At 40.6% G+C, this 57,671-nt stretch carries 49 protein-coding genes (1 of these 49 running past the window's edge); 24 read left to right on the top strand and 25 right to left on the bottom strand.

The window, feature by feature from the left end; genetic code table 11:
* Positions 1-376 precede the first annotated feature (376 nt).
* The 7 genes from H5203_RS14670 to H5203_RS14700 form a co-directional block, all read right to left on the bottom strand.
* The gene (locus H5203_RS14670) at positions 377-862 is read right to left on the bottom strand and encodes a hypothetical protein (RefSeq protein WP_182819911.1); all 486 of its coding nucleotides are present in this window, start codon (positions 860-862) and stop codon (positions 377-379) included.
* A 420-nt stretch (positions 863-1,282) separates the two neighbouring features.
* The gene (locus tag H5203_RS14675; protein WP_182735067.1) at positions 1,283-1,975 is read right to left on the bottom strand and encodes a hypothetical protein; all 693 of its coding nucleotides are present in this window, start codon (positions 1,973-1,975) and stop codon (positions 1,283-1,285) included.
* Positions 1,976-2,119: 144 nt separating this feature from the next.
* A complete protein-coding gene (locus tag H5203_RS14680) occupies positions 2,120-2,509 on the bottom strand; it encodes a hypothetical protein (protein ID WP_182819912.1) in 390 nt (129 codons plus the stop codon).
* Positions 2,510-2,881: 372 nt separating this feature from the next.
* The gene (locus tag H5203_RS14685) at positions 2,882-3,322 is read right to left on the bottom strand and encodes a hypothetical protein (protein ID WP_182735065.1); all 441 of its coding nucleotides are present in this window, start codon (positions 3,320-3,322) and stop codon (positions 2,882-2,884) included.
* A 189-nt stretch (positions 3,323-3,511) separates the two neighbouring features.
* Positions 3,512-5,392, bottom strand: a complete 1,881-nt coding sequence (locus H5203_RS14690) for a methyl-accepting chemotaxis protein (RefSeq protein WP_145238482.1) — start codon at positions 5,390-5,392, stop codon at positions 3,512-3,514.
* Positions 5,393-5,508: 116 nt separating this feature from the next.
* Positions 5,509-6,537 carry an MJ1255/VC2487 family glycosyltransferase gene (locus H5203_RS14695; RefSeq protein ID WP_145238479.1) on the bottom strand — a complete coding sequence of 343 codons (1,029 nt, stop codon included), beginning with the start codon at positions 6,535-6,537 and terminating at the stop codon, positions 5,509-5,511.
* Positions 6,534-7,073 (bottom strand): phosphatase PAP2 family protein, encoded by a 540-nt coding sequence (locus tag H5203_RS14700; protein ID WP_145238476.1) that lies wholly within the window; start codon positions 7,071-7,073, stop codon positions 6,534-6,536. The genes H5203_RS14695 and H5203_RS14700 overlap by 4 nt, the downstream gene beginning before the upstream one ends.
* Positions 7,074-7,291: 218 nt before the next feature.
* On the opposite strand from H5203_RS14700, the gene rraA reads away from it, so the two are divergent.
* Both rraA and H5203_RS14710 read left to right on the top strand, forming a co-directional pair.
* Positions 7,292-7,789 carry a ribonuclease E activity regulator RraA gene (gene rraA / locus H5203_RS14705; RefSeq protein ID WP_145238473.1) on the top strand — a complete coding sequence of 166 codons (498 nt, stop codon included), beginning with the start codon at positions 7,292-7,294 and terminating at the stop codon, positions 7,787-7,789.
* 3 nt (positions 7,790-7,792) lie between these two features.
* Positions 7,793-8,839, top strand: a complete 1,047-nt coding sequence (locus H5203_RS14710; RefSeq protein ID WP_182731684.1) for a formimidoylglutamase — start codon at positions 7,793-7,795, stop codon at positions 8,837-8,839.
* A 7-nt stretch (positions 8,840-8,846) separates the two neighbouring features.
* Here H5203_RS14710 and H5203_RS14715 read toward each other — a convergent pair whose 3' ends face one another.
* Together H5203_RS14715 and hutI are read right to left on the bottom strand one after the other, a co-directional pair.
* On the bottom strand, positions 8,847-10,502 hold the full coding sequence (locus tag H5203_RS14715) for a GGDEF domain-containing phosphodiesterase (RefSeq protein WP_182731700.1): 1,656 nt from the start codon (positions 10,500-10,502) through the stop codon (positions 8,847-8,849).
* Between the two features lie 130 nt (positions 10,503-10,632).
* The gene (gene hutI, locus H5203_RS14720) at positions 10,633-11,880 is read right to left on the bottom strand and encodes an imidazolonepropionase (RefSeq protein ID WP_182731683.1); all 1,248 of its coding nucleotides are present in this window, start codon (positions 11,878-11,880) and stop codon (positions 10,633-10,635) included.
* A 109-nt stretch (positions 11,881-11,989) separates the two neighbouring features.
* Between hutI and hutC the strand changes: the two genes are divergently transcribed.
* The 3 genes from hutC (at position 11,990) to hutH (ending at position 16,009) form a co-directional block, all read left to right on the top strand.
* Positions 11,990-12,697, top strand: a complete 708-nt coding sequence (gene hutC, locus H5203_RS14725; RefSeq protein ID WP_182819913.1) for a histidine utilization repressor — start codon at positions 11,990-11,992, stop codon at positions 12,695-12,697.
* A gap of 103 nt (positions 12,698-12,800) precedes the next feature.
* Positions 12,801-14,474 (top strand): urocanate hydratase, encoded by a 1,674-nt coding sequence (gene hutU, locus H5203_RS14730; protein WP_145238458.1) that lies wholly within the window; start codon positions 12,801-12,803, stop codon positions 14,472-14,474.
* 2 nt (positions 14,475-14,476) lie between these two features.
* Positions 14,477-16,009 carry a histidine ammonia-lyase gene (gene hutH / locus H5203_RS14735; protein WP_145238455.1) on the top strand — a complete coding sequence of 511 codons (1,533 nt, stop codon included), beginning with the start codon at positions 14,477-14,479 and terminating at the stop codon, positions 16,007-16,009.
* Here the strand turns inward: hutH and H5203_RS14740 are convergent.
* On the bottom strand, positions 16,006-16,779 hold the full coding sequence (locus tag H5203_RS14740; RefSeq protein ID WP_182735061.1) for an NADP-binding protein: 774 nt from the start codon (positions 16,777-16,779) through the stop codon (positions 16,006-16,008). The two genes, hutH and H5203_RS14740, sit on opposite strands and share 4 nt — an antisense overlap.
* Positions 16,780-16,905: 126 nt before the next feature.
* Between H5203_RS14740 and H5203_RS14745 the strand changes: the two genes are divergently transcribed.
* Positions 16,906-18,936: a methyl-accepting chemotaxis protein gene (locus H5203_RS14745; protein WP_145238449.1), complete on the top strand. Its 2,031-nt coding sequence runs from the start codon at positions 16,906-16,908 to the stop codon at positions 18,934-18,936.
* Between the two features lie 110 nt (positions 18,937-19,046).
* The gene (gene hemN, locus H5203_RS14750) at positions 19,047-20,420 is read left to right on the top strand and encodes an oxygen-independent coproporphyrinogen III oxidase (protein ID WP_145238446.1); all 1,374 of its coding nucleotides are present in this window, start codon (positions 19,047-19,049) and stop codon (positions 20,418-20,420) included.
* A 61-nt stretch (positions 20,421-20,481) separates the two neighbouring features.
* Here the strand turns inward: hemN and H5203_RS14755 are convergent, their stop codons facing one another.
* The 3 genes from H5203_RS14755 to H5203_RS14765 form a co-directional block, all read right to left on the bottom strand.
* Complete coding sequence (locus H5203_RS14755; RefSeq protein WP_220493612.1) at positions 20,482-20,994, bottom strand: DUF2489 domain-containing protein; 513 nt, start codon at positions 20,992-20,994, stop codon at positions 20,482-20,484.
* On the bottom strand, positions 20,994-21,578 hold the full coding sequence (yihI, locus tag H5203_RS14760) for a Der GTPase-activating protein YihI (RefSeq protein ID WP_145238440.1): 585 nt from the start codon (positions 21,576-21,578) through the stop codon (positions 20,994-20,996). Before yihI ends, H5203_RS14755 begins: the two co-directional genes overlap by 1 nt.
* A gap of 756 nt (positions 21,579-22,334) precedes the next feature.
* The gene (locus H5203_RS14765) at positions 22,335-22,967 is read right to left on the bottom strand and encodes a cytochrome c (protein ID WP_145238437.1); all 633 of its coding nucleotides are present in this window, start codon (positions 22,965-22,967) and stop codon (positions 22,335-22,337) included.
* Positions 22,968-23,262: 295 nt separating this feature from the next.
* Here H5203_RS14765 and yihA point away from each other — a divergent pair, with 295 nt between their 5' ends.
* Complete coding sequence (yihA, locus tag H5203_RS14770) at positions 23,263-23,925, top strand: ribosome biogenesis GTP-binding protein YihA/YsxC (protein WP_145238434.1); 663 nt, start codon at positions 23,263-23,265, stop codon at positions 23,923-23,925.
* On the opposite strand, the gene H5203_RS14775 is transcribed toward yihA, so the two are convergent.
* Both H5203_RS14775 and H5203_RS14780 read right to left on the bottom strand, forming a co-directional pair.
* Positions 23,926-24,447, bottom strand: a complete 522-nt coding sequence (locus H5203_RS14775) for a DUF1285 domain-containing protein (protein ID WP_145238431.1) — start codon at positions 24,445-24,447, stop codon at positions 23,926-23,928.
* Positions 24,447-25,034 (bottom strand): YceI family protein, encoded by a 588-nt coding sequence (locus tag H5203_RS14780; RefSeq protein WP_145238428.1) that lies wholly within the window; start codon positions 25,032-25,034, stop codon positions 24,447-24,449. Before H5203_RS14780 ends, H5203_RS14775 begins: the two co-directional genes overlap by 1 nt.
* Positions 25,035-25,471: 437 nt before the next feature.
* Here H5203_RS14780 and H5203_RS14785 point away from each other — a divergent pair, with 437 nt between their 5' ends.
* Both H5203_RS14785 and H5203_RS14790 read left to right on the top strand, forming a co-directional pair.
* Complete coding sequence (locus H5203_RS14785; RefSeq protein WP_145238425.1) at positions 25,472-26,392, top strand: triacylglycerol lipase; 921 nt, start codon at positions 25,472-25,474, stop codon at positions 26,390-26,392.
* A 3-nt stretch (positions 26,393-26,395) separates the two neighbouring features.
* Positions 26,396-27,205 carry a lipase secretion chaperone gene (locus tag H5203_RS14790; RefSeq protein ID WP_145238422.1) on the top strand — a complete coding sequence of 270 codons (810 nt, stop codon included), beginning with the start codon at positions 26,396-26,398 and terminating at the stop codon, positions 27,203-27,205.
* 136 nt (positions 27,206-27,341) lie between these two features.
* On the opposite strand, the gene polA is transcribed toward H5203_RS14790, so the two are convergent.
* A complete protein-coding gene (gene polA / locus H5203_RS14795; RefSeq protein ID WP_182819914.1) occupies positions 27,342-30,077 on the bottom strand; it encodes a DNA polymerase I in 2,736 nt (911 codons plus the stop codon).
* Positions 30,078-30,644: 567 nt separating this feature from the next.
* On the opposite strand from polA, the gene elbB reads away from it, so the two are divergent.
* From elbB to H5203_RS14810, 3 genes are all read left to right on the top strand, one after another.
* The gene (elbB, locus tag H5203_RS14800) at positions 30,645-31,295 is read left to right on the top strand and encodes an isoprenoid biosynthesis glyoxalase ElbB (RefSeq protein WP_182735055.1); all 651 of its coding nucleotides are present in this window, start codon (positions 30,645-30,647) and stop codon (positions 31,293-31,295) included.
* Positions 31,296-31,486: 191 nt separating this feature from the next.
* Positions 31,487-31,879, top strand: a complete 393-nt coding sequence (locus H5203_RS14805) for a cytochrome c5 family protein (protein WP_145238413.1) — start codon at positions 31,487-31,489, stop codon at positions 31,877-31,879.
* A 193-nt stretch (positions 31,880-32,072) separates the two neighbouring features.
* Positions 32,073-34,646, top strand: a complete 2,574-nt coding sequence (locus H5203_RS14810) for a diguanylate cyclase domain-containing protein (protein ID WP_392352781.1) — start codon at positions 32,073-32,075, stop codon at positions 34,644-34,646.
* 47 nt (positions 34,647-34,693) lie between these two features.
* Here the strand turns inward: H5203_RS14810 and rep are convergent, their stop codons facing one another.
* Positions 34,694-36,712: a DNA helicase Rep gene (rep, locus tag H5203_RS14815; protein ID WP_145238754.1), complete on the bottom strand. Its 2,019-nt coding sequence runs from the start codon at positions 36,710-36,712 to the stop codon at positions 34,694-34,696.
* Positions 36,713-36,825: 113 nt separating this feature from the next.
* Here rep and H5203_RS14820 point away from each other — a divergent pair, with 113 nt between their 5' ends.
* The 4 genes from H5203_RS14820 (at position 36,826) to H5203_RS14835 (ending at position 39,007) form a co-directional block, all read left to right on the top strand.
* Positions 36,826-37,098 carry a ubiquinone biosynthesis accessory factor UbiK gene (locus H5203_RS14820; RefSeq protein ID WP_145238407.1) on the top strand — a complete coding sequence of 91 codons (273 nt, stop codon included), beginning with the start codon at positions 36,826-36,828 and terminating at the stop codon, positions 37,096-37,098.
* Positions 37,099-37,210: 112 nt separating this feature from the next.
* The gene (locus H5203_RS14825; protein WP_149982600.1) at positions 37,211-37,417 is read left to right on the top strand and encodes a ParD-like family protein; all 207 of its coding nucleotides are present in this window, start codon (positions 37,211-37,213) and stop codon (positions 37,415-37,417) included.
* A complete protein-coding gene (gene map / locus H5203_RS14830; RefSeq protein ID WP_182819915.1) occupies positions 37,410-38,195 on the top strand; it encodes a type I methionyl aminopeptidase in 786 nt (261 codons plus the stop codon). Before H5203_RS14825 ends, map begins: the two co-directional genes overlap by 8 nt.
* 14 nt (positions 38,196-38,209) lie before the next feature.
* The gene (locus tag H5203_RS14835) at positions 38,210-39,007 is read left to right on the top strand and encodes a helix-turn-helix domain-containing protein (protein ID WP_182758653.1); all 798 of its coding nucleotides are present in this window, start codon (positions 38,210-38,212) and stop codon (positions 39,005-39,007) included.
* Positions 39,008-39,116: 109 nt separating this feature from the next.
* Here H5203_RS14835 and can read toward each other — a convergent pair whose 3' ends face one another.
* The 7 genes from can to ilvG form a co-directional block, all read right to left on the bottom strand.
* Positions 39,117-39,776, bottom strand: coding sequence for a carbonate dehydratase (gene can / locus H5203_RS14840; protein ID WP_145238393.1), 660 nt, complete (start codon positions 39,774-39,776; stop codon positions 39,117-39,119).
* Positions 39,776-40,969: a methyltransferase gene (locus H5203_RS14845; protein WP_182819916.1), complete on the bottom strand. Its 1,194-nt coding sequence runs from the start codon at positions 40,967-40,969 to the stop codon at positions 39,776-39,778. Before H5203_RS14845 ends, can begins: the two co-directional genes overlap by 1 nt.
* 32 nt (positions 40,970-41,001) lie before the next feature.
* The gene (locus H5203_RS14850; protein ID WP_145238387.1) at positions 41,002-42,051 is read right to left on the bottom strand and encodes an ABC transporter substrate-binding protein; all 1,050 of its coding nucleotides are present in this window, start codon (positions 42,049-42,051) and stop codon (positions 41,002-41,004) included.
* Positions 42,052-42,207: 156 nt separating this feature from the next.
* Positions 42,208-43,758, bottom strand: a complete 1,551-nt coding sequence (gene ilvA / locus H5203_RS14855; protein ID WP_149982595.1) for a threonine ammonia-lyase, biosynthetic — start codon at positions 43,756-43,758, stop codon at positions 42,208-42,210.
* A 2-nt stretch (positions 43,759-43,760) separates the two neighbouring features.
* A complete protein-coding gene (ilvD, locus tag H5203_RS14860) occupies positions 43,761-45,617 on the bottom strand; it encodes a dihydroxy-acid dehydratase (RefSeq protein ID WP_145238380.1) in 1,857 nt (618 codons plus the stop codon).
* Between the two features lie 115 nt (positions 45,618-45,732).
* On the bottom strand, positions 45,733-45,975 hold the full coding sequence (gene ilvM, locus H5203_RS14865) for an acetolactate synthase 2 small subunit (RefSeq protein ID WP_145238377.1): 243 nt from the start codon (positions 45,973-45,975) through the stop codon (positions 45,733-45,735).
* Positions 45,972-47,621, bottom strand: coding sequence for an acetolactate synthase 2 catalytic subunit (gene ilvG, locus H5203_RS14870; RefSeq protein WP_182819917.1), 1,650 nt, complete (start codon positions 47,619-47,621; stop codon positions 45,972-45,974). Before ilvG ends, ilvM begins: the two co-directional genes overlap by 4 nt.
* 567 nt (positions 47,622-48,188) lie before the next feature.
* Here ilvG and H5203_RS14875 point away from each other — a divergent pair.
* From H5203_RS14875 to H5203_RS14905, 7 genes are all read left to right on the top strand, one after another.
* Positions 48,189-49,856: a phosphoethanolamine transferase gene (locus H5203_RS14875; RefSeq protein ID WP_182819918.1), complete on the top strand. Its 1,668-nt coding sequence runs from the start codon at positions 48,189-48,191 to the stop codon at positions 49,854-49,856.
* Entirely contained in the window at positions 49,849-50,223 is a 375-nt protein-coding gene (locus tag H5203_RS14880) for a diacylglycerol kinase (RefSeq protein WP_182819919.1), read from the top strand. Before H5203_RS14875 ends, H5203_RS14880 begins: the two co-directional genes overlap by 8 nt.
* Positions 50,214-52,178: an LTA synthase family protein gene (locus H5203_RS14885; RefSeq protein WP_182819920.1), complete on the top strand. Its 1,965-nt coding sequence runs from the start codon at positions 50,214-50,216 to the stop codon at positions 52,176-52,178. Before H5203_RS14880 ends, H5203_RS14885 begins: the two co-directional genes overlap by 10 nt.
* A gap of 59 nt (positions 52,179-52,237) precedes the next feature.
* Positions 52,238-52,912, top strand: coding sequence for a response regulator transcription factor (locus H5203_RS14890; protein WP_145238362.1), 675 nt, complete (start codon positions 52,238-52,240; stop codon positions 52,910-52,912).
* Positions 52,893-54,341, top strand: a complete 1,449-nt coding sequence (locus H5203_RS14895; protein ID WP_182819921.1) for a sensor histidine kinase KdpD — start codon at positions 52,893-52,895, stop codon at positions 54,339-54,341. The genes H5203_RS14890 and H5203_RS14895 overlap by 20 nt, the downstream gene beginning before the upstream one ends.
* 46 nt (positions 54,342-54,387) lie before the next feature.
* Complete coding sequence (locus H5203_RS14900) at positions 54,388-55,266, top strand: TraB/GumN family protein (RefSeq protein ID WP_145238356.1); 879 nt, start codon at positions 54,388-54,390, stop codon at positions 55,264-55,266.
* A 346-nt stretch (positions 55,267-55,612) separates the two neighbouring features.
* Positions 55,613-57,532: a transcriptional regulator gene (locus H5203_RS14905; RefSeq protein WP_182819922.1), complete on the top strand. Its 1,920-nt coding sequence runs from the start codon at positions 55,613-55,615 to the stop codon at positions 57,530-57,532.
* A gap of 117 nt (positions 57,533-57,649) precedes the next feature.
* Here the strand turns inward: H5203_RS14905 and H5203_RS14910 are convergent, their stop codons facing one another.
* A protein-coding gene (locus H5203_RS14910) for an SUMF1/EgtB/PvdO family nonheme iron enzyme (protein ID WP_182819923.1) crosses the window boundary here: on the bottom strand, positions 57,650-57,671 show its 3' portion. 1,661 nt of this gene lie beyond the right edge of the window; only the last 22 of its 1,683 coding nucleotides appear in the window; its start codon lies off the right edge, out of view; its stop codon occupies positions 57,650-57,652.

Raw genomic sequence — 57,671 nt, forward strand, 5'->3', positions numbered from 1 at the left:
CGAGTTTGCGAGAGTATAGTTAGCGAGTTAAAAGGTTCAAGGTGAAAGTTAGCGCAGCTCGGCGTTAAAGTTAACTATGTGGTTGTGGTTGAGTGTAGCGAAGCGTAACGAGAAAGCGCTAGGTAACTGGTGATTCTGGTTGATTACAGCGAAGCGTAACGAGAACTCGCTAGGTAACTAGGTTCTAGGTTTTTTGAGTCCTAAAATGGTCTGAATAAGCTTTAACTTGTTCTGTCAGATTAATAAGTCTCAAGAAAATTTGATAGCAGAGTTTGTACTTTTATATCAAGTGGTTAACGCCTAAAAACAGACAAGCATCAGTTGGTTAAAATAAGTGAGACGGAGCAAAAACCAACTGTTATCTGTCCTTTTTTAATTACTTTGTTAGCTTTACGATTTTTATGATTTTGTTTTCTTTGGTTATTGATAAGTAGCTAACTTCTAAGCAACTACCATTTTTTACAACTTTACCAGGTAACTCTTTTTCATAGAAAAAAGGGGTTTTTGTGTAACTATTAAATGAAAACTCAACCCCCTCAACTTCGAATGTGGCTGTTTGCCTCTTAGCTTTATCTAACCTATAGTTTTGAATGCAGCCTGATACAACTGAAAAATCTCCCGCATCGATCTGTTTTTTAATCTCGCTGTCTTGTTTCAACTCTGAGGATGTTACAAACAACCCTATGAAAAAAATGAACCCGGTAATTGTTAAAAGCCAATTGCGAGAAATATTTACTAAACTCGTTGCAAGGTTAGAAACAGCCGAAAACCTGATCAAAATAGTAAACAACAATAAAGCGGGGAACACCCACAAAAAGTAATCCACGCTGGGATCTACATTAATTTCAAAATAAGGACTCAAAATTTACCTAGTACAGCTCACGAGCCTGTAGAATAACTCGTTTTTATTGTTATTGATGGTTTAACCATAGCGGAGTTGCTATTTTGATTCAATCGCTTAGTAATATTCATGTTAGATTATCAGTTATTTAAGCATGCCAATACTAAGCGCTAAGTTTCCCTCATTTACTGCTCATTCCCTTCTCTTTGTGCAAAAAATTTAGTGAATTATTTACAAAGCGGTTAAGAGGCGCTGCGCTTAAGAGGAAAATAAGCAAATGCTGCGCTAATAACGTGAAGGCTATTACGTTGCGCTTATATGTGTCTGCCTTAAGCTACTGACGAAGTAAACAAATTTATTTATTGATTTAGAATTGACGGTCAAAAAGAACACTAGTGCCTATTGACAGAGTTAAGGCTCATATGTGTTATATTTCTTTTGTTATTGACTTTGAAATCTACTAGCTAACTTTGAATATATACTCACAAATTTTTGCTGTAGAGTTTTAGATGGTACTTCATCATGGCTTTCTGGAAGAGCTTTAAAATGATTTCCTTCACCTAGCCACTCTCTATTTAAACCTGTTTTTTCATTAAATTCTTTTTGTTCTGATTTGTTAGCATAATCAATGACCCATTGTTGCCCGCCATTATCGTAATAGGTAAACTGTCGCGAAAAACCTAATTCTTTATTTAAAGATGAAAAACGTTCTACAAAATGATCTGGTATTATGCCCGTTTTCTCCAATTTCCATCGCTTAGGTATACCGTTAACTTTAAAATCAATCCATTCCCAATCATCTGAATCTGTATCTATTGTTATATCTGAAAAAATCATATCACCATGGGTAATAACTCCCATTCTTTCCATAAACCATTTATATTCAGATCTAGAATCAAAGAACTCTAAATCGAACCAAATACAATCATCTGTATAATTGCGTCCTTTTACAGCAGAATCTCTCCATCCATAGAAATAATATAGAATTGAAAAAGGGTTCTCTTCAATATGTTTTTCCGTTTCTTCTTCCCATGTCATTTCATATACATCACGAAGAATTAGCTCTTTAGTTACACCTTCTGCGAATTCGTAGCCTAAATCTTTAAATACTTTGATTTGTTTTTCAAGATCCATATATAACCCCTTTGATAGCATAGATGAAAGCAAAATTCTCATGAAATATAATGCCACAAGCAGCGGAAAACACACGAACGTTTTAGCGCAGCCAGTGAGTGATTTTCCGATGACTTGGTTTGTTAGAAGCATATTTCCAAAATGTCATTCTACGGCCTCAATCAATCGTCCAGTCATTGAGATACCAACAAGACTAATTGGTGAGTCAGCAGCGAAAACGTAAAACCAAACTATTTGCATTTCTTGGTCTATTGAACAAACTTGGCTCTTTAGGTGAACAAATGCAAAAATCACTTCTTCAACACTGTATTTATCACGAATAAATGACATAACTTTTTCTGTTGCACTACCAATTGATATTGGTGGTTCGCCATCACCTAAGCCCCAATTAGGACGGTTTAACAAATCATCTGGTGTAATAAATAGCTTTTTACCATTCCTCTCAAAAGTAGAGGACTCAAAGCAGCTGGGAAAGTAAGCATCAGCACTTACATTGATAGAAACTAAAAATAAAAGTAAATAAAGTGCTCTCATATCCATCCGTGCTTATAACACACCAAAACGGTTTATATTATATACTCTTATAATTCCACCAATAATTACCTTTGTAAACAAGTAATTAAAATAGCTAAAATTCAAAGCTTGTTATTTTGCATCAAAACGGCGGTTAATAATGTTATCAGACAAAATTAGGATCCTACTCAAAAAACAGGACTAAGTTTAACTTTTACCGGCGTCCGCTTTTGCTCATAAATGCCAGTTAGATGAAGTCCAAGTCTATTTATCGAAACTGTAAGATAAGATATGAGCCACTACAAATAATCATAACTTTTCTATTATTTAAAGCACTGCACTTTAGAGTAAAAAGATTGATATCGCCCTTGCCTATTTACTTTAAGTTAGCTATTACTTGCTCTCTGGTAGCCTAACTTTTTTATATGTTTTATTACACTTTGGACAAAAGATGTCTAAATCAAACTTATAATTCACACATTGAAAAAAGAATCCATAAACCTTACTGCCAATTTTTATGAATGTGAGGATAAATGCTGTTGCAACCATTAAGTTAAACTCATACATTCCAGCCTTATCAAGAGCCCAGTCAATAACAAGCTCAACGATTAAAAGTGCAACCACTTTTTTGTGTTTTTTAATTGCGGCAAAAATTAGAACGGCAAAAGCAATAAAGCGAGCAAAACTTTGCGACTCCTCAGCTAAGAAAGCCACAATCCCAATGGGTATAGATAAACAAAGGCTGAGAAAGATAAACCCAACCATGTCTATTTTTGACATCCAAAAATGTATTTTGAAATCTTTTTTAGCCGCACACTGATTACACTTTAGCAAAGAGGCTCCAATTAACTGGTTTATCGTCGAGAAATAAAACTGAGAGTAACCTTTAACCTAAAAATAAAAAAGTGTGAAAACAAAAAAGCCATAACTTTCAAACAACTCAGGGCTGCTTAAAACTTATGGCTTAGCGCTTAAAGCTCAGCTAACTCCTAGAGCCTAAACCCTAGAACCTAGCACCTAATATTAAACCTTAAACTTATCTATCGCGGCGTAAAGTACCCTAGCTTGCTCTGATACTTCTTCGCTAGTTTGTGCATTTCTTGATGAATGAGCTGAGGCATCTTCGGCGATATCACGAATACGCACGACGTTTTTATTCACCTCAGAAGCAACTTGGCTTTGCTCGTCAATTGCGGTGGCAATATGCGTGCTCATTTCCATAATAGTTTGCACATCTTCGGTAATAGAGTTCAGTAGTTCACCCGCCTTTGTTGCTTGTGCTGCGCTTTCGCCGCCTTGTGTTCGGCATCGTTGCATTATGCTTACGACTTCTTGAGTACGCCCTTGTAAAATCGAGATAATACTCTCAATCTCTTTGGTTGACTCTTGAGTACGCTGTGCAAGTGAACGCACTTCATCAGCAACAACAGCAAAGCCTCGGCCTTGCTCTCCGGCGCGCGCAGCTTCGATTGCGGCATTGAGTGCTAGTAAATTAGTTTGTTCAGCGATACCACGAATAACATCCAATACTGAGCCAATAGTTTCACCGTCTTTTTCAAGCTGTGATACTACGGTAGAGGCATTACCCAGTGAATCGGATAATTGATTGATCTGCTTAACCGTTGCTTCAACTTCTTTGCGCCCCTGTTGAGCACTTTGATTAGTTGATTCTGCTTTTTTGGCTGCGGCCTCGGTATTATGAGAAATGTCTTGAATGGTGGCTTGCATTTCCGTCGCGGCGGTTGCAACCATATCAGCTTCATGCAACTGCTCTTGCATACCCGAGCTCGTTGCTGCGGTGCTCTCCGATAAGTGATCGGTAGCAATATTTAAAGTCGTTAAAGCTGTATTTACTTCGTAAATGAGTTTTTTGAAGTCACTTATAAGACTATTAAAATCAATTGTCATGGTGGTTACTTCATCTTTACCACTGTGTTCTATAACAAGTCTTAAATTATTATTTCGACGAATTTCATTGATGGTGTGATACACCCGTTCAATTGGGACGATAATCGAACGACTTGTAAAGTACACCAAGATCATCACCAGCAAGCTGGCAACAATAAAAATTATTATTGCGAGCATTTGCGTTTTTGCAGCAGTAGACTCAACTTGCTGCTTAGTTGCAGTTGTAATTAAAGTAACTAAATCATCACTTTGTTTAACGCTGTCTCTCATTTTACCAAGTGCACCTGAACCTAAATCCAGACCTAATGCAACTTGCTCATCAACTAACGATTTAAACTTACTTTTATAAATAGCAAGTAAACGTAACAGCTCTGACTGGTCACTTGAAGCTAAGTTTTCGTTGCGAATTTGGCGCTCAAGCTCCGATACACCGTCTTCAAAACGAGTTAAATATTTTAGGTCAAAACGCAGCATAAAATCTTTTTCAGAGCGTCTAAGCTGTAACATCAAAGTGAGTAAATGATAGTTATCTTGTTTGTCTAACAACGTTTCCATTTTATGTACTGCGTCTCGCAGTTCGCCATAAAGCGCATCTTTGGGGTGTAAGCCTATTTTCTTCTGTAATTGCACAACCTTTTGAAAATCATCATTATACTGCTTAGCAAGTACTGCAAATTGCTCTACTTGCACAGTGGCAATATCAAGCTCGGCTGATAATTGAGCCAATTTTTTAATTTTAATCTGCAACTGTTCATATTCTTGATCGAATAACTCTAAGCTGCTTTCTTGTTTATAAAACAAAAAGTCTTTTTCGTACTTGCGCATTGACAGTTCATGTATATCGAGTTTTTCTGCATACTGAATCGTTTCATTTAGTTTTAGCATAATGCGTGCCTCATAAATAATGACGCACAACATAACGACCATAGCGAGACCAACAACTAATGCATTGACTTGTAAACGACGTTTAATAGTCAAATTTTGGAGTAAACTCATTAACAACAGCCTATAAAATAAATCACTGCAAGATAGTATAGTTAAATAACTAACAATTGGCTTACATTATTATTGTTTTTTACTACAGTGTTTTAAAAAATCAGTTGATTTTAAATTTAGCCTACCGAAGACCACAAATTTTGATGTAATTCCTGTGTGTTATGCCACTGTCTTGCAGCTAACCACTCAACTAATGGCTGTGGATCACTTGGAAAATTAATCTGTTTTTGTGAGGTACTATTGAGCCAATCATCCAACGCATTGGGGTTTAAGTAATTCATTACGTGCGCGGCTTTCATTGCTAATAATGTTTGTGCATTGGCGTCTTGTTCAAACTGCCCTGACAATGGTTTCAATAACAGTTTTTTACCTAATTTTAGTGCTTCGCTAGAGAGCTCAAAACCCGCATTTGCGATCACACCACTGGCATTAGCTAAATCATTTAAAAAGCCACCACGTGAAGGGGCTCGTAGATGAATATTCGCGGTTGAACTATTTTGTGCTTGCGGGTGGTAACAATAGAATTCTTTTTCAGGAAACTCTTGTAAGTAATCAATCACACTTCGCAGTTCTTCAAAAGGTAAATATACCAATACTTTATTGTCAACATTGACTGGATTATCATGCTGATGATGAGCAATAAAAGGAGGAATGATATTTTGCGCAAATGGTTGCCAATGCACGCCTAAGTAGGTATCAGCAGGAGCATAATATTTTATGAATGAGCGGCGCAGCAAACTATGCCCAAACATTGGTACTTTGGGTGATAAAAATGCAGCTTGATGACTCATGCCTATGACTGGCACTGCTTGGCGTTTTGCTGCCCATGCGCTGATCGGTTCAAAGTCATTAAACACAAAATCATAACCCGATACATCTAACTGTTTAATGTCTTTTAGTAATCTACATATACGGCTATTTTTCACTGTTTGGTAACTATTGACTTGACCATTTTGAGTAGTAAAAGATAACCCCCGAAAGCTGCGATAATTAGTAAACTCGTCCATATCAAAGTAATTCTGCTGGGCTCGCCCTGAAAACACATAATCTACAGCAATCCCCATTTGCTTAAACGCATTCGCCATCACCCGTGCTCGGGTTATATGACCATTACCAGTTCCTTGAATGCCATAAAGTATTTTCATAAGGTAGCCACTATCAAGATTGCCAATAAACCACAGCTTCCCCCCATCAATGCACCAAGCACTACATCAACAGGAAAATGTACCCCAAGTAACACCCGCGATGCTGCGACACCAGTTGCCCACAAAAAACATAACTCTGCGAATTGCGGGAAATACTGCGCTAAGATAACGGCCACTAAAAATGCGCCAGCACTGTGCCCTGACGGTAAACTAAATTTATCACTGGGCGTAATGTAAGCGCCTTTTACTAAACAATCACATGGCCGAATTCTGGCAAAACTATTTTTAGCCACGTAATAAATGGGTCGCTCAATTAAAAAGCCCAGCAATAGAGTCATCGCCATAAGCCGTAATTCAGCTTCACTGCTAAGCCAGCCAAAACCAACAGCGATTAATACATAAAGCCCTCCATTGCCTGTTTTTGAGAAACCTAAAGCTGAATTTTTTAACCATTTTGGGGCATTGCCATTAAATAGCATCAAAAACAAACTTTGGTCCAGTTGGACAACTTTTTTTAGCATGTTGTTCTCACTCATTACTTGCTCCTTTAATTGTGCAAACTCTGTACACAATTTCAGCTTAGGCGGTGAAAATAACAATTGAGTGACGCTTTTAAGACACTAATATTGCTTTTCCTGTTTTAGCGCAATAATTGTTTAAAAAGAGCGCAATTTACTGTTATTAAGTCGTTGTTATTGCATTTAAGAAAGGTATACTGAACATCAGCTCACGTATCTTTAGAAAGGATAGAAAAATGGATTACAGCACTTCAGATTTATGCGATCACTTTGCCGATGTGGTCGATGTGCTCGAACCTATGTTTATTAACTTTGGTGGTCGTCACAATTTTAGTGGCCGTATTAAAACCGTCAAATGTTTTGAAAATAATGAACTGATCCGCGACATACTCTCTCAAGACGGCGAAGAATGTGTATTATTAATTGATGGGGGTGGTTCAACTCGTCGCGCATTAATCGATATCGAGCTTGCTGAACTAGCTGTAGAAAATAACTGGCAAGGCATTGTGGTATACGGTGCAGTACGTCATGTTGATGAACTTGAAGAGCTTGATTTAGGCATTCAAGCAATTGCTTCAATCCCTGTTGCAGCAGACAGTACTGGTGCTGGTGAAGACGGCATTGGCGTTAACTTCGCTGGTGTCTCATTCTTTGATGACGACTTTATCTATGCAGATAGCACCGGTATTGTATTATCTGGTGAAGAACTTGAACTGGAAATCGTAGAAGAATAACGAGTGTCAAACCACCTACATATCTATGATGAAGCGACTGTAAAGCCTTGGTGTAGCAGTCGCGCTAATGAAAGAAAAGCATGGCAGTCAATAGCCCTACTTGACACTGGTGTTGATCCTTTACAAGCCATGCACGATGCCGCGCAATTTGGTATTAAGTATGTATTACTAGGTATTTGCGAAGATATCGGGCCACGCGCCAACTTAGGCAATGGTGGTGCCGAAGATGGCTGGCAAGCATTTCTTAAACGCTTTTTAAATCAACCTGATAACCAATTTTTAGCGAACGAAAAAGTTTTGTTATTAGGCGAAGTCGCGATCAGCGATTTGACTCTTGCGGCGCGCGATTTATCAAACCAGAATCCTCAGCAACTAACACAATTACGCCAGTTATGCGCCCAGCTTGATCAACGTGTTGAGCAAGTACTGAGCTTAATTTTTGCTGCAGGGTTAGAGCCAATCGTTATTGGCGGTGGCCATAATAACTGCCTTGGTATTATTCGCGCATTAAGCAAGCATAAACAGCGCCCAATAAACGCGATCAACTTTGACCCTCATGCCGATTTCCGTGACTGTGAAGGCCGCCATAGTGGTAATGGTTTTCGCTATGCATATAACGAGCAACACTTAAATAATTATCATGTTATTGGCATGCACGAGCTGAAAAACAATCAAGCAATTATTGATGCTTTAGCTGCTGCCCAATTTAGTTATGATAGCTACCAAGCGCTGCAAGTTAGGCGCGAAAAAACCTTAACTGAAGCATGCCAGCAGGCACTATATAATCTAATTGATGCACCACTTGGGGTTGAAGTGGATCTTGATAGCATTTCATTAATGCCCGTCAGTGCGTATACCAATTGTGGTTTTAGTGTTAGCGATGCCGAACACTTTGTGCATTTAGCTGCCAGTCAAGTAAACAGCCAATACTTGCATTTATGTGAAGCAGCCCCCAACCAACATCCTAGTGGTATACAGGCTGGAATGAGCGATGCAGGGCAAATAATCACAGCTCTCGTGAATGCTTATTTACAAGCCAAAGCAAACTAAAAAACGATTACGGATGCTCTATTTGCCATTGTTTTAACCAAGAGATCATGCCAACACTGCTCAGTGGATGACTATAGTAATAACCCTGCGCAGCATAGGCGTTTAAACTTTTTACAAAATTAAGCTGCTCCAGTGTTTCTACCCCTTCGCAAATTACCTTCGCATTTTGTTGGTTATGCATATCAACCATACCGCTGATCAAACTACGAACATGGCTTTGATGACTGAAATCAGCTGTTAATGAAGGCGCTATTTTTACATATGCAACGGCTAAATTTGGTAACTTAGCAAGCCAAATAGGGCTATCACCAAGGCCATCCACACAGACTTTAATACCAATGCTATTGATGCGTGCGACCATTGCTTTACCTTGCTCATCTAAACTCATAAACAGATTAAGTGGACACTCGACAATTAAATCGCCAGCTTGTAGTTGATGTTCGATAAAAATGTGATCAAGGAATTCGATAAATTCTTCATTTAGCATTTCAGAGCCAAATAAATTGATACTCAAAGGCATCGTTATGCCTTCCATGCGCAGTGCCATTGCAAGCTCTGCGGCGCGTTCAATAACAAATGTGGCTAATGGATAAGCAAGCCCTGCAACACGTATATCATCAATAAATCGATTAGCCGATAAAATCCCTTGTCTGGGATGTTGCCAACGCAGTAACAACTCTAAAAATTCAATTTTTTCATCGTGATTGCAAATGATGGGTTGGAAATACAATTCAAGTTCGCTAGAAAAATCGATATTTGCTAATTCTTTCAAACGCGCTTGCTGTTCTAATTGCTCTATTCTCATTTGTTGATGGTACACCACCACTTGTTGTTTTGGGTGGCTATCTAAAGCGAGGTAAGCAAACGAAATTAAATTATCAAAGCTATTTTCTTGTTCATCGCAATCAACGAAACTGGCCCGTGCATTGACTTTAATAGTGCAATTAGCCACATTAAACGGCTTCAAGGTGGCCCCTAGTATTTGATTGATTAATTGCTCATGTAGATGTTTTTGCTGCGCTAAATTACATATAAACGCAAAATTTAGGCCACCAAGGTGAGCTAATTTTTGTTCCCCAGCTAAATTAATCACTTCTTCAATAAGCAGTAGCTGCTTAATACGGTTTGCAGACTGCGCTAATAGTAAATCCCCAAAGTCTCGGCCAATATGCTGATTAACCTGAGCAAACCCCTCCAACCGGATAACCACCAACGCAGCTCGTTGTTGATTGTTTTTACGCCAGTCGTAATAGCCTTGGCGTAACTGCTTAATATCGGGAAGATTTAATAACGGCGCAGGCTCCATAAAGTGATTTATATGCGCTGCGTCATCAGCCTCAGCAACAAGTTCTTCATCATCAAAATAGCCAGACATCGCCAGTACAATGCTCGCCAGTACAATTAAATAAAGAGGTAACTCAAGTAGTAAATGAGCCGCTAAGCACACCGTAAATACGAGTGCTGAGCAACAGCTCAAAGTGAGCATAGTCCACTTATTTTGCGAAAATGCCAGCCATAAATGCAAACCAATACTCAGTGCAAATAGTAACTCCAAAAAGTTAAAGCCGCCGCTTAATACTGCCAACCCAAGTACCCCATTGCTGAGATAGCTAAAGCGCAGTAATGGCTTTTTAACCACGCACAAGGCACAGATCATCGCCATAAAAATAGCGCCGGCTAAAAAAGTAGGCGTCAATATATTGTTTAAAAAAGCGCTCCCTGCAGAATATTCAAGTCCCGTATTTGTTAATAGCGCAATTAAAATCATTTTTTGAGTACAACATTACAACAGACTAATTTAGTCTACCCAAAATCCACAGATTTAACAGTTTATTCACGCCAAATTGATAACTTAATTGTGCTGGGTGGGATATTTGCCAATGAGCTATATCGGCACGCATGCCGACTTTTAACACTCCGCGATCAGTTAAACCCAAAGCTTTTGCGGCATTACGCGTAACTCCGGCGAGAGTTTCTTCAGGAGTTAAGCGAAATAAAGTACACCCCATATTCATCATTAATTGCAAAGAACACAAGGGTGATGTACCTGGATTAAAGTCTGTCGAAATCGCTATTGGTACTTGATACTGCTTTAATAGCTCAATTGGCGGCTGTTTGGTTTCGCGTAAAAAATAAAATGCCCCGGGTAATAATACCGCCACAGTGCCTGCTGCAGCCATGGCCTTTACTCCAGCTTCATCTAAATGTTCAATATGATCAGCAGATAACCCATTAAATTCAGCGACTAATTGTGCTCCTTGCTGATTTGAAAGCTGTTCAGCATGACATTTCACTGGCAAATTATGTTTTTTTGCGGCATTAAAAACTCGGCGAGTTTGCTCATTACTAAAACCAACATTTTCGCAAAACACATCGACAGCATCGGCTAAATTTGCAGTAACCACTTGCTCAAGCATCTCATTACAAACCAGATCGATATACTCATCACTGCGACCTTTATATTCCAAAGGTAGGGCATGCGCCCCCAAAAATGTCGTTTTTACATCAATCGGGTGATTTTCACCTAACAAACGTGCCACTTCGAGGATTTTAACTTCATTTTCGCAATCAAGTCCGTAACCAGATTTGATCTCAACGGTACTCACTCCCTCGGCATAGAGGGCATTGAGACGATCCTTCGCGAGCACAAATAAAGCCTCATGATCCGCAGCTCGTGTTGCTGCTACCGTACTAGCGATCCCCCCACCTTGCGCTGCTATTTGCTCGTAACTAACACCTTGTAAACGCTGTTCAAACTCTTCAGCTCTTGAGCCGGCAAACACTAAGTGGGTATGACAATCAATTAAACCAGGTGTTAGCCACTGCCCTTTTGCTGAAAGCATCGGCGTTGCTAATACGTCGAATTTAGGTAAATCGGCTTGTTTACCCAACCACACAATGACACCTTTGCGGATAGCCAATGCTGCATTTTCGATGGCGCCATAAGGGGCTGCAATACTGCAATCCATAGTTGCGATATTGGCATCTGTGATCAATAAATCCCAGTCATTAGCCGGATCATTTGCAGTGATTGTTGTCATATTAACTCCGAAAATTATTTTTTATCAGTCTAACAAGTCATCTTGTATATACAAGGTAAATATGCCATCTTATAGTTAATAACAAATTTAAAAGACCATAATAATTCAAATGACGACACCTAAGTTCGCACAAATAAAGCAATTTATTGTTGATAATATCCGCAGCGGCGCATGGCTTGAAAACCAACGTGTGGCTTCTGAAAATGAATTAGCAGAACAATTTAGTGTTAGTCGAATGACTGCGCGCCGAGCATTAAGCGAGCTCACCGAAGCGGGTATACTGACTCGTAGTCAAGGTTTAGGCACGTTCGTTGCCAGTTTTAAATCGCAATCATCATTGCTTGAAATCAAAAATATAGCAGATGAAGTCAAGGCCCGTAACGGCAATTATAGCTGTACAGTATTAGTGCTTGAATCTATCAGCGCCGTTGCGCCAATTGCGATTGCACTGGGTGTTGAAGTAGATAGCGTGGTGTATCGCAGTGTATTAGTGCATAACGAAAACGAACAGCCACTGCAAGTTGAGGAGCGCTTTGTTAACCCTGCACTAGCAACAAGCTACTTTCAACAAGATTTTACTGCGTTAACTCCGCACGAATATTTATCGAGCGTCGCACCATTAACGGAAGCGCGCCATACGGTAGAAGCAATAATGCCTAACAGCGAAATGTGCCAATGGCTTAATTTATACCATGAAGAGCCATGCTTACAGGTGATTAGGCGTACTTGGTCATCATCTGGGATTGTTAGTTTTGCCCGTTTAGTATCACCGGGTAGTAAGTATCGCTTAGGCGGACATTTAACTTTTAAAAAGTAATATGTAAAAAATAACATTAGAAAGAATATAAAAATCAAAAATGATGCGCTTCACAGCGTATTTTTTGAAACCAATAAGCTTGTATATACAACAGGAGTAATCTATGAACAACAGACTTGATGAATCTCGCGTTATCCGCGCCCCACACGGCGATAAAATCAGCGCTAAGAGCTGGCTCACCGAAGCAGCTAAGCGCATGTTAATGAATAATTTAGATCCTGAAGTAGCCGAACATCCACATGCTTTAGTTGTGTACGGTGGGATTGGTCGTGCAGCGCGTGATTGGCCTTGCTTTGATAAAATCATCGAAACTCTCGACAGACTCGAAGACGACGAAACGCTACTCGTACAATCAGGCAAACCTGTTGGGGTATTTAAAACTCACAGTAATGCACCGCGAGTATTAATTGCCAACTCAAACTTAGTACCTCACTGGGCTAATTGGGAGCATTTTAACGAGCTCGATAAACTTGGTTTGATGATGTATGGCCAAATGACTGCGGGATCATGGATCTACATTGGATCACAAGGCATAGTACAAGGTACCTACGAAACCTTTGTAGCGATGGCAAAACAACATTTTAATGGTGACGCTGCTGGAAAGTGGGTGCTAACCGGTGGCTTAGGCGGTATGGGCGGCGCGCAGCCACTTGCGGCAACCATGGCGGGATTTAGCGCACTCGTAGTTGAATGCGATGAAACGCGTATCGATTTTCGGATCAAAACCCGCTATGTGGATGTTAAAGCAACCGATTTAGATCATGCACTGGAGCTTATCAACGAGGCGTGTGGCAAAGGCGAAGCGCTGTCAGTCGGCTTACTTGGTAATGCCGCTGATGTATTTAGTGAGCTTGTTAACCGAGCTATTACTCCCGATGTAGTGACCGATCAAACCTCTGCTCACGACCCGTTGAATGGCTATTTACCGCAAGGTTGGAGCATGCAACACGCGGCTAAAATGCGTGAACAAGATCCACAAGCGGTTGTCAAAGCAGCTAAGCAATCGATGGCTGTGCAAGTCAACGCAATGTTAGCACTACAACAAGCTGGTGCTGCAACAACTGACTACGGCAATAACATTCGTCAAATGGCATTTGACGAAGGCGTAACAAATGCCTTTGATTTCCCAGGTTTTGTGCCAGCTTATATTCGTCCATTATTTTGCGAAGGAATTGGTCCATTCCGTTGGGTGGCATTATCAGGCGATCCTGAAGATATTTATAAAACCGACGCAAAAGTGAAAGAGCTTATTCCTGACGACAAACACTTACATAACTGGCTTGATATGGCTCGTGAACGTATTCAATTCCAGGGCTTACCTGCTCGTATTTGCTGGGTTGGCTTAAAAGACCGCGCTCGTTTAGCGCTGGCGTTTAATGAGATGGTCAAAAATGGTGAGCTTAAAGCACCGATTGTGATCGGCCGTGACCATTTAGACTCAGGCTCAGTTGCGAGTCCAAACCGTGAAACCGAAGCAATGAAAGACGGCTCAGATGCAGTATCAGATTGGCCATTACTTAATGCATTACTGAATACCGCAGGAGGTGCAACATGGGTGTCACTTCATCATGGTGGTGGTGTAGGTATGGGCTTTAGCCAACATTCTGGCGTAGTCATTGTTGCTGATGGCACCGACGAAGCAGCTGCGCGGGTTGGCCGCGTATTATGGAATGATCCTGCAACGGGCGTTATGCGCCACGCGGATGCAGGTTACGATATTGCAATTAATTGTGCGACCGAGCAAGGCCTCGACCTGCCAATGTTAAATAAGGAATAATCATGTTTAAACTCACCCTAACACCTGGAAAGCTCGATTTAGCAACACTGCGCCAAATTAATTTATCACCAGTGACGTTAACGCTCGCCAAAGATAGCGAGATAAAAATAGCAGCCAGTGCACAAACCGTGCAAGACGTGATTGATCAACACAGAACGGTTTATGGCATTAATACCGGTTTTGGCTTACTCGCCAATACTAAAATTGCTGAACATGAATTAGAGTTACTCCAGCGATCCATTGTACTTTCCCATGCTGCGGGCATCGGTGCTTATATGGATGACAGCACAGTACGATTAATGATGGTATTGAAAATTAATTCATTATCACGTGGCTTTTCTGGCATTCGCCTAAAAGTGATCGAATTCTTTATGCAGTTACTTGCTGCACAAGTCTATCCATGCGTGCCAAAAAAAGGCTCGGTAGGTGCATCTGGCGATTTAGCGCCACTTTCACATATGTGTTTACCACTGCTCGGCGAAGGCGAAATGCGCTATCAAGGTAAACTCATTAGCGCTGCTGACGGTCTTAAAATAGCCGGTCTTGAGCCATTAACACTGGCTGCTAAAGAAGGCTTGGCTTTGTTAAATGGCACTCAAGCCTCTACCGCATTTGCGCTTCAAGGGCTATTTCGGGCTGAGGATTTATATGCACAAAGCTGCGCGATTGGCTCAATTAGTATTGAAGCAGCAATGGGAAGTCGCTCGCCATTTGATGCACGTATTCATGAAATTCGTGGCCAACTTGGTCAAATCGATACCGCGGCAATGTTTCGCGATATGCTCGGTGAACATTCACAGATCAGCGAAGCTCATGTGGATTGTGAAAAAGTACAAGACCCGTATTGCCTACGCTGTCAGCCACAAGTACTTGGTGCGTGTTTAACGCAAATTCGCCAAGCAGCCGAAGTGTTGTTGTGTGAATCTAATGGTGTAACCGACAACCCATTAGTATTTGCTGATGTAGGCGATATTATTTCGGGAGGTAACTTCCACGCCGAGCCTGTGGCTATGGCAGCCGACAATTTAGCATTAGCGATTGCCGAAATTGGTGCACTAGCTGAGCGTCGTATTGCGTTACTCATTGATTCAAACTTATCAAAGTTGCCACCTTTCTTAGTTGAAAACGGCGGCGTTAATTCAGGCTTTATGATTGCACAAGTAACCGCAGCAGCATTAGCGTCTGAAAATAAATCATTGGCGCATCCTGCTTCTGTGGATAGCTTACCAACTTCAGCTAACCAAGAAGATCATGTTTCTATGGCAACTTTTGCAGCACGTCGTCTGCAAGAAATGGCTGATAACACGCAAGGCGTACTGGCAATTGAATGGTTGGCATCTGCGCAAGGGTTAGAATTTAGAAAGCCATTGCAGGCATCAGCCAAAGTTGAACAAGCTAAAGCAACACTGCGCACAAAAGTGAGCTACTACGATAAAGACCGTTATTTTGGCCCAGATATCGAAGCAGCTAATTTATTATTACAGCAAGGTGAGTTGTGTAATTTATTACCTAAAGGCGTATTACCGTCGTTTTAAATAGCAAACTGATAGTTAAAACCAAGTGATTCAATAGCCGAACCATCAATGATGCGTTCGGCGCTTTCGTCACTCGTAAATGTAGGGGGGGTTGTTCCGTATTGCTGGCATTTTTGCTGATAGTAATCTGCTTTGGTTGGATGAGCTGGGTTGACTACATTGTAAATTGACGCTGCAACTTGCCAATTCTCCAACACAGTAACAATCGCATTAATAACATCTTGTTGCTGCACCATATTAACGGTTTGGTTGCTCGAACTTTGTAGTTCTTTGCCTGCCACAAAACGCCCAGGCTCTCGCTCTGGCCCAATTAAACCACCGAGTCTAAGTACTTTTCCACCCGCATTTAATACCAGTTGCTCAGCATCAATTAATGGCTGTTGGCGTGCAGTGCTTACTTTAATCTCACTTTGCTCTGTATAGGTTAGATTATCTTGAGCATACACAGCCGTTGATGAACACAACAAAAAGCCTTTTGCATTCATGGTGCCTGCCAGTTCAATGGCTAATTTTAACGTGGCTAAATAATGGCTATCAGCGTGGCGACTACGTGGTGGTATAGCACACACCCACCACGCATTATGTAAATCTAGTTGATGAGCTAATTGCTGATCTGCAAATACTAACTGGCGCTGAAAAGCATGTTGATGCTCTGCGCTGCGATGGGTGCCTTGAACATCCCAACCTTTTGCGAGCTGTTGTAAGCACAATGGCTGACCCAACCAACCTGCGCCCAATACTATTAATTGGTCTTTATTTTTACCCGCCACGTAACATCACCCTTACAATTAAATAGAAATTTGTTCACTTCTCTCATCGCACACAATAGCGATTAAGATAAAGATATGATTAGATAAGAGTGCTTACTCTACTAAATAATAAGAATGTGTGCACTTATGTTACGAAATCTATCATTACGAAAAAAAATCCTGTTATTAATTGGTGGCACTATCAGTGTGCTGTTACTTATTGCCTCGGCTTACTTTGTGAACCATATCGCCGCCTTGTCTCGTCAAAGTATTGAACGTGAAGCATACAGCTACTTACAAAGCGAACAGCTGTCAATGCAGAGCTATTTTGCTCAATATGGCAAAGTTGTAGAAACTTTTGTGAATAATCCTCATCTCGTTAACTGGTTTGACGCATGGGATAAACGCGACCAAACACTCCAAGGCGCGCCAGGCTACGAAGAAGTAAATCAAGACTTTATACGCATTAGTGGCAATGATGAAAATATTCTCTCGGCATTTTTTGCCTCCGCCAAAACCGGTGAATATTTTAAAGAGCATGAACGTACTACCCACTATAATGGCCAGCCGTATTACGCTTATAAACGTGGTTGGTGGCAAGATGCATTAAAAATTAACCGTTTATATGTCGGGCCCATTTCAGTTGATTTAACCACAGGTAATGCCTCTGCGGTTGTGCAACAGCCTGTTTATAATAAGCAACGCGAACTAATTGGTTTTGGTGGCGTCGATTTACAACTGAATAAAATCAATAAAATGGTCGAAGATATTCGTTTTAACGGTCAAGGTTTTGGCTTTTTACTCGATGGCGACCAAAAAGTGGTGCATTTATCAAAACGTACCAACCATAAACTTTCAATCACCGATGAAGGTCCTAACGGTAAAGAGGGGTTAGAAGTACTTGAAAAACAATTTAGCGACACGCAAGGCTTCAGTTCGCTCAACCAGCAAATGAAAAATAACGTCGCTGGTGATGCCAAGGTAACCTTACAAGGACAAGAGTACTTTGTGGTTTATAACCGCTTACAATTAGAGCATCCTTATCTAAACTGGTACGTGGGTATTTTAGTGCCACGCACTATGATTGATGAGCCAGTAAATGACGCGGTCATGACCACCACCAGCTCGGTCATTATTATTTTATTAATCATCATGGCAATGATTTTGTGGGCTACAAAAATGATCTCACAGCCGATCATCACCTTGACCCATATCATGCGCGATATTGCTTCTGGGGATGGCGATTTAACCCAAAAAATTACTATTGATAGCAAAGATGAAGTTGGCCAGTTAGCTCATCATATGAATACCTTTATTGATAAGTTGCACGTTATGATGCTTAATACCGCAGCACAGGCTGAACAACTTACCGATGCGGCGGCACAATTAAAATCGGTTTCGCAACAAACTAATGACGAAATTCAACAAGAAAAACAGCAGGTTGATAGTGTTAGCGCTGCAGTAACCGAAATGGCGACCACGGTTATGGAGATCTCGCGTAATGCACAACACACCAACAATGCAGCTGAGGAAGTCCAACAAATCACCGCAGATGGCGCCACTCGCTCGCAAAATGCACAAAGCGTGATGACCGCCTTAGCTGACCATATTGGCGAAGCTGCTAAAGTGGTCGCAGGCCTAGAGCAAGAAAGTGGTAACATCGGCGCCGTAGTTGATGTGATCAATTCCATTGCAGAGCAAACCAATTTGCTGGCGCTGAACGCTGCAATTGAAGCCGCCCGTGCTGGTGAGCAAGGCCGTGGCTTTGCGGTCGTTGCCGATGAAGTTCGCTCGTTGGCCAGTCGCACACAAGAGTCAACTGATGATATTCGCAACATGATCTCACGCTTACAGCAAATTGCACAGCAAGCTTCAACTATGATGCAACAAGGACAAGAGCGCGCGCAAAGCTCGGTTACACAAACTCAAGAAGTACTAGATGCATTGCAAAACATTGCTGACTCAGTGACTAAAGTACAAGATCAAAGTCATCACATTGCCACCTCAACCGAGCAACAAACGGTGGTTGCCGAAGATATAAATAATAGTTTAGCGGCAATTAATCACTTAGTGAACAGCACTGCAGATCATGCCCTTGAGCTTGCTGATGAAGCCAGAGACCTTAACGAGCTTGCCAGCTTACTAAATAAAACCGTTAATCAGTTTAAGCTTAAGTAAGCCAATATTGATAAGCAAAAGAGTGCTTCGGCACTCTTTTTTGTTGTAGATCAATATTCCCTCGACGCATCCTTTTTATACTAACGAAAATGATATAAAAGGTGCGCGTGATGATTAATTTACCCAAATGGGATCAAAGCTTAATAAATAAGTACAATGTGTCTGGACCAAGATACACCTCCTACCCCACAGCATTGTCGTTTAATGATGGCTATCAACAACAAGACTTGATCAGTGCAATTAACTCATCAAACAGTCGCAGCTTATCTTTATATATCCACATTCCGTTTTGCAGTCAGCTTTGCTATTACTGTGGCTGTAATAAAGTAATAACCCGCCATCAATCAAAAGCTGACTTATACCTAGATTATCTTGAAAAAGAAATCATCGCTCAAGCGCTGCTATTTGATAGCTATCAAGTACAGCAACTGCATTTAGGCGGTGGCACGCCCACTTTTTTAACAACCAGCCAAATGAGCCGTTTAATCGCGCTACTTGAGCTGCACTTTAAGTTTGCTCCCGATGCGGAGCGTGGCATTGAAATAGACCCTCGCTCACTGGCAACTGACATGCTCAGCCACTTGCGTAGCCTTGGCTTTAACCGTGTATCATTTGGCATTCAAGACTTTAATGATGATGTACAGCTTGCCGTTAACCGTCCACAAAGTGCTGATGCAGTAAAAAGTTTGATTGGTGAAGCGCGTGAACTCGGCTTCAAATCAATCAATGCAGATATGATTTATGGCTTACCACTGCAAACCCCTGAGAGCTTTAAAGAGACTATTGAGCAATTAATTGCCCTTAGTCCTGATCGTGTATCGGTATTTAATTACGCGCACTTACCGGATCGCTTTGCCGCTCAGCGAAAAATTAAGGATGCAGATTTACCTAGCGCTCACGATAAGCTCACCATGTTTAAGAATACCTTAGAACAAATGAGTAACGCAGGTTATCAGTTTATTGGTATGGATCACTTTGCAAAAACCAGTAATGAGTTAGCTATTGCACAAAATAGTCAGCAATTACATCGTAATTTTCAAGGCTACACCACTCATGGTGACTGTGATTTACTGGGTTTAGGGGTGTCATCAATTTCACAAATTGGCACTGCTATTTTGCAAAATCAAAAAGAGTTAAAGCATTACTATCACGCGATTGATAATCAGCTTGGCAGTGCTATCAGCAAAGGTATGAAACTTGATAATGATGACGTTATTCGCGCTGATGTGATAAAACAGCTTATTTGCCACTTTGAACTGAATATGCAAAGTATTGCTAATAGCTATCAACTCGACTTTAAAGATTACTTTGCCAGCTCACTGCAAGCTCTTGAGCCGCTAATAGCAGATGGCATGGTAACTATCAATGCAGACTTAATAACCGTCACAGCACGCGGCAATTTGTTTATTCGTATCATTTGTATGTGTTTTGATGCTCATTTACAAAAACAGATTAACGCGACTCGGTTCTCTCGGGTAATTTAATCTGAGTGCACAAGCATAAAAAAAGCAGACCGAGGTCTGCTTTTTTATTGATACTATAAAATTAGTTAAACACCACGTTTTCGCTACCAGGGGCTGCTTTAAACTCTTCAATGATTTTCTCACAGTCAGCTTTAATTTGCTCTGCATGAGTTTCTTCAGCACGCCAGCGAGCGCTGTCTTGTTTAAATATTTCTTTTTTCGAATATTTTTTACGAGCGTCATGAGTTGGCATTTCTTTTACCACTTCATACATCGCAAATATGCCTGGATAACGCCCTGGAAGGTCTTCGTCATCCGTAAAGCTGTATTGCGACATTAGCACCCAAATACGCAAACTCCCTTCTGAGAACTCACATTGCTCTTGGTGCATAGCACGGGCGATTAAATGAATGCTGTCTGCGAGCTTGGCATTTCGCTCTAAGCGTGACTTAGCTAACTTAGCTTGCTGCTTTACCTGCTCTTTCGCGATCAGTTTTTTTTGCGCACTGAGTTTATACAGTAATTGGCCAGCATAAAATGCCAGCCCCGCAATGATCACAGCGCCAACACTCAGAGCCAAGATCATTATGTTCATTATTTATCGTCCTCGTCATCTAACCATTCATTGGCTAAATCATTCGACAAGTAATGATCAAAGTCACTATTAGCTTCTTCGCTAAACTCTTCATCATCAAAATCGTCAGCTTCGTCTTCAATACCAAGCAATTCACATAACACTTGATGACGTGCAATACGGCTGTTGAAGTATTTAGCATCTTTACCTGTTAATAACTGGCCACTTTCATGTAACTCAACCAGCTTCAATAAGCGCTCATCATTTTCTAGCGCTTCTAATTCTTGCTCTGGTGAAAGTTCAGGCTGAACTACTTTTTTCAGTTCAACTTGTGGCTTCAAGTTACGTTTAAGCTCAATAACTGGTTCAGCTGCAACGGCAATTAAAGGGATTGGTTTTTTACTACCAACACGTTTATCTTTATGTTGCTGATTACTATTACTCTCAGGCTGTAAAGCGTCTATCGAATTACGTGAACCTGGCTTTGCACCTTTGGTCTTTTTAACGCGTTGTTCTTTCAATGCACGCATTTCTTTAAGCTTATCTTTGCTTAAACGAACAGGACCGTTAGACGGGATTTTACGTGACTTTTTAGTTCTACTCATATCTTGATCATCTCACTTAAGAGGTTTTGAGCAACGCGCATTTTAGCGTTGCGATGCTGGCCTTGCCAGAAGAATTCGGTTTGTGCGGATTGAGGTTGGGTAACTCGACTACTTGCGCACTTTCTATACATTTAAGTATAAACAATGGCTATTGTAACAGGACAAATAAAAAGGCGGTAGAGAAAACATCTCTACCGCCTGCTAATCTGAGCGCCATTTAACTGGACACTTCTCCCTTCGACTTTTTAGTCTTTATTATTGTTATTATTTTTGTTGTTCCATGTTGTTATTATTTTTACCTTCCGTGTAACATTCCATTTTGTTTTTATTTTAAACTTCCGTGAGATTTTATTATTCTCGGTCTTCATTGACTCTTTTTTAATATTCCTTCGGTGACATCAACCGATGTCTTATCCCCGATAATCACGTCACACTACTTTCCGTGTAGTTTAGTCCATTTTGTTCTTATTGTTTCAGCGACAGGGGTTAATTTACGCATTAATAATTTTGTTACAACTAATTTATATAATTTTTCTTACGCAATACAAATTGCAACATAACCAAAACATTAAATTACAATGAGTTATAATAAAAACAAAAATAAAAATAGGATTTGGCTTACAGCAGGATATGGTCAATGTCTTACAAGGAAAGAGGTAATATCGACAAAACAAAAAATACAAAAAAAGCAGCCTGAGCTGCTTTTTGTAACCACTATAGATTTTAGGATTAATAATAAAATTAATCTATACTACTTTAGTGTAGTCCACCTAAGTACTTAGAAAGCACTTCGATATCTTTGTCAGTTAGCTTTTTGGCAATATCTTGCATCATGCCATTTAAATCATTATGACGCACACCATCACGGAATTTCTCAAGCTGTGACTTGATGTATTCTGGATGTTGAAAAGAAATTTTTGGAAACTTAGCTAATGATGAGCCATTACCACGTGGACCATGACATGCTGCGCATGCTGGAATACCACGTTCTGCGTCACCTGCTTTATAAAGCATGGCGCCAACGTCAACGATATCTTTAGGTGTCTCACCTTCAGACATGTTAAGTGACGAAAAATAAGCAGCCAAATCTTTCATGTCTTGATCGTTCAATGGCATTGCCATCGCGCTCATGACTGGATCCATACGACCCTCTTTACCGCCTGAAGTCATACCTAACTTCAATTCAGTAAGTTGCTTATAAATATAATCCGCGTGTTGGCCTGCAAGTTTTGGGTAGATATTAACCGGCGCATTACCGTCTGGGCCGTGACAAGCCGCACACGTTGCTGATTTTTCTTTACCTGCGTTTACATCGCCATCAAATGCTGTTGCGTTGCTTGCTGACAACGCACCAAGCAATATAGTTAAAGATAGTGCTATTTTTTTCATGGTGAATTCTCTGTTTCCGACCCTGTATCATCTACAATATGGATGTTGTGATTTATATATTCTACACGATAATAAATTCTCTGGCACGTTTTCTACTCATATTAAACTTATAAATTATAGGGTTTTGACCTAGATTAAGCTTTGACCATATCATTTTAGTTGATTTTAGGCTGTTATCTTAGTCCAAATGCGCTTTTTAATAGTGTAGTAATAGTATAAAATGCGCCCCTTAAGTGAACTTTAATTAAGTAAAGTTTACTCGCTGTAATACTTAATTAAGTTTCTAGGAGAGCCTGTGCTCAAATCTCGTATCAAATATAACACTGCATCGTTCGTTACCAGCGCTCCAGATATCACTAAATTGCCTGCTGATACGGGAATTGAAGTTGCCTTTGCTGGCCGCTCCAACGCCGGTAAGTCTAGCGCCCTAAATGCATTAACTGACCAAAAGCTGGCACGTACTAGTAAAACCCCTGGCCGTACGCAACTGATCAACACATTTGAATTAGCCGATGTTGATGATATGCGTCTAATCGATTTACCTGGCTATGGTTTTGCTAAGGTACCGATCGAAATGAAAAAGAAATGGCAAAAGTCATTAGGTGAATACCTGCAAAAACGTCAAAGTTTAAAAGGTATCGTGATCTTAATGGATATTCGTCATCCTCTTAAAGATTTAGACCGCGATTTAATTAATTGGGCAATTGGTAGTGAAATTCCAGTATTGGCACTATTAACTAAAGCCGACAAACTAAAGCAAGGTGCACGTAAAGCACAGGTGCTGCAAGTTCGTCGCGAGTTAAGCAGCTTAGAAGGTGATATTACCGTTCACGCGTTTTCATCTTTAAAAGGCACAGGATTACCTGAAGTTGCTAAGAAGTTAGATGAATGGTTCCTAGGGCCAATTGTTGCAATACCACCTACTGATGTTGAACAAACGCCTGAATCAGATGCTTAATCACACGTTTAAGTAAAAACGCTGACCCGCAGATTGAATGAAATAGCCTTGCTTATCAGCTTGTGCTATTTCTGCCCACTGATAAAACACACTTCTTGATACCCGAGCACTACAGCCATACGGTAACTGTAAATACGGCACATCATTGCCCTGATAATCTTGTACTACTAAAGGTTGTTCGCAGGTTACTAGCCAAGTTCGCTGTAAATTATCCACACAACATAACACTTGCCCTTGCTCTGTCATTTCAAAGCGCCAATTTACGATTATAAAGGGAGCATCATGGACAGTAATAGCTATTTTTTCGATTGGTGTTTTTAAGTAAAAAGTATCCTGCTCTTTGCAAAGAACTGAGGCAAACAGCTTAACCATAGCGATACGAGTAATTTTACTGCCACCGTATAACCACTCACCTTGCTGATTGATGATAATTGGCAGCTCGCCACAATGCTGCGGCTGCCATTGAGAAAATGGCTTGCTTGGCTGCTCAAGTGCAGTGGCAAGCTCATTCAAAGAGTGCATTATTTAAGCTTGTTCATCGTTAATGAAAAACTAACAGGTACTGCCGTTGCTATCGATGGTAAACCTGCTAACTTTTGCAATTGCATAATGCCATCAATGACAGCAAAGTCTGCGCCATTAATGATAATTGGGCTCATTGATGAAACGCTGATATCCCCTTGCGATGACAAGTTGGCTATAACATCCAGTGTAATCTCTTTCTTAGCACCATGAAAATCAAGTTCAGCACTAATACCTTTAAATACATGTTGGCCAGGCTTAAGCGCTTTTAATTGCGTGCTTAAATTAGCTGTTATGGTTGCGGTTGGAAACTTCGCTGTTTCAAATAACAACTTGGTCATGCGTTCATTACGGATAGGGATCATCGTTTCAACTGAGCTCAGATCAATATCAACTGAGAAAGAGCCATCTTCAGCTAAACTACCTGACACATTTTTGAAGTGATGCACTTCAGCAATACTATTTGACTTAATAGACACAAAACTTACTTTGCTTTGATCATTGTTAACCTGCCAATCAGCACAGGCAACACCAGAGACTAATAGGCTTGATAACGAAAGACCTAATATCGCAATTGATTTAACCATCACGCATTCCTTTCAAAATGAAAATGAGATTCAATGGTATCACTTGTTCTATGAAGTGCAATCAATAGCATAATAAATAACAGAGACAAAAAAACGACCCAACAAATTAATGCTGGGCCGGTATAGCAAACTGGGGAGAAGCTATCAATACGAGCACCCTTTCGAGTGCATCATCAACAGGATGTCCTACAGGATGAGGACGACGCGGACTTTACCAAACTAACCATGATAAATAAACTAAATACAGGTACTAACTAGTCGAATTGATAAACATATAACTAATACTACAAATTGCATGTTAATTTAACTTAATATTAACATTGAATTTCAGCTCAAAATTTGCTCTATTAACTAATTAGAACAAAAACTCCACACACTTTGTCTGTAAACAGCAGTTCAAAGCGTGATCAAACACACACAATAAAAGAGCACTGATCATGAAAAAAATAACCACTCTATACTTATGCTGCCTGCTATTTATCTTCAGTAATAGCGCTAATGCAGGCTATACCCAAACTAAATACCCAATTGTATTAGCACATGGCTTGATGGGTTTTGACGATGTATTAGGTGTCGATTATTTTTATCGGGTACCAGCAAGCCTCAGTCGTGATGGCGCACAGGTTTTCGTCACGGCCGTATCCTCGCTGAATAATTCTGAACAACGAGGCGAGCAGTTACTACAGCAAGTTGAACAGATTATTGCGCTAACTGGTACAACAAAAGTAAATCTCATTGGTCATAGTCAAGGTGCGCAAAGTATTCGCTATGTTGCCTCACTACGCCCCGACTTAGTTGCCTCAGCGACCAGTGTTGGCGGTGTTAATTTTGGTAGCCCTGTTGCTGATGTGGTGCGCCAAGGACTGACTCCTGGATCTAAGCTAGAAGGTATAGCTAAAACAGCCTTTGATGCATTTGGCGGGTTAATCGCATTACTCTCTGGCAATAGTCAGTTACCACAAGATGCGCTTGGTGCACTGGAGAGCTTAACCACTGAGGGCGCCCTGGCCTTTAATCAAAAATATCCAGAAGGCCTACCTGCTGAGCAATGCCAGCAAGGACCTATGTATGCCAGTAATGGCGTATATTACTTTTCTTGGAGTGGTACTCGAACTTTAACAAATATATTTGACCCATCAGATGCAGCACTGGCGATCACTGCAATACTGATCCCAGGCGATGACGATGGCTTAGTCTCTCGTTGTAGTAGCCATTTAGGTTATGTATTAAAAGATAATTACCGCATGAATCACCTTGATGAAGTGAATCAACTGATTGGCTTTCATCATTTATTTGCAACCGATCCACTGACAGTCTACCGTCAACATGCTAATCGCTTGAAAAAATTAGGCTTATAAACAATGAAGCAGTTGCTCATTTTAGTGTTAGTGATATCTATCACTAGCACAGCTATGATTTTTTTACTCAGCGACGATAAGCTTACAAGTGCAACGCCACCACATGTCGATCAACCGATGGCAATCGATAGCATTTTTGAACACGTTATTTTAGCTAGCCAAGAGTCCGGTGAGTTTAGTGCTTCGCAGGCTCTAAAACAGTGCGAAAAGTTAGCTGCATGCGAAATCAATAGTGAGCTATTTAATCGCTACCTCAGCTTTAAAATAGCGCTGGCAGAGCTGCAGCAACAACTCGCTCATTTGCCGCTAAGCGAACAATTAATTGCAATGATCGCTTTTCAACAACGCTACTTCAATGCAGCTGAAATCACTCTTTTATTTAACGATGATAATGAGTGGCAGCACTATACAATTGCCAAGCTTGAAATTAATCAGAACAACCATATTAGTGATGAATTAAAGCAACAATTGTTATCTAATTTAGAGGGCGAGCAACCTGAGCGTATTACCCAGGCACTTAAACCTAGTAACGATCTAAAAGCTTTAAACACTGAGCTAAAAGATGCCCTGCAACAACAAGACTACAATCAACTGGCAGCGGAATTTGGCGATGCTGCGGCAACAAGGTTAATCGCTCTAGAGCAGCAGCGCCAGCAATGGCAAACATTGAGTGAGCAACTCAAACAACAAATTAAACAGTTAAAACAACACTATGAGCCACAACAAGCAGAGCAAAAAATTACCCAGCTACTTGATGAGCATTTAACCACAAATCAAAAGCGACGGTTTTTAGTGTTATATCCATTGCATTAAATGAGTGACCTACTATGGCGTTAAGAAAGTAGCCGAATGGCCACCTTTTAAAAAACTGACTACCCTATTCACAGACATAAAAAAGCGCGGCTTCACTCAATGCAGCCGCGCTTATATGATTTAAAAAGCTCAGTGATTAATGGGCTTGTTGCCAATTATCTCCGCTATCAGCTTCAACCACTAATGGCACATCTAATTTCGCAGCATCAGACATTAACTGGCAAATTTCTGCGGTGTATTGCTCAACACACTCAGTTTTGATTTCAAATACCAATTCATCGTGTACTTGCATCAGTAATTTAACCGTATTCGGTGCTTGTTCATACACCCATTTGTTGACTGTTAGCATGGCTTTTTTGATGATATCAGCAGCGGTGCCTTGCATTGGTGCATTAATCGCAGCACGTTCGGCTCCTTTACGGCGCGCGCCATTACGGGCGTTGATCTCTGGTAAATGTAAGCGCCGACCAAAAATAGTTTCAACATAGCCATTTTCGGCAGCTTTCTCACGGGTTGATTCCATGTACTCAAGCACACAAGGGAAACGTTCAAAATACTTATCAATGTAATGTTGCGCTTCATGGCGCGGTACATCAAGTTGACGTGCTAAACCAAATGCTGACATCCCATAAATTAAACCAAAGTTAACCGCTTTAGCTTTACGGCGCATATCCGTGGTTACATCTTCTAACTCAACACCAAACACTTCCGCAGCAGTTGCACTGTGTACATCAAGACCATTGGCAAACGCATTTAACAAGCCTTTATCTTGCGATAAGTGCGCCATGATACGTAGTTCGATTTGGCTGTAATCGGCAGCCACTATTCTATAGCCATCTGCAGCAATAAAAGCCTCACGAATACGGCGTCCTTCTTCTGAACGAATAGGAATATTTTGCAGATTAGGATCGCTTGAACTTAATCGGCCAGTTGCCGTTACCGCTTGATGGTAAGAAGTATGCACACGCTTCGTTTGCTCATTCACTATCAGTGGTAATTTATCAGTGTAGGTTGATTTAAGCTTAGATAAACCTCGGTGCTCAATAATAACTTTAGGCAGCGGGTAATCGTGAGCCAACTCTTGTAGTACTTCTTCAGCTGTAGAAGGTGCGCCTTTTGGCGTTTTTTTAATAACTGGCAGTTCAAGTTTTTCAAACAACAATACTTGCAATTGCTTTGGTGAGCTTAAGTTAAATGGTTCACCAGCAATCTCATGCGCTTCTTTTTCCAGCTCAATTAAACGCTCACCCAAACGCTGGCTGTGCGCGGCAAGCATTTTGCTATCAATCGCAACACCGGTACGCTCAATATCTGAAATAACGCTGACAAGCGGCATCTCTATATCTTCAAATACCGATTTAAGCTTTTCATCGGCTGCAAGTTTCGGCCATAATACTTGGTGTAAACGAAGCGTAATATCCGCATCTTCTGCGGCATAAGGTGCAGCTTTATCAAGTTCGATTTGATTAAATGTCAGCTGCTTTTTACCTTTACCAGCAATGTCTTCAAAACTGATATTTTTATGGCCTAAATATTTTAGCGCCAACGAGTCCATATCATGGCGAGTACCAACACTATTAAATACGTAAGATTCAAGCATAGTATCGAATTTAATACCCTTTAGCTCAAAACCGGCATTAGCCAATACACTCTTATCATATTTTAAATTTTGACCAACTTTAGCTTTGTTTTCATCAGCTAAAATTGGCCCGATCTTCGCCATCACCGTCTCTAAACTTAACTGTTCAGGCGCACCAGGATAATCATGGGCAACCGGTAAATACACGGCTTCGCCAGCTTTAACAGCAAAGCTCATCCCGACAAGTTTAGCTTGCATGTAATCAAGGCTGGTTGTTTCAGTATCAAAGGCAAATAGTTCAGCGGCATTTAATTGCTCGACTAAAGTATCTAATTGCTCTGTTGTCAGGATTGTTTCATAATGAGCATCAGCCACTTGCGGTAATTCATTCGCTTCACTAGGGACAGCCAAGTGAGTGTCTGCATCTTTTGGATTATCTAATAACTCAGCTAACCAGCGACGGAACTCACACTCGCCATACAAGGCAATCAGTTCATCGCGATTTGGCTCTTGCAATTTAAAGGTATCTAAGTCTGATTCAACTTCAACATCGCATTTAATGGTAGCCAGTTCATAACTTAGCGGTAAATGATCGACTGCGGCGGCAAGCTTTTCGCCGATCTTACCTTTGATCTCACCGGCATGATCAAGCACACCTTGTAATGATCCGTATTTTTGTAACCACTTAACCGCCGTTTTAGGGCCGCATCCATCGACACCTGGGATATTATCTACTTTATCGCCCATCAAAGCTAAGTAATCGATGATCAGTTCAGGACCAACGCCAAATTTTTCAACCACAGTGTCTGGATCAGAAATACTGTCGGTCATGGTATTGATCAAAGTGACATGCTCATTCACTAACTGAGCCATGTCTTTATCACCGGTTGAGATCAATACATGGCGCTGCTGCTCTGAAGCAATACGGGCGAATGTACCAATCACGTCATCAGCTTCAACACCCTCAATACTAATAAGCGGAAAACCCATCGCCCTAATAATATCGTGCAGTGGCGCTATTTGCGTACGCAAATCATCGGGCATTGGCGGGCGGTTGGCTTTGTACTCACTGTACATATCATTACGGAAAGTTTTACCTTTAGCATCAAAAACCACCACCATATGGCTTGGATCATACTGTTTGATCAGGCTTTTCATCATGTTAACAACGCCGTAAATAGCGCCTGTTGCTTCACCTTTTGAGTTAGTTAAATGCGGTGGTGAATGATATGCACGGAATAAGTAGGAAGAGCCATCGACTAAAATAAGTGGATTTTCAGGGATCTGAGCCATGATGTAATTGGATCCTAAATGAGAGAAAACGAAATATCTGTAAGCATGCCATAAGGGCACGCATAAAACGACTGTGAATTAAGCTTTGTTTAAACCGTTAAATAAGAGTAAGTTGTGGATAACTATGTAGATAACACCCACAAGCTATTCCTCCAAAGTAATTTAAAACTACTTAGAAACAAGTTAAGTGTATGTTTTGTTTTAAAAAGATAATACGAGGTTCTTTTTTTATTATTTTTATCACAATGTGGAAAAACATTTTATTGCTTTGCTTGATTGTGGCTTTTTACAACTAAAAAACGGTTAATTCATTCCTTATAAATAACCGGACGAGCATTCTACCACAATGGATCAAAGATCATAGCGATCCTTTATAATTTTTTCCTATTAGCCAACTTTAAAAAAAGCATATAGCGCGTTTTTGCTCTGCCTCGAGTGGATTGATCGAATAAAAATAATCTTTAACTCATCATTATTGATGATCACAAAATGATCTTAATAAGGCCATAACAGTCAGCAAAAGTCATGCTAAACTGACTTTATGAATAATAAATAAGGGCATAGTATATGAAAAAAATAGCTGTAATTTTAGCAGGTTGTGGAGTTTATGACGGTGCAGAAATCAACGAAGCCGTATTAACGTTATTACATATTGCCAAAGCCGGAGCAAGCTACCAGTGTTTTGCCCCTGATATTGAGCAATTGCACACGATCAATCACCTGAATGGGGAACAAATGACCCCTAACCGGAACGTATTAGTCGAAGCGGCACGCATTGCCCGTGGCGATATCAAAGCGTTAACACTGTTAGATGCTAATGACTTTGATGCTTTGATTGTGCCTGGTGGATTTGGCGCAGCTAAAAACCTGTGTGATTTTGCGATCAATGGTGCGCAAGCACAATTAAACCCTGAAATGCTCCGTGCTGCTAAAGCATTTGCGAATGCCAAAAAACCAGCAGGCTATATGTGCATTGCTCCAGCAATGATCCCATTGATCTACAGTGCTGGCGTAAAAACCACTATTGGTAATGATGTTGATACTGCTAACGCACTACAAAGTTTAGGCGCTCAACACATTGATTGTGCCGTAGATGATATCGTAATTGATGAGCAACATAAACTCGTAAGCACTCCAGCTTATATGTTAGCGCAGTCAATTTTAGATGCTGATGCAGGTATTGAAAAACTAGTCGCTGCGCTTTTGAAAATGAGCTAATTAGGTGCTACAAAAACCGCAAATCAGTCATTCTAAAGTAGGTGCTTTGTTGCGCTGACGCAAAAAATAGTGTTTTTTCATAAGAAAAATACATCGTAGCGTTTTATAAATTGCGGCTTAGCGTTATAATCGTTCTAAATTCCGTCATCTATCGTGATTGATCACGTTCAAATCGAAGTGAGCAAGGCAAAATGAAAAAACTATCAGCAGCATTATTATTGCTAGCAACCACCGCATACGCACAGCCATATGATAACTCTATGACTGAAGATGCGATCAAAAAACGTATCGCGCCTATAGGTGCCGTTTACTTTGAAGGCGATAAAGCAGCAGTTGCTGAAGTGCCAACAGGTCCTCGTACCGGTGAACAAGTTTACCAAGCGGCGTGCTTTGCATGTCATGGTACTGGCGCACTTGGTGCACCAAAATCAGCAGATGACTGGGCTCCACGCTTAGCTAAAGGCGCAGACACTCTATTAAACCATGCAATTAATGGCTTTAACGCAATGCCACCACGCGGTACATGCATGGACTGCTCAGATGATGAAATAAGCGCAGCTATTGATTTCATGAGCAAAAAATAATACTTAATTCTGTACTTTTTTTTATAAAGGGCTGATTTTTTCAGCCCTTTTTATTATAAAAATAAATATTAACCTACCTTTATCACTATTTATTATTATCATTTTCTAATACTATTGTCCGCTTGACGATTCAGCAAAAAAGTGAAAATATAAGACCAATAAATATACAATAATAAAAATCGGTTTAATGTCACTGGAAGATATAACAGCTTTACTACATAAGCTGGAGCATAAAAATAATCGTTTAAAAGCTCTAGTCCAAAAGTATAAGCAATCCCACCACTTACAAAATGCCCTGATCCAATTATCAGAGCAAGCTAGTTCTGTTGCCGAATTAACGCTACTTTACCCTGCGATTCATGATATTTTGCAAGATTATATGCCAAGTAAAAGTTTTTACGTGGTGCTGTTAAATCAATTTAGTAACACCCTTGAACTATCTTACTTTGCTGATGAAAAAGATGGTATATCTGTGCCACTTAATCAAGATAATAATTTTATCCAAGGTGTCACTGGGTATGTGTTTAAGCAAGGTAAAACCACCTACTTCCAAGGTGATGAAATGCAGGCTGCTGCCAACAAGGGGTTATTTAAGTTACTTGGCACACCAGCAGAACATTGGGTAGGCGTCCCGGTATACCGAGAGCAAAGTATTATTGGAGTGCTAGTCGCACAAAGTTACGATAAACAACAAAGCTACTCTGAACAACAAATCGAGCTATTAGAAGTAATGTCGCTCTATTTATCAACAGCTATCGAACGAGTAAAAAAACGCGAACTATTAGAGTCTGAAGTAAAAATAAGAACTCGTGCATTAACACAGAGCAATGAAGCGCTTAACCTCGAAGTAGAACAACATAAAAAAACCCTCGAACGCCAGCATATTTTGTTTAAAATTTCAGAGTTAGCAACGCAAACAAAGCATATCAATGAAGTATATCAACAAGTACATGAAATAATAAAATCAATAACTTACGCTGAAAACTTATACATTGCATTGTATGATCGCGAAACAGGTTGGTTAAACTTTCCGTACTGTGTGGATGAATATAGAGATAATACCCAACCGCGTCCTTTCGCCAAAGGTTATAGCGAATTAGTATTACGTACCGAACAAACTCAGCTTATTGATTGTACTAGAGCACAAAAACTACTCAAGTCAGGCGAAGTCGAGCGACTTGGACAAGTCTCTGACTCAAACTCAGCAACCAGCTGGTTAGGTGCACCATTAAAAACTGCGCAAGGTGTAATTGGCTTAATAACTTGCCAAGCCTACAACCATAAGCATATTTTCAATCAAGACGACTTTGAATTAATTACCTTTGTATCACATCAGATAGCGACTGTATTACAAGCACATTTGGCTGCTCAAGCCTTAAAACAAAGTCATCAACAATTAGAGTTTCGGGTTGCTGAAAAAACCAAAGAGATCCGCCAAACCAATATGCATTTACAAATGCAAATTGAAGAGCGTAAAAAAATAGAGCAACAGCTGTATCATGATGCCCACCACGATCCACTTACTGGCTTGCCTAATCGCAGTTTATTTTTAACCCAATTAGAAAAAACTCTACAGCATTATCAACGTTACCCTGAACAACAGTTTGCTGTGCTGTTTATTGATTTAGACAAGTTTAAGGATATTAACGATCAACTTGGTCACCAAGCTGGTGATCAGTTTTTAATTAGCGTCAGTGAGTCTTTCTCACAATGTATTAGGGAGCACGATTTACTTGCGCGTTTAGGCGGCGATGAGTTTGTTATTTTATTAACTCATTTAACTGATCGTCAACAAGCCGAAGATGTTGCTAAGCGATTAATTGAACTAATGAAAAAACCATTTTGCATGAAAGGTATATGTGTACAAAGTGGTGCCAGTGTCGGTATTACCTATTCGAAAACAAACTACAAGCATACGGATGAAATTATTCGTGATGCTGATGCTGCCATGTATTATGCAAAAAATGCCGGTCGCAGCCGGTTCGAGTTTTACCATCCACTGCTTAGTGCCGGCACCAGCCCGTATGAGTTAGAAACCAGTCATCACTTAGACTCTTTACCAATGCATTTTCGCTGCTCTGAAATTATTACACTTGATGAACAGCATCAGTCAGAGTCGCTACTTGAAGCATTTGGTGAACACCCAGTACTTGGTAGCACTAGTTTTGAAATATTAAAGAAGTTTGCCGCTGATAAAGCACAACAGCTGGAAGTGGAATTACAGTTATTAACTAAAGCGTGTCAACAAATCCAAACGGCACAACTGCAGATGGTGTTATTCCCTTGCTCGGGCTTATTACTGGAAAAAATTGAATTCCAGGCGTTATGCCAAACAATGCAAAACCACAACATAACGAAACAAATTTGTTTATTGTTTAATGAACAAGAGATCCGTTACGCCTCAGCGGTACAAATTAGTAATTTAAAAGTATTGAGTAAACAAGGCTATTCGATTGGCTTAAATGATTTTGCTAAAGATCGCTGCGAACTTAATTTACTATGCGATATTAATTTCGATTATTTATTACTTAGCTCTACCTTTAGTAAACGAGTGTTACAACAACAAAGCTTTGATTTACAACTACAAGGTGTACTAGCAATAACTAAGATAAAACAAATAAAAGTAATCGCGAAAGGCCCTTCAATATTAAATTATAGAGCCTTACTAGACACTCATGGTTTATCACTATTTATTGGTAGGCAGCATGCAATTAGTTCTACAGCAACACTCCCAGCTGACTCTTCGAACGAGCAAATTTTAAATTAACGATATGCGTCGCGGATAACCAGTTTATTATCCGCAGCTCAGATGAACTACTCAGGCTTTTTCAGCATAGCACGTAAATTAGCAACTCTGGCTTGGCCCTTTTCCATTCGTTCGGCTTGCGTATTTGGCGCTTTTTTATTTTCAAATGCTAAATCATCTTGCGGTAGCTCTTGTATAAAGCGGCTCAACTCTGTTTGTGATGTTTCGCCAAATTGACGACGAATTTTCGCATAGGTCATGGTCAGCTCTTGCTGAGCACGAGTGATCCCCACATAAGCTAAGCGACGTTCCTCATCAACGTTTTCTTCATCAATACTTACTTGATGCGGTAATAACCCCTCTTCCATGCCTACCATAAATACGTAAGGATACTCCAAGCCCTTAGAGGCATGCAGCGTTAGTAATTGCACTGCATCAGCTTCATCTTCTTCTTCGTTACGTTCTAACATGTCACGCAACGTTAACTTACTCACCACTTCAGCAAGCGTCAACGGCGGATTATCCGCATCACCTGTGAGCATATCGGTGATCCAACGGTACAACTCAGAAACATTCTTCATGCGCATTTCTGCAGCTTTCGCACTCGGTGATGACTCGTATAAATAAGCTTCGTAATTTATTTGTCTGACTAAATCTTTTACCGCTTCAAGGGTATCACCACGTACCGCATTATCTGACAGCTCAACCACCCAACGTGCAAATCCCGCTAACGAGTTTAAACCGCGACCTTTTAAGCGATAACCTAAGTCATTATCAAAACAGGTGGCAAATAAACTGGCATGTTTTTCATTGGCTAGGGTACCCAACTTTTCCAGCGTAACTGTGCCTATTTCACGGCGCGGAGTATTCACAATACGTAGAAACGCATTGTCGTCATCTTGATTCACCAATAAGCGCAAGTACGCCATTATATCTTTGATCTCAGAGCGTGAGAAAAACGACATTCCGCCACTGATCTTGTAAGGTATTCGGTTACTCATTAACGACTTTTCAAAGCCACGCGCTTGGTGATTACCACGGTATAAAATAGCATAATCTTTATAACTGGTGCGTTTCATAAATTTATGCGAGATGATCTCAGCGACGACCCGCTCTGATTCATGCTCTTCATCACGACAGCCAATCACTTTGATCGGCTCGCCATTTTCTAACTCACTAAACAGTTTTTTATCAAATTCATGAGGGTTATTGGCAATCAAGATATTAGCAGCTTTTAAAATACGCTTCACACTGCGATAGTTTTGCTCAAGCTTAATGAGCCGTAAACCTGGAAAGTCTTTGCTTAATAACACTAAGTTTTGTGGTCGAGCACCGCGCCATGAATAGATTGATTGGTCGTCATCACCTACCACGGTAAAACGCGCACGCTCACCCACAAGCAACTTAACTAATTGATATTGACTGGTATTGGTATCTTGATATTCATCCACCAGCAGGTAACGGAAACGTTGTTGCCAACGCTCACGCGAGGTTGCATTATTGATCAGTAATAAGGTGGGGATCATGATCAAGTCATCAAAATCCAAAGCATTATAGGCGCGTAACTGGGTTTGATAACGCGCATACAATTGCGCAAATAGCGCTTTTTGTGGCTCTCGCGCTTCGCGAATCGCTTGCTCTGGTAAAATAAGCTCGTTCTTCCAGCTGCCTATTTGCATTTTTAATAGATTGAGTAAATCTTTGTCTTTTTTTAGCTCTTCTTCAGTTAAGTCAGCAATTAATTGCCCGGTATCTTGATCATCAAATAATGAAAAGCCAGGTTTAAAACCCAGCGTTGTTAGTTCTTTTTTAATGATCTCAAGGCCTAAGGTATGAAAGGTAGATACCCACAAGCCTTTTGACTCTTTTTTACCTAACGTTTGAAAAACTCGCTCGCGCATCTCTTTCGCCGCTTTATTAGTAAAGGTCACCGCGGCAATATTACGTGCTTGATACTCACATTTTTGTACTAAGTAAGCGATTTTATTAGTAATTACACGAGTTTTTCCTGATCCCGCCCCCGCCAGCACTAGGCATGGACCACTAATATATTTTACCGCTTCATCTTGTTTAGGATTGAGTTTCATATCGACCAAAGAGATTGCATTAAAGACGGGCAATTTTAACGTAATCACTACAATACGCCTAGCCAATAAGGTAACATTAGCCATTATCATTTACGCGACAGTAAGGGACAGACATGATCAACCCAGCAAAACTTGAAGAAATTGCCAAACAGATTTCCAGTAACATGCCGCAAGGCGTTAAAAACCTTGCCGATACGTTTGAAGCGAAAACCAAACAAGCTATTCAAAATAAGCTTGCTGAGATGGACTTTGTCAGCCGTGAAGAATTTGATGTACAAAGCCAAGTACTAATTCGCACCCGCGAGAAGCTCGTTGCATTAGAAGCGAAAGTTGCACTACTTGAGCAACAACTCAGTAGTAATAAGCAAAGCGAGCAACCCGAATAATACCGTTTTAGTTATTACTTCAGGCAGCTTCGGCTGCCTGATTTGTTTTACGCCTTGCATACACGCGAACACCTATATACGATACGTATACGTTTTATATATAGGCACTGTTATGGGTATCGTAAAAATCAGCGATCAACTGCACGAAGAGATCCGCAAAGCCAGTACCACTATGGTACGATCTATAAACTCTCAATCTGAATACTGGATAAAGATAGGCATGCTAGCTGAGCTTAATCCAACCATGACCTACGCCGAAATAATCAAACAGCAACTTGCACAAGCCGATGTAACAGCTGGAGAATCTTTGCATGAGTGAAATAATTATTAAAACTCCCGCACAAATAGAGCTAATGCGTGAGTCTGGTCGCCTACTGGCAAAGGTGTTTGCCTATTTAGATCAACAGGTCAAAATCGGCATCACCACAATGGAGATCAATGATTTAGTAGAGCGCTATATTGTTGATGAACTTGCTGCACGTCCTGCCAGCAAAGGCCAATACGATTATCCTTATGTGTTAAACAGCTCAGTAAATGAAGTAGTCTGCCATGGTTTTCCAGACTCTAAACGCGCATTAAAATCAGGCGATATCGTCAATTTAGATATTACCCTTGAGAAGAATGGCTTTATTGCCGATTCAAGTAAAATGTATATGCTTGGTGAAGTGTCTCCGTTGGCCAAGCGCTTAGTCGAAAAAACTTATCAAGCAATGTGGCAAGGCATCAAGCTCGTAAAACCGGGAGTGAAGTTAGGCGATATAGGCAACGCTATCGCTAATTTTGCCCATACTAATGGCTATAGCGTTGTACGTGAATACTGCGGACATGGTATTGGCGAGCAAATGCACGAAGAGCCGCAAGTTTTACATTATGGTAAACGCAATACCGGCGTTGAACTTAAAGAAGGTATGACCTTTACCATTGAGCCGATGATCAACCAAGGGGCGGCAAAAGTAAAAACTAAGCCGGATGGCTGGACTGTGGTTACTCGTGATAAAAAGCTTTCTGCGCAGTGGGAGCACACCATTGTCGTCACCGCTGACGGCTATGAGGTACTGACTTTACGCGAAGAAGAAATCGCTATTGCGACGATATAAGTCAGGTTAACACCATGGCCATTTTATTAGTAAATGATCCATTGCCCCATTTGAGCTTTCAAAAATTCGCACCCGATCAACGCTTAACTGATTGGGTGCAGTGTTATTGGAAAATAGGTTCAACAACCACACAAGCAGCACAGTTATTTAAAGAAAAGCTCTACCCTGATGCAGGCGCAAGCCTAACAATTAATTTTAGCAATGCGACACCCGTTATTACCTTCGCATTTAATCGTCAAACGCAGGCAACAACTTTCAGCAATCAGGATTATTTAGTCAGTATTCGTTTTGCGCCTACTGGTGCTTATCACTTATTAGGTATAACGCTACACGAGTTAGCTGAAGAAAATTATCTACTCGGTGAAGATTTTACCCCAAGCTGGTATCACAGTTTAATAGCATGTGTTGAACAAATGCAAAGCAGTCCACTAACCAGCCAACTGTATTTACTCGAGCAGTGGTTACTCAGCCAAGCAATTAGCAATCAACTCGTAAAAAGCAATACCATTAAAGTGATCAAGCAGCTTATTCAACTCAATAATTCCACCAGCTATGTAGGCAAACAACTTGGCCTGACACGTCGTACTCTTGAGCGCCGCTTAAAAAAAGAAGCCGGGGTTAGTCCAGCTCAATTACAGCAATTTTACCGACTAAAAGCCGCACGCACGCTTCTAGCTGACAGCCAAACACCGATAACAGATATAGCCTTGCAATGTGGCTATTATGATCATGCTCACTTTTGTCATGCCTTTCATAATTTTACTTTTGAAACACCACTGCAATATCGCAAGCGAAAAACACCGAAAGTATAGAGGGTGTTTTCACCACACAAAAAACACATCGACTTAGCCTTTAAAACTAAGATTACAATTACTGAAGGTAGCCCGTGCCCAGATAGGACGCAGTGCTTAGGTTACGTACTTATTCTACTACGTAACGTTCAAACACTTTAAGCCCAGCACTTTTATAGTTAACATCAACTTCATCGGCACAAGTAACGACTGACTCTAAGTCGTGTAAGTGACCGTTTGCTAGACCATAAACCCAACCATGAATAGTCAACTCTTGGCCACGCTGCCATGCTTCTTGGACGATATTAGTACGGCATACATTGCGTACTTGCTCAATTACATTCAATTCAATCAAGCTATTGAGACGATCTTTTTCTGCGAGTGCATTGATCTTTGAGGTGTATTTTTCTTTTACATCACCGACGTGACGAAGCCAGTTATCAATTAAACCAAACTTAGCATCTTTGAGTACTGCCTGAACACCACCACAGCCATAGTGACCAACAACCATAATATGTTTAACTTTTAACACTTCAACGGCGTACTGCATCACTGATAAGCAGTTATGATCGGTATGCACCACCACATTCGCCACATTACGATGAACAAATAGCTCACCCGGCATTAGATCAACGATTTCATTAGCCGGTACGCGAGAGTCCGAACAACCAATCCACAAGTATTCTGGGTTTTGCTGCATGGATAGAATTTTAAAAAATTCTGGATCATCTTTACACGTTCGTTCAGCCCAGCGTTTATTATTTTCAAATAAGTTTTTTAATTTTCTCATTACATCTCTTTTCTGTCTTTGACGGTAGCTTGGATCAAGATATTACGTGGCGTTAATTGTTTTTCGCAAAACGTCTGCACACTGACTTGATAACCTTGTTGTTGCAAATATAAAGCACGATCGAGCACAAGCCAAACCTCAATTGCTCTTCTAAACACATGACGGACCAGTTCGATACGTTCAGTGACTTTTTTGCGCATTTCGCCTTTTTTTAAAAATGACTCATAATCAATACCTTGTGGTATATCTAGCGCCTTTTTCTCCGCGGCCCATGCACAAAAAGCTTTAAATGAATCTGAAAAAATAGCTTTGTTAACTGAGGGCACACTGACGTAGTTTTGTTCGCTGGTGAGACTTTTGCGTAAAGCATCAAAACCCAATCGCCATTGCACTTCAGTTTTACGAACTTTATCTACCCGAGAAGGCGCTGTCACCGTCTCTTGTAGTGCTAATTTTAAATCACGATGCGTTAACTGCAGTTGACTACGCTTACCGGCATCGCTCATAGCTTGATAATCATTCGGGGTGAATAAGTGATAGCAACACGGCGATAGACTGATTTTTTGCGTTTGCGCGCTAGCCGCGTTACTCATAAACGTCTGATGTAACGCTCCGCAAGCATGCAGCGCTACGGCATGTTGTGCTTGTTGAAAATACTCAGTTACATCATCTTTAAGTACATCTGCTTGGCTAAAGTGCATGGCTAACCCTTGTTGCAGAGCACTTTGCTGACCTTGTTCACATAAATGTTGTTGCAGTTCGATGCTGTGCACACTCGGCGCACGGTTAAATGCCAGCATACGTCCTAAATGGCCTTTACCCGCACACCATTCTAATACAGGTAATTGTGATTCTTGGCCAAGCGCACAAACAAAATCTTGCAGCTGCGCAAACTTGCGCCCTTTAATACCATTGCTGATCCAAAACGGATATTCGCTACGCGTAGTAGAGGCTTGAGGTAAGTAACACAATGTAGCTAAGTTATTGACTACGGGAATATACGGGCTAAAAAATTGATACAAGGCATCTTGATTGCTATCGAGATCGGCAACTTGTTGATCGCTCAACAGCGTTAATGGTTGTTCTAATTCAGGCCATGGCAGCTGATCAAAATCGAATGCAGTGCATTGCCAATAATGGCGAGTACTATGTAATAAGTTATCTAGGGCTGTAAACTGCTCAGCAAGGATCATGTGATTTTAGCGATGGTCATTTCATTTATGCATTATACGCTTTTTCTGAACATCAAGCGTAAATAAAGTGGTATAGATAACAAACTAATTATAATTGCCGCAATAAGCATCCACGACATTTTAATTTGTTCAGGTTCAACATACTGGTAAATAAAGCCATCTTGCGCCTGATTAAATTCGTCTTGCTCAATCCCGTATAGGTCAGCAATCAACCGCCATTTCGCTATCGACATAGATCCTAAATTAGTGCCAGGTGGTAAAATATAATCACTCAATACTTCAGCTTCATAGGCAAGCTGAGAAAAGCTTTTATCAGGTGCGTATTGGTGTTGAGTTAATGCAATTGTTTCATCCATATGCATCATTGCATAGCGCCAGCCCTTTAAGCTGGCCTGATAAAATGCTTCAACTGTTTGCGGGTGTTGTTCGAGCATATTTTCTGTGGTGTAAAGAATATCGCTATACACATTAATTCCATACTTCTGCGGGCAAATAAGTCTATAGTCGATGCCTTGCTCACGCATAATATACGGCTCATTAGTCACGTACACTTGCATCGCATCAATACTCCCAGCTAACCAATCCGTAGTGCTGTTACCACTTTCATAAGAAGGTAAATTATTCGTTTGGATACCACTGCGTTCGAGCATTACCAATAATTCGGCATTTTCTTTGCGGCTGATACTGCTAAGACGCTTATTGACAAAATCCCGAGGATGAAAAATATCGGAGCTTTTTTTTACCATCCAACAATAAGGAGAAAATTGTAAAATAGCAGCCATTGCCACCAAGGGTTTACCTGCGATCCGTTGCTGTAAAATACCTGAGTGCCCGACCCCGAAGTGAGCTTGGCCAGCCAACACTTTACTAAAGGTATCTGGGTTCTCAGGATCTGCTGGTAAAATAGTGACGTTTAGCCCTGCCGCTTTGTAAAAGCCTTGTTGCTGAGCCATATAGTAACCAGAAAATTGAAATTGATGCGTCCACTTTAGTTGTAAAGTCACATCCGCTGCCGCAACACTTTGCCCGCTAAGTATCAGCAGAGCAGCATAAAGCTGAAATTTCAGTCCTTTTAATGACAAATCGTAATCTAATTAGTTGGCTAATATTGCTATAACTATAAACCCAAGACATTGAGTTTGCAAAGAGACAAAAAAGCACCTCAATTGAGGTGCTTGCTTATACTAAAACCACTTCAAGCTACAGAATTCGTATCTTCTGGTGGTTTGGGTATATATTTAATTATTAACCGCTTGCACCCTATCGATGGGACGTTGAGTAGTTAAAAATTGGGTAAAACACGGATTCAGTGTTTCATCTTGCACACTGTAACCTAAGCGATTTAAATGCTCGTTGAATACCTCATACTGACTAGGCTCAATCGCAAACCCTGCTAATACATTGCCCATCGAACCACCATGATTCCGATAATGAAACAAAGTAATATTCCAATTGCTGCCTAAAGTATCTAAAAAGCGCGCCAGTGCGCCTGGATATTCAGGAAATTCAAAGCGTAATAACCGCTCATGCATCTGCTCAGGTGCTTTACCACCAACCATATAACGAACATGTAATTTAGCCAGTTCGTTATCTGATAAATCACAAAATTGATAGCCATTGGTGGTTAAATCAGCTGTGAGCTCATCTAACTCTTGCTGACCTTGGCGCAGTGCAACACCAACAAATATTTGCGCTTCACCAGGGCCTGCGTAACGGTAGTTAAATTCAGTAATTGCGCGACCACCTAATGAGGCGCAAAACTGTTTAAAGCTGCCTTTTTCTTCATTGATGGTTACTGCTAACAACGCTTCGTTTTTCTCTCCCAGCGCAGTACGCTCAGCCACATAACGTAAGCGGTCAAAGTTTAAGTTTGCGCCAGATAACACAGCTGCTAAATGCAGCCCTTTTTGGCCTGTTTGCTGACACCATTTTTTCAGCCCAGCCGTTGCCAGCGCACCTGATGGCTCAGCAATCGCACGGGTTGAAACAAAAATATCTTGCATCGCCGCACATATTTCATCACCGGTTACAGTGACTACTTCATCACAAAACTTTTGCGCTAAGCGAAAGGTTTCGGTACCAATAATTTTTACCGCAACACCATCGGCAAAACTGCCAACCCGTTCAAGCTCGACGGGTTTGCCTGCTGCAAGTGCCGCTTGTAAACAGGCACTTTCATCAGCTTCTACACCGATTACTTTGATATCTGGGCGCAATGACTTTATATACACGGCCATACCAGCAAGTAAGCCACCACCACCAACTGGAATAAATACCGCATCAAGTTGATTAAGCTGCTGCATTAATTCACGTGCAACCGTGCCTTGCCCTACAATCACATCAGGATCATCAAATGGAGGAACAAATATGCCGTCGCGCTGCTCAGTAAGTTCCAGTGCATAAGCTTTGGCAGCATCAAAATGATGACCATGCAAAACCACTTCGCCACCAAGCGCACGTACCGCATTGACTTTGATTTCAGGGGTCGTCACTGGCATTACAATCGTTGCTTGATGCCCTAAGTGTGATGCACTGAGCGCCACCCCTTGAGCATGATTACCAGCTGAGGCGGTGATCACCACTGAACCGGCTGGCAGTTTAGCCAGTTTGTTGTATGCACCACGCAGTTTAAACGAATAAACTGGCTGCTGATCTTCGCGCTTTAGCCATACTTGATTACCAAGACGAGCACTGAGTTCAGCCATTTCGCTAACCTCAGTAACTTTTGCCAGTGGTTCCATATTAGCCTGGATAATAGCGCGAAAATAATCGAGCTCTTGAGAAACCATAATTAACTAAGCTCCTCCAGTTTGGCTAAATCACGCACCGCGCCTTTATCAGCACTGGTTGCAAGTAGCGCATACGCTTTTAGCGCAGATGATACATAACGTTCACGATCGAGTGGTTTGTACGCTTGTTTACCACGAGCAAGTTGCTTTTGCTTACGCGCTTCAAGTTCTTCATCTGTTAACGCTAACGTGATTTCGCGGGTAGCGATATCGATAATAATTTTATCGCCGTTTTCAACGTAAGCAATGGCACCGCCACTGGCCGCTTCTGGTGAAACGTGGCCAATTGATAAACCTGACGTACCGCCCGAGAAGCGACCATCGGTTATAAGTGCGCACTGCTCAGCCAAACCTTTTGATTTTAAGTAACTGGTTGGGTAAAGCATTTCCTGCATGCCAGGTCCGCCTTTCGGTCCTTCGTAGCGAATAACGACTACGTCACCGGCTTTTACTTCGTCATTTAAAATGCCTTCAACTGAATCGTCTTGTGATTCATACACCACGGCGGTGCCTTCAAAGTGTAGCATTTCATCAACCACACCCGCGCTTTTCACAATACAACCATCAACAGCTAAATTACCCGATAGTACCGCCAGGCCGCCATCTTGGCGAAACGCATGTTCAACGCTACGGATACAACCATGTTCACGGTCATTATCGCCTTCATCCCAACGACATTCTTGGCTCATTGCTTTGGTGGTACGAATGCCCGCAGGTCCCGCTCGGTAAAACTTTTGCGCTGCTTCGTTGTTTGGATCAGTGGCATCCCATTTTTTAACTAGCTCTGCCATAGTCATGCCAGCAACATGGTTTACCGACAGATCCACTAAGCCCGCTTTGCCAAGCTCGCGAATTATTGCCATCATGCCACCTGCACGATGCACATCTTCAATATGGTATTGCGCGGTTGCAGGCGCTACTTTACATAAGAAAGGTGTTTTACGAGATAACGCATCAATGTGCGACATATCAAAATCAACACCGGCTTCTTGCGCGGCGGCAAGTAAATGCAATACGGTATTTGACGAGCCACCCATAGCAATATCAACCACCATGGCATTCATAAACGCGGTTTTATTAGCGATAGCACGCGGCAAGACTTCTTTATTATCTTTTTGGTAATACTCACGGCATAAATCAACAATTCGTGCACCGGCTTCGACATACAGTTGTTTACGATCTTTATGAGTCGCAAGTGTAGTGCCGTTACCAGGTAGTGCGAGGCCAATTGCTTCTAATAAACAGTTCATTGAGTTGGCGGTAAACATGCCCGAACACGAGCCACAGGTAGGACATGCTGAGCGCTCTACTTGCTCTGAGTCAGCATCACTTACTGATTCATCAGCACCTTTTACCATGGCATCAACTAAATCTAGTTTGATATCAATATTGGCAAGCTTAGTTTTACCGGCTTCCATTGGGCCACCAGACACAAAGATTACTGGAATATCTAAACGAAGTGCCGCCAGCATCATTCCTGGGGTGATTTTGTCGCAGTTAGAAATACAGATCATTGCATCGGCGCAGTGACCATTTACCATGTATTCAACTGAGTCAGCAATTAAGTCGCGCGATGGTAATGAATACAACATACCGCCGTGGCCCATGGCAATACCATCATCAATGGCGATAGTATTAAATTCTTTTGGCACACCACCCGCTTGAGTAATGGTTTCTGCCATAAGCTCACTGAGTTGGTTAAGGTGCACATGACCCGGTACAAATTGCGTGAATGAGTTTACAACCGCAATAATCGGTTTGCCAAAATCGCTATCTGTCATTCCTGTTGCACGCCATAATGCACGAGCACCTGCGCGCTTTCGACCTTCAGTTGTTGTTGCACTTCTTAATTTAGCCATAGTTACCTCAGTGTTTGCAGTTACTTATAATATGTAACTGACATCCTCATTCTTAAATTTTTATTGCTAAGGGGAAAAGACCCAATAGCCCTGTTGATTTAGTTTTTACAGCAAACTACATTGCTTGCTGTTGTAAATTTTCTAGTGTTACTTGCTTAACGTCCACCAGCTTATTGAGCTGCGTGGTTAATAAGTGAATTGGCTTATCACTGTCGACCGTCATAGCCACATGGTAATGACCATCATCCATATTCAATTGAAAATGGGTTAAATCAAAACCACGATGACGAACTACACGCAAAAAGCGCTCAACGGCGATACTTTGATTTTTTAAAGCGACTGTTAAACTGTGTTTCATTTTCCACTCTCCGTCATCATTTCGTCATTCGCGGCACCTGGCGGTACTAGCGGCCAAACATTTTCTTTATCGTCGATACAGGCATGTACTATATAAGGACCTTTACTATTCACTAATGCTGTAATTGCATCATCAACTTGGTTAGCGTGGGTGATCGTTTGCCCAGCGATACCAAATACGGCAGCCAATTGCACAAAATCAGGGTTATCTGATAAATCAGTTTCAGAATAACGCCCTTCAAAAAATAACTCTTGCCATTGACGAACCATACCTAAACGTTGGTTATCTAAAATTAATATTTTTACCGGTAAATTGTTACGACGAATAGTGGCTAACTCTTGAATGTTCATCATGATTGAACCATCACCAGAAACAGTGATCACAAAATCATTTGGTCGAGCTACTTGCGCACCAATGGCCGCAGGTAAACCAAAGCCCATAGTGCCTGCACCACCACTACTTAAGTGGTTGCTTGGATGACTAAACTTCATATGTTGTGCCACCCACATTTGGTGCTGGCCTACATCACAACACACAACGCCTGTACTTGGCATCCGCTGGCTTAGTTGGCTTAATAAATACGGGGCATATACTTTTTCGCCCGGATAGTCATAGCGCCATGCATGTTCAATCATCATCTCTTTGGCATGATCACGCCATGCTTGTTCAGTTACAAAGCACTCTAATTGCGGCAATGAGGTTTTTAAATCAGCAACTAACGATGCTTTAGCTGGTTTACGCTTACCAATTTCAGCAGCATCTATATCTAAATGGATCACTTTTGCTTTAGCCGCAAACTTGCCTAAATTACCTGTTACACGATCATCAAAGCGCGCACCGATACATACGAGGACATCACACTCTTGTACCGCTAAATTTGCAGCTTGGCCGCCATGCATGCCCAACATACCTAAGTTATATTCGTAATCAGGTAATACACTGCCCAATGCTTTTAGCGTTGAAACCGCAGGCATTTGGGTTTTTTCTAAAAATTGCATTAGCTGTACTTGCGCATCAGCCGCCTGTACACCGCCGCCTACATAGGCAACAGGCCGTTTGGCTTCGCTTAATAGTTGGTTAGCAATAGCCACTTGCTTTAAATCTAACACCGGTAAGTAATCATCAGCCGCAAGCCAAGGATGAAAAGGCACTTGCGCCATTTGAATATCTTTTGGTATATCTACTAACACAGGGCCTGGACGACCTGATTGCGCTAAATGCATGGCTTCTTGCAGTATTTCGGCTAAATCTTCAGGACGTTCAACCATATAACTGTGCTTAGTGCAGGATAATGACATACCTAATACATCAATCTCTTGAAACGCATCAGAGCCAATGGCAGCAGTTGGTACTTGGCCTGTGATCGCAAGTAATGGCACTGAATCCATCATCGCATCAGCAAGCGCGGTGATTAAGTTAGTAGCCCCAGGGCCTGAAGTCGCAAAACACACCCCAAGTTTACCCGTGCTACGAGCAAAACCAACAGCAGCAAAACCTGCACCTTGCTCATGACGAGTGAGATAATGTTTAACCGGCGCACCATACAGCGCATCGTAAATTGGCATGATTGCCCCACCAGGGTAACCAAATACTTCTTTTACGCCGTGTTTGGCTAATAAATCAATTGTTAACTCTGCGCCTGTCATTAAATAATCCTCATTCCTCAGTGACATATCTATACTTAACTATTGCTAAACCCTGAAACTAAAAAGCCCCCCGACTGGTTAAGTGCGGGGGGCTTTTATAATGCTTTACGTATTTTTAAAGCACTAAGTAGCCCCCGCGGTAATAATAATCACCACGACGTTAATAAGGACTAGGTTTAGTGCGTTTGTAAGCATGTAATAAATACCAAAATTTGTTAATTTACGAAGGAATTGCAACTCCCCCGCTGTCTTTTTATATTAGTACCGCGATGGGAGTGCTAAGTCAACCTTAAAATCAATCTAAAAAAACACTCACCAATCAATTTTAAAGGCATAAAAATCCAATATGTAAGCCTAAATAGATTAATTTTCCTAATATATGAAGCTATTGATATTTCATACCTCGTTATAACCAATTACTGGTTTGATTAATTTTTGACGAAATCACAATAAATCATTCTTTTTTAAATCACCTCATTCAGGAAATGACTAGTTAGCCTTAAGTGTTTCTTAAGTCTTGGACTCTACCATGCAGGTATTAAATTATTATTATTGAGTTCTCAATTTATGTTGGTAAGCCAATTTCTCAGCACAGGTTTTAAAAAGCGCTTCTACATTACCTGTAGCGCCAATACTTTTATCATCGCATTAGCATGTTATTACTGCTTAATAATCAATATTCCTTTTATGCATGGTGCATTTAACGCAATCACCACATTGCCCTCTTTTTCGTGGTTATTTTTACTCTCAGTGCCGTTACTGTTGCTGTGCTTATTAATTATTTTCTTTTCAATATTATCTAGCCGCTGGCTACTCAAACCAATTAATTACATATTATTGTTAAGCTCGTGCGCCGTTCTTTACGGCACTTTAAATTATGGAGTGGTATTTGACTATTCTATGATTCAAAACACTTTTGAAACTGACGGTCATGAAGCGGCAAGCTATCTTAACTTGCAATTTATTATATTCTTTTGTTTGTTCGCCTTAGTGCCGCTATTGGTTTTAATCAAAACCAAGGTTCGCTTTAGTCTGGTTAGCAAAGAGCTGGTGAGTCGTTGTAAACTGCTACTGGGCTGCTTTGCCTTAATCGCCGTAATTGTATTGAGTTTTTATGCCGACTATGCCGCTACCGGACGTAACAATCAATTATTAAAGAAAGAGTTAATTCCATTCCAATATTTAAGCAGTGGCTATAAATATATTCGCGATCAATGGCTGGTCTCTGACGAACCATTTCAAATTTTAGACCCTGCGCCAGTACTAAGTACATCACAACACACGCAAGTAACCGTTATCGTGGTGGGTGAAACAGCACGCGCTGAAAACTTTGCTTACCAAGGCTATACACGCGATACCAACCGTTTCACTCGACCTTTCAAAGTAACGTACCTGAACAATGTAGCGTCCTGTGGAACCGCAACAGCGGTATCGGTCCCTTGTATGTTCTCACAACAAAACCAAGCTGAGTTCTCACGTAACGAAGCTGATAACCAGCAAAACATTCTCGACATAGCCCAAAGCGCTGGCGCTGATGTGTTGTGGGTTAATAATAACAGTGGCTGTAAAAATGTCTGTAATCGCGTTACCAATATTACCATCAAGGTAGATAACTCTGCACTTTGTGAACAACAGCATTGCTATGACGAAGCGTTACTAGCACCACTTAAACGTAAACTAGCTAATTTAAGCCAAGCTAATACGGTCATTGTATTGCATATGATGGGCTCTCATGGACCCACTTACTTTCAGCGCTACCCATATCAATTTAAGCAATTCACACCAACCTGCGATCGCAGTGATATACAAAACTGTAGCACTGAGCAGTTAGTTAATACTTACGACAACACCATAGCGTATAGCGACTACGTAAATTCATTAATGTTAACCGAACTAAATAACTTACCTGACAATATTGATAAAACCTTTGTATATATTTCAGATCACGGTGAGTCGCTCGGCGAAAATGGCGCCTACTTACATGGCTTTCCGTATAGCTTTGCTCCTAGTGGCCAAACCCATGTTCCTATGTATATGTGGGCTGCCAAAGGCAACCAACGTATTACAGAAAGTTGCTTAAAGAGTGTTGACCAACAACAAGCTGCTTCTCACGACAATATATTCCATACATTAATCACTCTAATAGGCATCAAAAGTAAAGCCTATGAACAGTCTTTAGATTTAGTAAGTAACTGTAAAGCAATTAATAAAAAAGTGAAAAACAATAATGAATAATTCGAAGACGGTACTCAAACGCCAAGGACTACTACGCCTTTTATTTACCTTACGCCATACTTTCAATGGCTTAAAATGGATGACGCGATTTGAAGCTGCATTTCAGCAAGAACTCGTGCTATTTTTATTACTTGGAGTGTTTGCGTGGCTGGCGAATATTCCCACCAGCGATAAACTTATTTTAATTGCCAGCTTGCTGTTTGTACTATTCGCCGAGTTAGTCAATACCGCGATTGAAGTGGTGGTTGATCGTATTGGTACAGAACATCATGAACTCTCTGGGCTGGCTAAAGATATTGCCTCTGCCAGTGTATTTATAGCAATGATGATTAGCACACTGGTTTGGTGGGCTATTTTATGGGCATAACTGATAAATTTAGTCTTGCGCAACTACAAAATAAACTCGGTCCATACTGGGTATTGCTAACATTTTTTAGTTTATCGCTGATTATGTTAACCCTGGCTCGTTTTAGCTTAAGTGTATGGCAAGGTGAGCGAGTATTTAGCTCTCATGCTTGGCTAAATATTTTTGTTGGCGGCTTGCGCGTTGATACGGCTACCTTAAGTTATATTTTAATGCCGGCATTGTTGTTGATAATTATCAGCACGTTAGTCTCTAAACAGCAGCTTATTCGTGGCATCATTAAATACTATTTATTGCTAATGACCGCGTTGCTGATCTTCTTTGAAGTGATCACTGCGACCTTTATTAATGAATATGATTTGCGTCCAAACCGCTTATTTATTGAATACTTAATATACCCAAAAGAAGTCTCTCGAATGATTTTTGCGGGGTATAAAATAGAGGTATTCACCACTTTATTATTCTTGATCGTTGGGGTAAAACTGGCTACAAAAGTTTTTACCAGCCAATGGCGTAGCCACTGTCAGTTGCCAATCATAAAACACTCCTTATTGGTGATTAGCTTACTGTGCTTAACCGTTCTAGGTGCACGTAACTCACTCGGTCATCGACCGTTAAACCCTGCAATGGTGGCATTCTCAACTGATCATTTACTTAATGATCTTAGTCTTAACTCGTTGTATAGCGTAGTCTTTGCAATTAAACAACTCGGTAACGAAAAATCAAGCCTAGACTTTTATGGCACCATGGCCGAAGAGGAATTATTAGCCTTAGTACGCGCGAGTATGCAAAATGAGCAAGCTGTTTTTAACGATGCCAGCGCACCAACCAAAACCTTTCATCAAGCGGCGTATCAAGGGAAGCCCAAAAACTTAGTTATCATTTTGCAAGAAAGTTTAGGAGCACGTTATGTGGGTACTTTAGGCGGCTTACCTTTAACCCCTAATATAGATAAACTTTATCAGCGAGGTTGGGGGTTTGATAATTTATACGCCACAGGCACACGCTCAGTTCGTGGTATAGAAGCGGTTATTACTGGATTTACCCCCACCCCTTCTCGCGCAGTAGTAAAGCTTGATAAATCGCAACGTGATTTTTTTACCATTGCTGACTTTTTAAGCAAACAAGATTACCAAACCCAGTTTATTTACGGTGGTGAAAGCCACTTTGATAATATGCAAAGCTTCTTTTTGGGTAATGGTTTTCAACAGATTGTAGATAGTAATGACTTTGCCAATATTGATTTTAATGGTTCATGGGGCGCCTCTGATGAAGATCTCTTTAACCAAGCGGATATTGAACTGACTAAGTTACAACAACAAGGTAAACCTTTTTTTAGCTTGGTATTTTCCAGCTCTAATCACAGCCCTTATGAGTTTCCAGATAATAAAATCACCTTATACGATAAGCAAAAACAAACTCGCAATAATGCGGCAAAATATGCCGATTATGCATTAGGCACCTTTATCGAAAAAGCAAAGCAATCAAGTTACTGGGACGATACCGTCTTTATAGTAATTGCCGATCATGATTCGCGCGTATCGGGCGCAAGTTTAGTGCCGATTGAGCACTTTCGTATTCCTGCGGTTATTTTTGGCAAGGGTATCAATGCCAAGCGTGACCATCAGCTTGCCAGCCAACTTGATATTCCGACAACATTATTATCCTTAATTGGAGCCAGTGGTGAACATCCGATGATAGGTCGCGATCTTGCGCAGCCAATCGCTGATAACAAACAACGCGCAATGATGCAATACGATAAAAACTTTGCCTACATAACCGGTAATAGTGGTCAAGGTAATAAGGTCGTAATTTTACAACCACAAAAACCAGCAACCACTTATATATATACACAAGATAAATTAGTGCCCACCAGCAACGACCCACAATTGGTGAAAAAAGCACTGGCACATGCCAATTTAGGTAACTTAGCCTATCAAAATGGTTGGTATCATTAACGCACTGATGCCTTGCTAAAGCAGCAAGGCAAACCGTGTTATTTAATTAAGTTAAGATCATGAAAATACTCGTAATCGAAGATTCTGAACCGCTTAGGCGCAGCCTAGACGTAGGCCTTAATAATCTCGGTTTTACCGTGGACGGTACCGGTGATGGTTCACAAGGTTTAAGTATGGCACTGTGTGGCGACTATGATTTAATCATTCTCGACTTAATGCTACCAAGTGTTGATGGCATGAGTATTCTCAAAGCACTGCGTAGCAGCTCGAGTCAAGCTCGGGTATTAATTCTATCAGCTCGCTCTGAAGCACAAGACAAAATAAACGGCTTAATGAAAGGTGCTGATGATTATCTAACGAAACCGTTTTCGTTTGAAGAATTACATGCCAGAGTACTGGCGTTGTCTCGGCGAGGCCAATTACAAAACCAGCAAAACACACTCTGTGTAGGTGAATGCGTGTTAGATTTGAGCTTAAAAACACTGCATTATCAGCAGCACCCCATAAACCTTACTCGCAACGAATATAAAATCATTGAGTGCTTATTTAGTGCCAAAGAACGGGTGTTAGGCCTTGAGATGATCAGCGAAGCCGTGGTCGGCCAATTTGATATGCTGTCAAAAAATGCCCTAGAAGCACATATTTCAGCGATCCGCAAAAAAGTACGACTACTAGGCGGCGAACTACCAATTAAGAATAAACGTGGATTTGGTTATGTCGCTTCTCAAAACTGAGTTGCCAAAAACTAAACGTCACTCTATCAAGCGTAAACTCGTCAATAATATTAGTGCCGTACTGTCGATTATTCTGGTTACTATTTTTTTAACTGTCGATTTGAGCGTTGATTCTTGGGTTGAAAACCAATTTCATCAATCGTTAACTAATAAATCTAATTATTTAAAAACCTTAGTGAAAGATCATAATGGCAAACTAGAGTTTGATTTTGCTGGCGAATTTATGTCTGAATATGAGCAGGCTAATGCCAGCGAATTTTATCAGCTATGGCACGAACAACAGACGTTTGAAAAATCAGATTCATTGCAACTATATCAAAATATTGATTTACCCAATTTCGCTATCCCCATTAACGAATTTAAAATTATTGATTACACTTTGCCTAACGGTGAAGAGGGTCGCGCCATGATCAGCCACTTCATTGCCCAACAAGAAGACGAAGCAGCACGCGGCAGCGGTCATTTTAAGACCATGGTTTTAACTATCGCAGCCCCTATTTCATCATTAAATAAAGTATTGCTGATCATTGATGTGGTTTTTATTCTGACCTGCATTATCGCAGTTTTTGGAGTACGTTATTTAGTCACTCGAATCGTTAATCGTGGCCTCTTTCCACTTAACAACTTAAATGAACAAATAAAATTACTCGATATCACTGGCGCCTCACAAACTATCAAAAGTGACTTTCAGGTAGAGGAAATTGAACCTATTCGTAATGAGCTGAATAAATTTATTACCACCAATCAACAGCTCTATCAAAATGAAAAACGCCTAACCAGCGACATCGCCCATGAATTGAAAACGCCAATTTCTGAGCTGATCAGCTTGTCAGAAGTGGCACTGCGCTACCCTGATGATGAGCGTATTAGCGCCACATATACCAGCGATATATTGGCTATATCTCAGCGTATGAAAACCATCGTCAATAACTTGCTGCTATTACAGCGCGCTGGTAGTAGCGCTGTAGAGCTCAATTTAGAAAGCGTTAATTTAAGTGACTTTATTACGCAATTAAGCAATGAACTGCAGTTTAAACATGCCGATATTAAGCAGCGCTTACTGCTAAATGTTGCAACTGAGCTGATGATCACCGCGGATCGATTTTGCCTGCATACCATTTTATCTAACTTGCTCGATAACGCATTGTTTTATGGGCTTAGCACCCAACCTATCAACTTACAGGTCGAACAAACTGAATATCACACCAAAATCACGCTATGTAACGCTTTAGCTAAGCCTTTAAGTGAACAACAACTAGAGGCTATTTTTGCCCCCCTTTACCAGCTTGATAGCTCACGAACGAATAACCAACGCCACGGCTTGGGACTAGCGATAGTGAACAGTTTATGTAATCTCAATAACTTTACCATCAGCGCAAAAAACAAGCCAAACTCTCGCTTAGCATTAATTTTAACGTTACCCAATTAAGCGTATTGGTTTAATATGGATATATACCCAACCAATAAGGACAATTATGAACCTCACTCAGCGTATTAGCAGTTACTTTATTTTATCCCTTTTACTGTGTATTAGTTTTGCTAGCCACAGTGAACCTGGGTTGTGGCAATTAGAAAAAAATGGTGTTAAATCATATTTGTTTGGCACTGTGCATGTCGGTGATGCCACCATGAAAGGACTACCTAAAAAAGTAACCGACGCGCTTGATGCCAGTGATAAAGTAATTGTTGAAGTCAATGTTAGTGCAATTAGCCCGATGGAAATGCAGCGCCGCTCAATGCCTTTTATGATGCTAAAAAATGGCAAAACACTGCAAACTGAGCTTTCGGAACAAAACTATAAGAAGCTTGACCAATACTTCAGCAACAAATCAATTGATATTGCGATGTTTAACAATATGGCGCCATGGGCCGTAATGGTTACTATGTTGCAAATCGAATTTCAAAATATTGGTTTTTCCGATCAATATGGCATTGATAAGCAAGTACTTGCCTATACAAAAACCAACAATATACCAGTTGGCGAATTAGAAACTCTCGAATATCAAATGGAGATGTTTAATAATCTATCGTTGTTAAGTAACGAAATGATTGAAGAAACGTTTGAACAGCTTGCCGACGTTGAAACCTACTTTATTAGCTTAGTTAATGCATGGAAAAATGGTGATATGGCGACCTTAACTAAGTATTACAATGAAAGCTTTGACGACAGCAACTACGGTGAGATCAGCGAACAAGTAATGCTGATTGAACGTAACAATAATTGGGTTAGAGAGCTCACGCCTCGCATCGGTAAAGAAAAACTATTTATCGCCGTAGGCGCCCTGCATTTGCCAGAACAACACGGTTTGTTAAAGCAATTTCAAGATCAGGGATTTAGCGTAACTCGCTTATAAATAGAGAGATACTCAATTTATTTCTGCTACTTGTTAAGTATTAGTAAATATAACTTCCTTAGCAGATAGACAGGTCTTTCTGCTAAGGTTGTGTAGCTGATATCTGACCTTACTATTTGGTTGATAAATGTAGGAACGTTTTTTTCATTTCTGAATTCAACATGTCGAAATCATGCACTTATTCAAAATGGGTAAGGCTTTTATTTGAATACATAGATAAGTTGAGGCTGATGATGATGTAACTGTTAATCTTGTCATCACGCTATTGATAAATACTCCCCTTTAAACATTAGGTCGGTTAAGATGATGTTGGATTATAGTAGCAGCAAACTAAATACTTTAAATAATGCGATATACTTTTTTAGATTTTGAATTCGACAGTAACAACTTAATACTCAGCAAAAATGGCGACGATATTGATATTCGTCCTAATGAAGCTAAGCTATTGGCGTTACTGCTTTCTGATTCCACACAAGTTTTTAGTAAAGATGCTATTTTAACTAAGGTTTGGCACGATAAAGTGGTGTCTGAACAGGCTGTATTTCAAAATATTAGCCATCTAAGAGCTGTTTTTGGTAATAGCGCGATTAAAACTTTCCCTAAGCGAGGTTATCAATGGCAATTGAATACAAGCCAAATACAAACAGCAGTAATAACTGAGCCTCGATCTGTAAACATTACGACTACTACAATTAAAGCTAAGCCAATAGCAACTATGCCATTGACACAAAAAATCGGTGCTAACGCAACGTCTGACATAAACTCAAGCGATATATATAAAGTTGGCCCGGCAGAAAAAAAGCCTATGGGATTTTATGCTTTGCTCACAAGTTTACTGGTTGTTTTCGCCACAGCAATCTTAATCCTATTCCCACATAGTTCTGATAAAGTCGCCGCACCTGCTGCAATTAGCATTGCTTATATACCTTTTACTCAAAGCCTTAGTAACAACACTATAAAGCTCGCTGATGATGAATTTTTTGATTTTACAGAACTACCCCAACTAAGCCCTTTGCACTTTGAAACATCGATTGAGAGTGAATATCCAAAGCTTGCTGATAAGCATCCACTGATACTAACCGCCAACGTACGTACCTATAATTCACTCACCTATCTAGATTTTATCTTGAAAGGTCCTATTACGGACTGGCGCGGACAATTAACAGGTTCTTCCAATCAAGCAGTGATAAGCAAGCTAAAACAGCACTTATCACAAGATTACATTTATGACTTATTAATGTCACCACAGTCACTTGAAATCAGACTGGCTAAGTTATCTATCGCCCATAAAAGCAAACCTAACGACTTTATTAACTTAGGCAAGTTGGCGATGCTTTATATTCAAATGGAAGAGTTTGAAAAAGCCATGGTAATGGCTGATAAACTTGCTAATTTTGCTATTGAAGCACAAAACACACAACAATTAGGTAACGCCCTATTACTACAAAGTGAAATTTTAACAAGAAAAGAATTGTTTGAGCTCAGTTCAGAAAAACTCGCCAGCGCAATTTCTCAATTCAAAAAGATTAATGATGCTAAGCGCCTAGCAGATGCCTGGTTTGCTCAATCTTGGTTAGATCACCAAAATAAAAACTACAATGCGGTGAAAGCAAGTTTGCTCAAATCCGCGCAATTATCACTGCAGGTTAACGATATACTGCGTGAATTAGATGCTCTCACTTACCTTTCAGTTTTAGCTTATAAAAATAAGCAAGCAACAGACCAATACCTTTATTTACAACAAGCTGAACGTAAAATGAAAGCGTATAACTTGCCACCATATCACTTTGCTAAAATCCCCTTTCATTATGCTATTTTTGCCCAAACGCCAGCAGACAAAGAACCTCATTTTAAACAAGTACTCGACTTTACCAAATTAACGCCTGACCACTGGGTTGCGCAAAGTAGCCGCAAGAGTTTGCTACAATATTACCTTGATGAAAATCGCTTGGCGGAAGCCAAGGCATTGATTGATAATTTATCTGTAACGACTACATCTATTGATAGTCCACAAAACTCTTATCTAAAAACTTTATTTGCCCAAGCCAGTAAACAAACAAAGGACTTTAATCGCTTAGCAAAACGCACCTTTGAACAAGCGCAACTTTCTGGTGACAGAAACCTGAGTTTGGATGTTGCGTTGTTATTATGTAGTGATAACAATGACTCTGAAAATTACGACTTCTATTCTCAATATATTACTGAGCATGCGGGTGAGAATTGGCGACGTTATAATAAAGATAAATTACTTACGCTTAATCTTTAAAAACGCTATTTAAAAATTTTTTTGCTCTTTTTTATCGAGCTAGTAAGGGTAGCAAGCATATTTCAAGAGCCACGCTAAAAAGCTACCCAAGTAGTTTTTGCTTTTTCTAACTAGGTATTAACTCGCTTTCAAGGATAAC

This window comes from Pseudoalteromonas sp. SG41-1 (assembly GCF_014164575.1).
Classification (GTDB): domain Bacteria; phylum Pseudomonadota; class Gammaproteobacteria; order Enterobacterales; family Alteromonadaceae; genus Pseudoalteromonas; species Pseudoalteromonas rhizosphaerae.

What these genes read in the sequence shown, in the direction of transcription:
- H5203_RS14675 (WP_182735067.1), bottom strand. Translation starts at nt 1,975, where the DNA reads ATGGATCTTGAAAAACAAATCAAAGTATTTAAAGATTTAGGCTACGAA.
- H5203_RS14680 (WP_182819912.1), bottom strand. Translation starts at nt 2,509, where the DNA reads ATGAGAGCACTTTATTTACTTTTATTTTTAGTTTCTATCAATGTAAGT.
- H5203_RS14690 (WP_145238482.1), bottom strand. Translation starts at nt 5,392, where the DNA reads ATGAGTTTACTCCAAAATTTGACTATTAAACGTCGTTTACAAGTCAAT.
- H5203_RS14695 (WP_145238479.1), bottom strand. Translation starts at nt 6,537, where the DNA reads ATGAAAATACTTTATGGCATTCAAGGAACTGGTAATGGTCATATAACC.
- H5203_RS14700 (WP_145238476.1), bottom strand. Translation starts at nt 7,073, where the DNA reads ATGAGTGAGAACAACATGCTAAAAAAAGTTGTCCAACTGGACCAAAGT.
- rraA (WP_145238473.1), top strand. Translation starts at nt 7,292, where the DNA reads ATGGATTACAGCACTTCAGATTTATGCGATCACTTTGCCGATGTGGTC.
- H5203_RS14715 (WP_182731700.1), bottom strand. Translation starts at nt 10,502, where the DNA reads ATGGCGATGATCTGTGCCTTGTGCGTGGTTAAAAAGCCATTACTGCGC.
- hutI (WP_182731683.1), bottom strand. Translation starts at nt 11,880, where the DNA reads ATGACAACAATCACTGCAAATGATCCGGCTAATGACTGGGATTTATTG.
- hutC (WP_182819913.1), top strand. Translation starts at nt 11,990, where the DNA reads ATGACGACACCTAAGTTCGCACAAATAAAGCAATTTATTGTTGATAAT.
- hutU (WP_145238458.1), top strand. Translation starts at nt 12,801, where the DNA reads ATGAACAACAGACTTGATGAATCTCGCGTTATCCGCGCCCCACACGGC.
- hutH (WP_145238455.1), top strand. Translation starts at nt 14,477, where the DNA reads ATGTTTAAACTCACCCTAACACCTGGAAAGCTCGATTTAGCAACACTG.
- H5203_RS14745 (WP_145238449.1), top strand. Translation starts at nt 16,906, where the DNA reads ATGTTACGAAATCTATCATTACGAAAAAAAATCCTGTTATTAATTGGT.
- hemN (WP_145238446.1), top strand. Translation starts at nt 19,047, where the DNA reads ATGATTAATTTACCCAAATGGGATCAAAGCTTAATAAATAAGTACAAT.
- H5203_RS14755 (WP_220493612.1), bottom strand. Translation starts at nt 20,994, where the DNA reads ATGAACATAATGATCTTGGCTCTGAGTGTTGGCGCTGTGATCATTGCG.
- yihI (WP_145238440.1), bottom strand. Translation starts at nt 21,578, where the DNA reads ATGAGTAGAACTAAAAAGTCACGTAAAATCCCGTCTAACGGTCCTGTT.
- H5203_RS14765 (WP_145238437.1), bottom strand. Translation starts at nt 22,967, where the DNA reads ATGAAAAAAATAGCACTATCTTTAACTATATTGCTTGGTGCGTTGTCA.
- H5203_RS14775 (WP_145238431.1), bottom strand. Translation starts at nt 24,447, where the DNA reads ATGCACTCTTTGAATGAGCTTGCCACTGCACTTGAGCAGCCAAGCAAG.
- H5203_RS14780 (WP_145238428.1), bottom strand. Translation starts at nt 25,034, where the DNA reads ATGGTTAAATCAATTGCGATATTAGGTCTTTCGTTATCAAGCCTATTA.
- H5203_RS14785 (WP_145238425.1), top strand. Translation starts at nt 25,472, where the DNA reads ATGAAAAAAATAACCACTCTATACTTATGCTGCCTGCTATTTATCTTC.
- H5203_RS14790 (WP_145238422.1), top strand. Translation starts at nt 26,396, where the DNA reads ATGAAGCAGTTGCTCATTTTAGTGTTAGTGATATCTATCACTAGCACA.
- polA (WP_182819914.1), bottom strand. Translation starts at nt 30,077, where the DNA reads ATGGCTCAGATCCCTGAAAATCCACTTATTTTAGTCGATGGCTCTTCC.
- elbB (WP_182735055.1), top strand. Translation starts at nt 30,645, where the DNA reads ATGAAAAAAATAGCTGTAATTTTAGCAGGTTGTGGAGTTTATGACGGT.
- H5203_RS14805 (WP_145238413.1), top strand. Translation starts at nt 31,487, where the DNA reads ATGAAAAAACTATCAGCAGCATTATTATTGCTAGCAACCACCGCATAC.
- rep (WP_145238754.1), bottom strand. Translation starts at nt 36,712, where the DNA reads ATGAAACTCAATCCTAAACAAGATGAAGCGGTAAAATATATTAGTGGT.
- H5203_RS14820 (WP_145238407.1), top strand. Translation starts at nt 36,826, where the DNA reads ATGATCAACCCAGCAAAACTTGAAGAAATTGCCAAACAGATTTCCAGT.
- H5203_RS14825 (WP_149982600.1), top strand. Translation starts at nt 37,211, where the DNA reads ATGGGTATCGTAAAAATCAGCGATCAACTGCACGAAGAGATCCGCAAA.
- map (WP_182819915.1), top strand. Translation starts at nt 37,410, where the DNA reads ATGAGTGAAATAATTATTAAAACTCCCGCACAAATAGAGCTAATGCGT.
- H5203_RS14835 (WP_182758653.1), top strand. Translation starts at nt 38,210, where the DNA reads ATGGCCATTTTATTAGTAAATGATCCATTGCCCCATTTGAGCTTTCAA.
- can (WP_145238393.1), bottom strand. Translation starts at nt 39,776, where the DNA reads ATGAGAAAATTAAAAAACTTATTTGAAAATAATAAACGCTGGGCTGAA.
- H5203_RS14845 (WP_182819916.1), bottom strand. Translation starts at nt 40,969, where the DNA reads ATGATCCTTGCTGAGCAGTTTACAGCCCTAGATAACTTATTACATAGT.
- ilvA (WP_149982595.1), bottom strand. Translation starts at nt 43,758, where the DNA reads ATGGTTTCTCAAGAGCTCGATTATTTTCGCGCTATTATCCAGGCTAAT.
- ilvD (WP_145238380.1), bottom strand. Translation starts at nt 45,617, where the DNA reads ATGGCTAAATTAAGAAGTGCAACAACAACTGAAGGTCGAAAGCGCGCA.
- ilvM (WP_145238377.1), bottom strand. Translation starts at nt 45,975, where the DNA reads ATGAAACACAGTTTAACAGTCGCTTTAAAAAATCAAAGTATCGCCGTT.
- ilvG (WP_182819917.1), bottom strand. Translation starts at nt 47,621, where the DNA reads ATGACAGGCGCAGAGTTAACAATTGATTTATTAGCCAAACACGGCGTA.
- H5203_RS14875 (WP_182819918.1), top strand. Translation starts at nt 48,189, where the DNA reads ATGTTGGTAAGCCAATTTCTCAGCACAGGTTTTAAAAAGCGCTTCTAC.
- H5203_RS14880 (WP_182819919.1), top strand. Translation starts at nt 49,849, where the DNA reads ATGAATAATTCGAAGACGGTACTCAAACGCCAAGGACTACTACGCCTT.
- H5203_RS14885 (WP_182819920.1), top strand. Translation starts at nt 50,214, where the DNA reads ATGGGCATAACTGATAAATTTAGTCTTGCGCAACTACAAAATAAACTC.
- H5203_RS14890 (WP_145238362.1), top strand. Translation starts at nt 52,238, where the DNA reads ATGAAAATACTCGTAATCGAAGATTCTGAACCGCTTAGGCGCAGCCTA.
- H5203_RS14895 (WP_182819921.1), top strand. Translation starts at nt 52,893, where the DNA reads ATGTCGCTTCTCAAAACTGAGTTGCCAAAAACTAAACGTCACTCTATC.
- H5203_RS14900 (WP_145238356.1), top strand. Translation starts at nt 54,388, where the DNA reads ATGAACCTCACTCAGCGTATTAGCAGTTACTTTATTTTATCCCTTTTA.
- H5203_RS14905 (WP_182819922.1), top strand. Translation starts at nt 55,613, where the DNA reads ATGCGATATACTTTTTTAGATTTTGAATTCGACAGTAACAACTTAATA.